Origin of the sequence: Symbioplanes lichenis, from assembly GCF_030709675.1 — a bacterium.
GTDB classification, from domain to species: domain Bacteria; phylum Actinomycetota; class Actinomycetes; order Mycobacteriales; family Micromonosporaceae; genus Actinoplanes; species Actinoplanes lichenis.
In genome coordinates, this window is sequence record NZ_JAUZQD010000009.1 from 111,478 (window position 1) to 166,741 (window position 55,264).

56 protein-coding genes (1 of these 56 cut by a window edge) are annotated in these 55,264 nt (G+C 72.8%); 12 read left to right on the forward strand and 44 right to left on the reverse strand.

Translation table 11 applies throughout. From position 1 onward, the window contains the following. The 10 genes from RAN62_RS22420 to RAN62_RS22465 form a co-directional block, all read right to left on the reverse strand. Window positions 1–39, reverse strand: the start of a protein-coding gene (locus RAN62_RS22420) for a shikimate kinase (RefSeq protein WP_305786680.1). It extends 462 nt beyond the left edge of the window; only the first 39 of its 501 coding nucleotides appear in the window; the start codon lies at window positions 37–39; the stop codon falls past the left edge of the window. After that, complete coding sequence (aroC, locus tag RAN62_RS22425; RefSeq protein WP_305786681.1) at window positions 39–1,217, reverse strand: chorismate synthase; 1,179 nt, start codon at window positions 1,215–1,217, stop codon at window positions 39–41. The genes RAN62_RS22420 and aroC overlap by 1 nt, the downstream gene beginning before the upstream one ends. Window positions 1,218–1,387: 170 nt before the next feature. Beyond that, on the reverse strand, window positions 1,388–2,218 hold the full coding sequence (locus RAN62_RS22430; RefSeq protein WP_305786682.1) for a shikimate dehydrogenase: 831 nt from the start codon (window positions 2,216–2,218) through the stop codon (window positions 1,388–1,390). Window positions 2,219–2,234: 16 nt separating this feature from the next. After that, window positions 2,235–3,404, reverse strand: coding sequence for an endolytic transglycosylase MltG (mltG, locus tag RAN62_RS22435; protein ID WP_305786683.1), 1,170 nt, complete (start codon window positions 3,402–3,404; stop codon window positions 2,235–2,237). A 118-nt stretch (window positions 3,405–3,522) separates the two neighbouring features. Beyond that, window positions 3,523–4,704, reverse strand: coding sequence for an endolytic transglycosylase MltG (gene mltG, locus RAN62_RS22440; RefSeq protein ID WP_305786684.1), 1,182 nt, complete (start codon window positions 4,702–4,704; stop codon window positions 3,523–3,525). After that, window positions 4,701–5,162, reverse strand: a complete 462-nt coding sequence (gene ruvX, locus RAN62_RS22445) for a Holliday junction resolvase RuvX (RefSeq protein WP_305786685.1) — start codon at window positions 5,160–5,162, stop codon at window positions 4,701–4,703. The genes mltG (RAN62_RS22440) and ruvX overlap by 4 nt, the downstream gene beginning before the upstream one ends. A gap of 19 nt (window positions 5,163–5,181) precedes the next feature. Then, window positions 5,182–7,866, reverse strand: coding sequence for an alanine--tRNA ligase (alaS, locus tag RAN62_RS22450; protein WP_305786686.1), 2,685 nt, complete (start codon window positions 7,864–7,866; stop codon window positions 5,182–5,184). Next, entirely contained in the window at window positions 7,866–8,168 is a 303-nt protein-coding gene (locus RAN62_RS22455) for a hypothetical protein (protein WP_305786687.1), read from the reverse strand. Before RAN62_RS22455 ends, alaS begins: the two co-directional genes overlap by 1 nt. A 25-nt stretch (window positions 8,169–8,193) precedes the next feature. Then, a complete protein-coding gene (locus tag RAN62_RS22460) occupies window positions 8,194–8,649 on the reverse strand; it encodes a DUF948 domain-containing protein (protein WP_305786688.1) in 456 nt (151 codons plus the stop codon). Between the two features lie 322 nt (window positions 8,650–8,971). After that, the gene (locus RAN62_RS22465; protein WP_305786689.1) at window positions 8,972–9,883 is read right to left on the reverse strand and encodes a hypothetical protein; all 912 of its coding nucleotides are present in this window, start codon (window positions 9,881–9,883) and stop codon (window positions 8,972–8,974) included. Window positions 9,884–11,077: 1,194 nt separating this feature from the next. Here RAN62_RS22465 and RAN62_RS22470 point away from each other — a divergent pair. Then, on the forward strand, window positions 11,078–11,395 hold the full coding sequence (locus tag RAN62_RS22470) for a hypothetical protein (RefSeq protein ID WP_305786690.1): 318 nt from the start codon (window positions 11,078–11,080) through the stop codon (window positions 11,393–11,395). A gap of 1,484 nt (window positions 11,396–12,879) precedes the next feature. Here RAN62_RS22470 and RAN62_RS22475 read toward each other — a convergent pair. The 4 genes from RAN62_RS22475 to RAN62_RS22490 form a co-directional block, all read right to left on the reverse strand. Next, window positions 12,880–14,514 (reverse strand): replication-associated recombination protein A, encoded by a 1,635-nt coding sequence (locus tag RAN62_RS22475; protein WP_305786691.1) that lies wholly within the window; start codon window positions 14,512–14,514, stop codon window positions 12,880–12,882. A 70-nt stretch (window positions 14,515–14,584) separates the two neighbouring features. Next, window positions 14,585–14,800: a hypothetical protein gene (locus RAN62_RS22480; protein ID WP_305786692.1), complete on the reverse strand. Its 216-nt coding sequence runs from the start codon at window positions 14,798–14,800 to the stop codon at window positions 14,585–14,587. An 11-nt stretch (window positions 14,801–14,811) separates the two neighbouring features. Continuing rightward, a complete protein-coding gene (locus RAN62_RS22485) occupies window positions 14,812–16,071 on the reverse strand; it encodes an MFS transporter (protein WP_305786693.1) in 1,260 nt (419 codons plus the stop codon). After that, a complete protein-coding gene (locus tag RAN62_RS22490) occupies window positions 16,068–16,625 on the reverse strand; it encodes a winged helix-turn-helix domain-containing protein (protein WP_305786694.1) in 558 nt (185 codons plus the stop codon). The genes RAN62_RS22485 and RAN62_RS22490 overlap by 4 nt, the downstream gene beginning before the upstream one ends. A gap of 38 nt (window positions 16,626–16,663) precedes the next feature. Between RAN62_RS22490 and RAN62_RS22495 the strand changes: the two genes are divergently transcribed. Both RAN62_RS22495 and RAN62_RS22500 read left to right on the forward strand, forming a co-directional pair. Beyond that, complete coding sequence (locus RAN62_RS22495) at window positions 16,664–17,131, forward strand: GNAT family N-acetyltransferase (protein ID WP_305786695.1); 468 nt, start codon at window positions 16,664–16,666, stop codon at window positions 17,129–17,131. A 17-nt stretch (window positions 17,132–17,148) separates the two neighbouring features. Further along, window positions 17,149–18,273 (forward strand): questin oxidase family protein, encoded by a 1,125-nt coding sequence (locus tag RAN62_RS22500; protein ID WP_305786696.1) that lies wholly within the window; start codon window positions 17,149–17,151, stop codon window positions 18,271–18,273. On the opposite strand, the gene RAN62_RS22505 is transcribed toward RAN62_RS22500, so the two are convergent. The 6 genes from RAN62_RS22505 to RAN62_RS22530 form a co-directional block, all read right to left on the reverse strand. Continuing rightward, entirely contained in the window at window positions 18,257–18,751 is a 495-nt protein-coding gene (locus tag RAN62_RS22505; protein ID WP_305786697.1) for a GyrI-like domain-containing protein, read from the reverse strand. The two genes, RAN62_RS22500 and RAN62_RS22505, sit on opposite strands and share 17 nt — an antisense overlap. A gap of 21 nt (window positions 18,752–18,772) precedes the next feature. Further along, complete coding sequence (locus tag RAN62_RS22510; protein ID WP_305786698.1) at window positions 18,773–19,447, reverse strand: hypothetical protein; 675 nt, start codon at window positions 19,445–19,447, stop codon at window positions 18,773–18,775. A gap of 44 nt (window positions 19,448–19,491) precedes the next feature. After that, complete coding sequence (locus RAN62_RS22515; protein WP_305786699.1) at window positions 19,492–20,025, reverse strand: hypothetical protein; 534 nt, start codon at window positions 20,023–20,025, stop codon at window positions 19,492–19,494. 71 nt (window positions 20,026–20,096) lie between these two features. Next, window positions 20,097–20,921, reverse strand: coding sequence for an SDR family oxidoreductase (locus tag RAN62_RS22520; RefSeq protein ID WP_305786700.1), 825 nt, complete (start codon window positions 20,919–20,921; stop codon window positions 20,097–20,099). Continuing rightward, the gene (gene aspS / locus RAN62_RS22525; RefSeq protein WP_305786701.1) at window positions 20,918–22,729 is read right to left on the reverse strand and encodes an aspartate--tRNA ligase; all 1,812 of its coding nucleotides are present in this window, start codon (window positions 22,727–22,729) and stop codon (window positions 20,918–20,920) included. The genes RAN62_RS22520 and aspS overlap by 4 nt, the downstream gene beginning before the upstream one ends. A gap of 46 nt (window positions 22,730–22,775) precedes the next feature. Further along, window positions 22,776–23,093 (reverse strand): hypothetical protein, encoded by a 318-nt coding sequence (locus RAN62_RS22530; RefSeq protein WP_305786702.1) that lies wholly within the window; start codon window positions 23,091–23,093, stop codon window positions 22,776–22,778. A gap of 200 nt (window positions 23,094–23,293) precedes the next feature. Here RAN62_RS22530 and RAN62_RS22535 point away from each other — a divergent pair, with 200 nt between their 5' ends. Then, a complete protein-coding gene (locus tag RAN62_RS22535; RefSeq protein ID WP_305786703.1) occupies window positions 23,294–24,316 on the forward strand; it encodes an Lrp/AsnC family transcriptional regulator in 1,023 nt (340 codons plus the stop codon). A gap of 2 nt (window positions 24,317–24,318) precedes the next feature. Here the strand turns inward: RAN62_RS22535 and RAN62_RS22540 are convergent, their stop codons facing one another. From RAN62_RS22540 to RAN62_RS22560, 5 genes are all read right to left on the reverse strand, one after another. Beyond that, a complete protein-coding gene (locus RAN62_RS22540; protein WP_305786704.1) occupies window positions 24,319–25,848 on the reverse strand; it encodes an MFS transporter in 1,530 nt (509 codons plus the stop codon). A 92-nt stretch (window positions 25,849–25,940) separates the two neighbouring features. Next, the gene (locus tag RAN62_RS22545) at window positions 25,941–26,663 is read right to left on the reverse strand and encodes a 2-phosphosulfolactate phosphatase (protein WP_305786705.1); all 723 of its coding nucleotides are present in this window, start codon (window positions 26,661–26,663) and stop codon (window positions 25,941–25,943) included. Further along, complete coding sequence (locus RAN62_RS22550; protein WP_305786706.1) at window positions 26,660–27,637, reverse strand: coiled-coil domain-containing protein; 978 nt, start codon at window positions 27,635–27,637, stop codon at window positions 26,660–26,662. The genes RAN62_RS22545 and RAN62_RS22550 overlap by 4 nt, the downstream gene beginning before the upstream one ends. Next, a complete protein-coding gene (locus RAN62_RS22555; RefSeq protein WP_305786707.1) occupies window positions 27,634–28,050 on the reverse strand; it encodes a hypothetical protein in 417 nt (138 codons plus the stop codon). Before RAN62_RS22555 ends, RAN62_RS22550 begins: the two co-directional genes overlap by 4 nt. Before the next feature lie 21 nt (window positions 28,051–28,071). Further along, window positions 28,072–28,500, reverse strand: coding sequence for a hemerythrin domain-containing protein (locus tag RAN62_RS22560; protein ID WP_305786938.1), 429 nt, complete (start codon window positions 28,498–28,500; stop codon window positions 28,072–28,074). Window positions 28,501–28,739: 239 nt separating this feature from the next. Here RAN62_RS22560 and RAN62_RS22565 point away from each other — a divergent pair, with 239 nt between their 5' ends. Then, window positions 28,740–29,285 carry a hypothetical protein gene (locus tag RAN62_RS22565; protein WP_305786708.1) on the forward strand — a complete coding sequence of 182 codons (546 nt, stop codon included), beginning with the start codon at window positions 28,740–28,742 and terminating at the stop codon, window positions 29,283–29,285. A 46-nt stretch (window positions 29,286–29,331) separates the two neighbouring features. Here RAN62_RS22565 and RAN62_RS22570 read toward each other — a convergent pair whose 3' ends face one another. The 5 genes from RAN62_RS22570 to RAN62_RS22590 all read right to left on the reverse strand — a co-directional run bounded on the left by RAN62_RS22570 (window position 29,332) and on the right by RAN62_RS22590 (window position 34,860). Further along, window positions 29,332–30,711 (reverse strand): beta-N-acetylhexosaminidase, encoded by a 1,380-nt coding sequence (locus RAN62_RS22570; RefSeq protein ID WP_305786709.1) that lies wholly within the window; start codon window positions 30,709–30,711, stop codon window positions 29,332–29,334. Continuing rightward, window positions 30,708–31,520, reverse strand: coding sequence for a carbohydrate ABC transporter permease (locus tag RAN62_RS22575; RefSeq protein ID WP_305786710.1), 813 nt, complete (start codon window positions 31,518–31,520; stop codon window positions 30,708–30,710). Before RAN62_RS22575 ends, RAN62_RS22570 begins: the two co-directional genes overlap by 4 nt. Then, complete coding sequence (locus RAN62_RS22580) at window positions 31,517–32,392, reverse strand: carbohydrate ABC transporter permease (RefSeq protein WP_305786711.1); 876 nt, start codon at window positions 32,390–32,392, stop codon at window positions 31,517–31,519. Before RAN62_RS22580 ends, RAN62_RS22575 begins: the two co-directional genes overlap by 4 nt. Then, on the reverse strand, window positions 32,389–33,636 hold the full coding sequence (locus RAN62_RS22585; protein WP_305786712.1) for an extracellular solute-binding protein: 1,248 nt from the start codon (window positions 33,634–33,636) through the stop codon (window positions 32,389–32,391). The genes RAN62_RS22580 and RAN62_RS22585 overlap by 4 nt, the downstream gene beginning before the upstream one ends. A gap of 84 nt (window positions 33,637–33,720) precedes the next feature. Next, window positions 33,721–34,860, reverse strand: a complete 1,140-nt coding sequence (locus RAN62_RS22590; RefSeq protein ID WP_305786713.1) for an alanine racemase — start codon at window positions 34,858–34,860, stop codon at window positions 33,721–33,723. 74 nt (window positions 34,861–34,934) lie between these two features. On the opposite strand from RAN62_RS22590, the gene RAN62_RS22595 reads away from it, so the two are divergent. Genes RAN62_RS22595 through RAN62_RS22605 form a run of 3 tightly spaced genes read left to right on the forward strand, consistent with a single transcriptional unit; the run spans window position 34,935 to window position 37,796 of the window. Then, the gene (locus tag RAN62_RS22595; protein WP_305786714.1) at window positions 34,935–36,230 is read left to right on the forward strand and encodes a transcriptional regulator; all 1,296 of its coding nucleotides are present in this window, start codon (window positions 34,935–34,937) and stop codon (window positions 36,228–36,230) included. Further along, entirely contained in the window at window positions 36,227–37,408 is a 1,182-nt protein-coding gene (locus tag RAN62_RS22600) for an amidohydrolase/deacetylase family metallohydrolase (protein ID WP_305786715.1), read from the forward strand. The genes RAN62_RS22595 and RAN62_RS22600 overlap by 4 nt, the downstream gene beginning before the upstream one ends. A 10-nt stretch (window positions 37,409–37,418) precedes the next feature. After that, complete coding sequence (locus RAN62_RS22605; RefSeq protein ID WP_305786716.1) at window positions 37,419–37,796, forward strand: RidA family protein; 378 nt, start codon at window positions 37,419–37,421, stop codon at window positions 37,794–37,796. Between the two features lie 39 nt (window positions 37,797–37,835). Here RAN62_RS22605 and RAN62_RS22610 read toward each other — a convergent pair whose 3' ends face one another. The 3 genes from RAN62_RS22610 to RAN62_RS22620 all read right to left on the reverse strand — a co-directional run bounded on the left by RAN62_RS22610 (window position 37,836) and on the right by RAN62_RS22620 (window position 39,230). Then, complete coding sequence (locus RAN62_RS22610; RefSeq protein WP_305786717.1) at window positions 37,836–38,300, reverse strand: GvpU-like protein; 465 nt, start codon at window positions 38,298–38,300, stop codon at window positions 37,836–37,838. 64 nt (window positions 38,301–38,364) lie between these two features. Further along, on the reverse strand, window positions 38,365–38,766 hold the full coding sequence (locus RAN62_RS22615; protein ID WP_305786718.1) for a GNAT family N-acetyltransferase: 402 nt from the start codon (window positions 38,764–38,766) through the stop codon (window positions 38,365–38,367). A 44-nt stretch (window positions 38,767–38,810) separates the two neighbouring features. Further along, window positions 38,811–39,230, reverse strand: a complete 420-nt coding sequence (locus RAN62_RS22620) for a nitroreductase family deazaflavin-dependent oxidoreductase (protein WP_305786719.1) — start codon at window positions 39,228–39,230, stop codon at window positions 38,811–38,813. Between the two features lie 71 nt (window positions 39,231–39,301). Here RAN62_RS22620 and RAN62_RS22625 point away from each other — a divergent pair, with 71 nt between their 5' ends. Together RAN62_RS22625 and RAN62_RS22630 are read left to right on the forward strand one after the other, a co-directional pair. Further along, entirely contained in the window at window positions 39,302–40,033 is a 732-nt protein-coding gene (locus RAN62_RS22625) for a dienelactone hydrolase family protein (RefSeq protein WP_305786720.1), read from the forward strand. 37 nt (window positions 40,034–40,070) lie between these two features. Further along, window positions 40,071–40,673, forward strand: a complete 603-nt coding sequence (locus tag RAN62_RS22630; protein WP_305786721.1) for a LysE family translocator — start codon at window positions 40,071–40,073, stop codon at window positions 40,671–40,673. Between the two features lie 47 nt (window positions 40,674–40,720). Here RAN62_RS22630 and RAN62_RS22635 read toward each other — a convergent pair whose 3' ends face one another. The 7 genes from RAN62_RS22635 to RAN62_RS22665 form a co-directional block, all read right to left on the reverse strand. After that, window positions 40,721–41,512, reverse strand: a complete 792-nt coding sequence (locus RAN62_RS22635) for a hypothetical protein (protein WP_305786722.1) — start codon at window positions 41,510–41,512, stop codon at window positions 40,721–40,723. 282 nt (window positions 41,513–41,794) lie between these two features. Further along, window positions 41,795–42,541 (reverse strand): urease accessory protein UreD, encoded by a 747-nt coding sequence (locus RAN62_RS22640; protein WP_305786723.1) that lies wholly within the window; start codon window positions 42,539–42,541, stop codon window positions 41,795–41,797. After that, on the reverse strand, window positions 42,513–43,247 hold the full coding sequence (gene ureG, locus RAN62_RS22645; RefSeq protein WP_305786724.1) for an urease accessory protein UreG: 735 nt from the start codon (window positions 43,245–43,247) through the stop codon (window positions 42,513–42,515). Before ureG ends, RAN62_RS22640 begins: the two co-directional genes overlap by 29 nt. Next, window positions 43,237–43,875, reverse strand: coding sequence for an urease accessory protein UreF (locus RAN62_RS22650; protein ID WP_305786725.1), 639 nt, complete (start codon window positions 43,873–43,875; stop codon window positions 43,237–43,239). Before RAN62_RS22650 ends, ureG begins: the two co-directional genes overlap by 11 nt. Then, window positions 43,875–45,593, reverse strand: a complete 1,719-nt coding sequence (locus RAN62_RS22655) for an urease subunit alpha (RefSeq protein ID WP_305786726.1) — start codon at window positions 45,591–45,593, stop codon at window positions 43,875–43,877. Before RAN62_RS22655 ends, RAN62_RS22650 begins: the two co-directional genes overlap by 1 nt. After that, window positions 45,590–45,964: an urease subunit beta gene (locus tag RAN62_RS22660; protein ID WP_305786727.1), complete on the reverse strand. Its 375-nt coding sequence runs from the start codon at window positions 45,962–45,964 to the stop codon at window positions 45,590–45,592. The genes RAN62_RS22655 and RAN62_RS22660 overlap by 4 nt, the downstream gene beginning before the upstream one ends. Continuing rightward, window positions 45,961–46,263: an urease subunit gamma gene (locus tag RAN62_RS22665; RefSeq protein ID WP_305786728.1), complete on the reverse strand. Its 303-nt coding sequence runs from the start codon at window positions 46,261–46,263 to the stop codon at window positions 45,961–45,963. Before RAN62_RS22665 ends, RAN62_RS22660 begins: the two co-directional genes overlap by 4 nt. Window positions 46,264–46,381: 118 nt before the next feature. Between RAN62_RS22665 and RAN62_RS22670 the strand changes: the two genes are divergently transcribed. After that, a complete protein-coding gene (locus RAN62_RS22670; RefSeq protein ID WP_305786729.1) occupies window positions 46,382–47,137 on the forward strand; it encodes a DUF3800 domain-containing protein in 756 nt (251 codons plus the stop codon). A gap of 28 nt (window positions 47,138–47,165) precedes the next feature. Here the strand turns inward: RAN62_RS22670 and RAN62_RS22675 are convergent, their stop codons facing one another. The 4 genes from RAN62_RS22675 to cphA form a co-directional block, all read right to left on the reverse strand. Further along, window positions 47,166–48,080, reverse strand: coding sequence for a sigma-70 family RNA polymerase sigma factor (locus RAN62_RS22675; protein WP_305786730.1), 915 nt, complete (start codon window positions 48,078–48,080; stop codon window positions 47,166–47,168). 296 nt (window positions 48,081–48,376) lie between these two features. After that, window positions 48,377–48,634, reverse strand: a complete 258-nt coding sequence (locus RAN62_RS22680; protein ID WP_305786731.1) for a hypothetical protein — start codon at window positions 48,632–48,634, stop codon at window positions 48,377–48,379. 247 nt (window positions 48,635–48,881) lie between these two features. Then, a complete protein-coding gene (locus tag RAN62_RS41190; protein WP_369077188.1) occupies window positions 48,882–51,143 on the reverse strand; it encodes a protein kinase domain-containing protein in 2,262 nt (753 codons plus the stop codon). 489 nt (window positions 51,144–51,632) lie between these two features. Further along, a complete protein-coding gene (cphA, locus tag RAN62_RS22695) occupies window positions 51,633–54,341 on the reverse strand; it encodes a cyanophycin synthetase (RefSeq protein ID WP_305786732.1) in 2,709 nt (902 codons plus the stop codon). 228 nt (window positions 54,342–54,569) lie between these two features. Here cphA and RAN62_RS22700 point away from each other — a divergent pair, with 228 nt between their 5' ends. Continuing rightward, a complete protein-coding gene (locus RAN62_RS22700; protein WP_305786733.1) occupies window positions 54,570–55,145 on the forward strand; it encodes a GNAT family N-acetyltransferase in 576 nt (191 codons plus the stop codon). Window positions 55,146–55,264 lie beyond the last annotated feature (119 nt).

The following is a 55,264-nucleotide window of genomic DNA, read 5'->3' on the forward strand; positions in this document are numbered from 1 at the left end:
GGCGCCGGGCGGGCCCACCACCACCGCGACGGGCGCCATCAGCGGATCAGCAGACTGTCGAGGTAACCGGCCAGGTTGCGCTGGATCTCCGCGACCGAGTCGCCGCCGAACTTCTCCGTGGCCGCCTCGGCCAGCACCAGCGCGACCATCGCCTCGGCGACCACGCCGCCGGCGGCCACGGCCGTGATGTCCGAGCGCTGGTTGATCGCGGTGGTCGCCTCGCCCGTCACGACGTCCACGGTCTGCAACGCCCGGTTGAGCGACGAGATGGGCTTGAGTGCGGCGCGTACCCGCAGATTCTGACCGTTCGTGATGCCGCCCTCGAGGCCACCGGCACGGTCCGTGATGCGCTTGACGCCCTCGGGGGTCGGCACGATCTCGTCATGGGCGACCGAGCCGCGCGACCGGGCCTGCGTGAAGCCGTCGCCGATCTCGACGCCCTTGACCGACTGGATGGACATCAGCGCGGTGGCCAGGCGGGCGTCCAGCTTGCGGTCCCACTGCACATGAGACCCCAGGCCCGGGGGTACGTGCCACGCGAGCACCTCGACGATGCCGCCGAGCGTGTCGGCGTCCTTCTTCGCGGCGTCGACCTCCGCCACCATGCGCGCGCTGGCCTCCGGGTCGAGACAGCGCAACGGGTCGGCGTCGATGCGCTCGGCGTCCTCGGGCGTGGGGATCAGCCCCGCCTTCGCCGCCACGGAACCCAGCTCGATGACGTGCGACACGACGTCGATGCCGAGCGCCTGCTTGATGAGCGCCTTGGCGACCACCCCGACGGCCACGCGCGCCGCGGTCTCCCGGGCACTCGCGCGCTCGAGGATCGGGCGGGCGTCGGTGTGCCCGTACTTCTGCATGCCGGCCAGGTCGGCGTGCCCCGGCCGGGGCCGGGTGAGCGGCGCGTTGCGGGCCTGCGCGGCCAGCTCGTCGGGGTCGACCGGGTCGGCGGCCATCACCGTGCGCCACTTCGGCCACTCCGAGTTGCCGATGCGGATCGCGACGGGGCTGCCCAGCGTGACGCCGTGCCGGATGCCGCCGATGATCTCGATCTCGTCCTGCTCGAACTTCATCCGGGCGCCGCGGCCGTAGCCGAGACGGCGGCGCGCGAGATCGCGGCCGATGTCCTCGCTCGTCACCCGCACACCGGCGGGCACGCCCTCCAGCAGGGCGACGAGCGCCGGTCCGTGAGATTCCCCTGCGGTAAGCCAGCGCAACACGAGGCAAAGTGTGTCACGGTCTCGTCACCGCCCGCCGGGCGGCCGGGGCCGTCCCGATCAGCGGACGCCTGCCGCCGCTTCCCCGCGCCGGTTTTCACGCGGCCACTTTCCGCGCTGCCGCCTTTCGCGCCGCTTCCCCGCGCCGCTTTCCCGCGCCGCCGCTTTCCGCCTCAGCGGACGCTGGCCGCCGCGGCCAGGGCCTCGCGCATCGCCCGCTCGGGTGCGGGAACCACGCCGGTGAACTGCTCGAACTGCCCGAGCGCCTGGGCCAGGAGCAGATCAAGACCGGACACCACGGGTACGCCCTGAGCGGCGGCCGCGGCGGCGAGCGGCGTCGGCCACGGATCGTAGATCGCGTCGAACAGCACCGTGCTCGGCTTCCACGCGATCCGCGGCGCCAGCGTGTCCGCCGCACCCTTGGGCACCGTGGAGATCACCGCGTCGGCCGTGCAGTGCTCCGCCGCGTCCGGCCACTTCGCGCCGGTCAGGGCCACCCCGAACGCCGCGGCCACGGGAGCGAGCTCCGCCCGAGCCTCGGGGCGGCGGGTGACGAGAGTGACCTGGGCGGCGCCCAGCTGCGCGGCGGCGGCCACGGCGGCGCGCGCTGTGCCGCCCCCGCCCAGCACGGTGACATGCGGGCGGTCGGGCAGGCCGGCGTCACGCAGGACCCGGACCATGCCCGGGACGTCGGTGTTGTCGGCGAACCAGGTGCCGTCGTCCCGGCGTACCAGAGTGTTGGCCGCACCCGTCGCGACCGCGACCGCCGACGCCTCCTGGGCCAGCGCCAGGCCCGCTTCCTTGAGCGGCATGGTCAGCGAGAGGCCGGCCCATTCCGGGCCGAGCCCCGCGACCAGCGCGGGCAGCTCCGACTCGGCGCACTCGAAGGCCGTGTAGGACCAGTCGAGCAGGCCGGCCGCCGCGAATCCGGCGGCGTGGACGACGGGCGACAGCGAATGCCCGATCGGCTTGCCGCACACGGCGGCCCGATGCTTGACGGTCACGACGACAGCGTAGTGGTCAGCACAGGGGGACGCCGTTGGCGCAGGCCTTCTGGATGTTCGCGTCGTGCTGGGCGTTGGTGACCGCGAAGGCCGACACCTTGGTCTTCGGGTCGACCAGCACGAAGAACAGCCAGTCGCCCGGCGTCGGGTTGACCGCCGCCTCCAGCGCCTGCTGGCCCGGGTTGTTGATCGGGCCGAGCGGCAGGCCGACCTTGAGCTCCGTGGTGTACGGGTTCTTCGGGTCCTCGAGCTCCGCCGTGGTCATCTTGCCCGAGTGCTTGGCGCCCTTGCTGTTCAGCGTGAGCCAGTAGTTCGTGGTCACGTCGAACTGCAACGGCATCTTCTTCACGTACGCCCGGTTGATCGCGACCCGGGCGATCTTGGCCATGTCCCCGGGGACGCCCGCCTCGGCCTGCGCCAGCGACGCGATGATCAGTGCCTCGTACGGCGAGATCGACATCTTCTGCTCGGCGGTGTCCACGACGCCCAGCTCGGTCGTCGTCTCGACGAACTTGCTCACCATCGTGGACAGGATCTCCGTGGCGGTGGCCTTCGGCGGGAACTCGTACGTGTCCGGGAAGAGGAAACCCTCGGCCGTGCCGGACACCTTCTTGCCGTCGCGCCGGGTGAACCACGCGTCGGGGACGCCGAGCGCCTTGGGGTCCTTCGCCGCCGTCTGGAAGTCCTTGACCGGAATGCCGGTCTTCTTGGACAGGGCGTCGTAGACCTGCAGCGTCGTCCAGCCCTCGTTGATCGTGACGCCGTTGACCACCCGGGCCTTGGGGTCGAGCAGCAGGGCGACGGCGCTGTCGGCCGACATCTGCTTCTTCAGGTTGTACGTGCCCGGCTGGATGTTCTTGCCCCGCGGGTTCGCCTCCGCGGCGTCGATGAAGGCCGCCGTGCTCTTCACCACGTCCGCCTCGACCAGGGTGTTGCCGATCTCGGTGATCGACCCCTCCTTGACCACGACCTGGACGGCGTCGGCGCCCGACCCGTCGTAGTCCGCGGCGGTGAAGAAGCCACGGACCTTCTCGTAGCCCAGGTAGCCGCCGACACCCAGCACGCCGAGCAGCACGAAGGCCAGCAGGAAGGCGATCGCCGTCCGGCCGCCGCCCCGGCGCCGGTGCCGGGGCTTCGTCTTGTCGGCCTGATCGTCGTCGAACGCCAGATCCAGCTCGTCGATCATCTCGTCTGCCTCCGCCTGGTCCGTCTGACGCGGGCTTCAGCCGAACAGAGTACGTTCCGCCGGCGCCGATCGGCACCCCTTCGCGGCCGTGGAAACGTTCCCACGGCCGCCGCGGGAGTCAGAGGATGCCGGCCGCCTTGGCCTTCTCGATGTTCCGGTTGTGCTCCGCGAGCGTCGCGGCGAAGGCCGAGTGGCCCTGCTTGTCGATCGCCACGAAGTAGATCCAGTCGCCCTTCGGCGGCTCGAGCGCGCCCTCGAGCGCCGCCTTGCCCGGGTTGTTGATCGGGGTCGGCGTGAGCCCCTCCTTGCCGTGCAGGCGGTAGGGGTTCTTCTCGCTGCGCAGCTCGGCGGTCGTCATGTCCTTCGACGGCTTCGTCTTCTTGCCGGTGAGCTGGTAGTAGTAGTTGATGCCGACGTCGTACTCGAGGCACTTGCAGGCGAGCTCGGGCGACCCGACGTAAAGGCGGTTGTAGGCGGCGCGGGCCACCTTGCCCAGATCGTCCTTGTTGCCGGCCTCGGCCTGGGCCAGGGAGGCGACGGTCAGCACCTCGTACGGGCTGATCTTGCGGTCTTGCTCGGCCTTCTGCACGAAGCCGATCTCGTCCGTGACCTGCAGGAAGTGCTGGATCATGATGCCGAGATACTCCTCGGCGGTGCCCTTGGGCGGGAACTCGTAGGTCTCGGGGAAGAGGAAGCCCTCGATCGACTTCGTGACCTTCTGCCCGTCCGTGCGGTTGAACCAGAAGTCCGGCACCCCGAGCCCGACCGGGTCCTTGGCCGCCTTCTTGAAGTCGGCGACGGGCACGCCCGTCTTCTTGGACAGCTCGGCGAACACCTGGTTCGCGTACATGCCCTCCCGGATCGTCACGCCGTTGACCACGCGCGACTTGCCGTTGAGCAGCATCGCGACGGCGCTCTCGGCCGACATCTGCTTCTTCAGCTTGTAGGTGCCGGGCTGGATCGAGCTGCCCTTGGGGTTGGCCTCCGCGGCGTCGATGAAGGCGGCTGTGGACTTCACCACATCGACCTCGACCAGGGTGTTGCCGATCTCGGTGATCGACCCCTCCTTGATCGCGACCGTGACGTCGCCGGTGCCGGGGCCGTCGTAGTCGGCCGCGGTGAAGAAGCCGCGCACCTTCTCGTAGCCCAGATAGCCACCGAGCCCGAGCACGCCGAGCAGCGCGAAGACCATGACGAACGCGATCGCCGTCTTGCCCGCGCCGCTGCGTTTTCTCCGGTGCCGCGATTTGGTCTTGTCGACGCCCTGGTCGTCGAACGCCTGGTCCAGCTCGTCGATCATCCTGTCCGCCTCCGCTGTGCGTCCAGCCAGCTCTGCAGGATCTCGACCGCGGCCGCCTGGTCGACGACCGCCCGCTGCCGCTTCCCGCGCACGCCCCGCTCGGCGAGCCTGCGGGACGCGACCACGGTCGACATCCTCTCGTCCGTCAGCACGACGGGGACGGGCCCGACCGCCCGTGCCAGCCGATCAGCGTACGCACGAATGTCGATCGCGGCATCCCCCTCGCGCCCGTTGAGGCGCACCGGGAGACCCACGACGATCTGCACCGCCTCGTGCTCCCCCACGAGACGAACGAGCTCGGCTATGTCGCCGGGGACGGCGTCGGGCGCCGCCCCCATGTCACGGGGCACCGTGACCAGGGGGGTGGCCAGGATCCCGTCAGGGTCACTCATTGCGACCCCGACGCGCACCTTACCGACATCGACGCCCAGTCGCCTACCCCGCGTGGGCGCGCTCATCGGACCACCCCTCCTCCTCTCAGGCGGCCTCCCCGACCGCCTTCTCCACCGCGGCCAGCAGCACCGGCACCTGGTCAGCGGGCACGCCGCCGCCCTGCGCGAGGTCGGCGTTGCCGCCACCCCGGCCGGACAGCGCGCCCTTGACCAGGTCGTTCGCCGCCAGCCCGCGACTCTTCGCGGCCGCGTTGACCGCCACGATCAGTGACGCCTTGCCGTTGGCCCGGGCCGCCACCGCGACGACCGCCGGCCGCGCGGAGTCGATCTTGCCCCGGATCTCCTGGGCCAGGGTACGCACATCGTTGGTGGCCGCCCCCTCGGGCGCCTCCGTCCCGACGAACGCCACGCCCCGCAGATCCTTGGCCTGCCCCGCGAGCGCCGACGCGCCGCCCAGCACCAGCTGCGCGCGCATCTTCTCGAGCTCCTTCTCCGCGTCGCGCAGCGCCGTGACGGTCTGCTCGACCCGGTCCGCGACCTGGTCGCCGGGCACCCGGAACAGCTCCGACAGCCGGCTGACCAGCAGGTGCTCCTTGGCCAGGAAGCCGAACGCGTCGATGCCCACGAGCGCCTCGACCCGGCGGACGCCGGAGCCGACCGACTGCTCGTTGAGGATCTTCACCAGGCCCAGCTGGCCGGAGCGGGCGACGTGCGTGCCACCACAAAGTTCACGCGCGTAGTCACCGACCTCAACCACGCGGACCTCGTCGCCGTACTTCTCCCCGAACAGGGCCATCGCGCCGAGCCGGCGCGCTTCCTCCTGGGAGGTGATGAACGCGTGCACTTCGAGGTCCCGCAGCAGCACCTCGTTGACCTGCTGCTCGACGTCCTGCAGCACGCTCGGCGGCACCGCGCCGGGGGTGTTGAAGTCGAAGCGCAGCCGGCCCGGCGCGTTCAGCGAGCCCGCCTGGGTCGCCGACTCGCCGAGGAACGCCCGCATCGTCTGGTGCACCAGGTGCGTCGCCGTGTGCGAGCGGGAGATCGCCTTGCGCCGGGTGACGTCGATCTCCGCGAAGCCCGCCTCGCCCGCGCGCACCTCGCCCCGGACGACCCGCGCCTTGTGCACGATCAGGCCGGGGATCGGCTGCTGCACGTCGACGACCTCGACCTGCCCGCCGCCGACGTTGATCAGGCCGGTGTCCGCCTGCTGGCCACCGCCCTCGGCGTAGAACGGCGTGGTGTCGAGCACCAGCTCGACATAGTCACCCTCGCTCGCCGCGTCGACACCCGCGCCGCCGCTGCCGATCAGGCCCCGGACCCGCGACTCGCGCGAGACCTCCTGATAGCCGGTGAACTCCACCGGGCCGCCCTGGTCGAGCAGATTGCGGTACGCGCTGAGGTCCGCGTGACCCGTCTTGCGCGCCTTCGCGTCCGCCTTCGCCCGGGCCCGCTGGTCGGCCATCAGCCGGCGGAAGCCCTCCTGGTCGACGTCGAGCCCCTGCTCCTGGGCGATCTCCAGGGTCAGGTCGATCGGGAAGCCGTACGTGTCGTGCAGCTGGAACGCCTTGTCGCCGCTCAGCTTGGCCGCGCCGGACTTCTTGGTGTCCGCGAGCGCGGTGTCCAGGATCGTGGTGCCCTGGCGCAGCGTCGTGAGGAAGGTCTCCTCCTCCGCGTACGCGTAGGTCGAGATGCGGCCGAACTCCTCCGCCAGCTCCGGGTAGGACGGCGCCATGCAGTCCCGCGCCACCGGCAGCAGCTCGGGGAAGGTGGCGCCCTCCCAGCCGAGCAGCCGCATGGCCCGGATCGCCCGGCGCATGATGCGGCGCAGCACGTAGCCGCGGCCGTCGTTGCTCGGGGTCACCCCGTCGCCGATCAGCATCAGCGCGGTCCGCACGTGGTCGGCCACCACCCGCAGGCGTACGTCGTCGGGGTGCGACTCGCCCGCGACGTGCCCCGAGTGCGCGCCGTAGGTCTTGCCGCTGAGCTGCGCCGCACGGTCGAGGATCGGCTTGACCTCGTCGATCTCGTACAGGTTGTCGACGCCCTGCAGGATCGACGCGATGCGCTCGAGGCCCATGCCGGTGTCGATGTTCTGCTTCGGCAGCGGACCCACGACCGTGAAGTCGGTCTTGCTCTTCACGTCGGTGATCTCGTTCTGCATGAAGACGAGGTTCCAGTACTCCATGTACCGGTCCTCGTCGACCTCGGGGCCGCCGTCCTTGCCGTACTCCGGGCCGCGGTCGTAGAACAGCTCCGAGCACGGCCCCGCGGGGCCCGGGATGCCCATCGACCAGTAGTTGTCCGCCTTGCCCCGGCGCACGATCCGCTCCGCCGGCACGCCGATCGCGCGCCACAGCTCGAACGCCTCGTCGTCGTCGAAGTAGACCGTCGGCCAGATGCGCTCCGGGTCCAGCCCGAAGCCGCCGTCGGCGACCGGGTTCGTCGACAGCGTCCACGCCAGCCGGATCGCCTCGGCCTTGAAATAGTCACCGAACGAGAAATTGCCGTTCATCTGGAAGAACGTGCCGTGCCGGCTGGTCTTGCCGACCTCGTCGATGTCCGGCGTGCGGATGCACTTCTGCACACTCACCGCGCGCTGGTAGGGCGGCGTGCGCTGCCCCAGGAAGAACGGGACGAACTGCACCATGCCCGCGTTGATGAACAGCAGGTTGGGGTCGTCGATAGCGGGCAGCGGGGCACTCGGCACGACCGTGTGCCCGTTGGCCTCGAAATGCGCCAGATAGCGCCGCTTGATCTCCGCCGTCTTCATCAGTGACCCTCCTGGGCGTGCCGCCCCTGTGACCCCGGCTGCGGGTCCTCCCGCAGCTCGGCGAACTTGTCCTCGTAGAGCTCGCCCGCGGCGAAGGCCTCGTGGATCTCCTGCTCCCGCTCGGCCATCCCCTCGCGGACGTCGTCCACGAAGCTACGCAGCGACTCCACGAGCCCGCCAGCGGATTCCGACAGCGACGTGGCGATGCCGGTCGGGGTGAACTCGTTCGCCTTCTGCGTCAGCTTGCGCACGACGATGGCGCCGACGGCCAGGCCGACGCCCAGCCAGAGCAACCGCTTCATGGTGTCTCTTCTTCCTGCGTCAGAATCAGCGGGTGCGGGCCGCGCGGCGGTTCTTCTTCAGCGTGGCGCGGACCTCGCGCTCGTCCTCGGCGTGCCGGCGGGCGGCCGCCGCCTTGCGCAGCCCGTAGCCGAACGAAGCCACCTTGACCAGCGGGTTCGCGGCGGCGGCGGACACCACGGTGGCCAGGTTGGCCACGTTGGCCGTCACGTTCTGCGCGTGCTCGGTCATCGTGTCGATCTTCGCCAGCTGGATGTTCACACCGTCCAAAGAGACCTGCACCTGACCCAGCGTCGCGTTCACGTTGTGCACCGTCTCGGTCACGCCGCCGAGCAGCGGGCCGGTCCGGTCGTTGAGGTCGTTGATCGCGTTCGTCGCGGCATCGACCGTGCGCCCGAGCTTCACGATCGGCACGATCAACGCCCCGACCAGGATCAGGAACGCGCCCGCCGCGATCAGGCCAGCGATTTCTCCGCCACTCATTACACGCGTCTCCTTACGACCGGGTCATCACGACAACGTGCAGACCCTACCGTCCGTGACCGCGCTCCGCGTCACGACGGCGGCGGTGTCGGAGCCGGCCCGTCTCCGACCGCGGCCGGCGACCGCCCTTCCGGCTCCGGCCGGCGGCCGCTCCCTGACCTCGGCCCGGCCTGCTTCCTGAGCCCGGCGTCGCTGCTCGGCCGCGGCCGGGCTCACTTTCGGGCGGGCTCACTCCTCGGATGGGCTCACTCCTTGGACGGGCCCACTCTTTGCGGGCTCACTCCTTGGACGGGCCCACTCTTTGCGGGCTCATTCCTTGGGCTCAGGACGGCGTCGGCGTCGGATCCAGGAGCGAATCGTCGGCCGGCACCGGATCCGGCGTCTCCCCGATCAGCGACGGGTCCACGGCCGGCTGCGGCTTGCCCCGCGAGTCCGTGACGGCGTTCTGCACCTTGATACTGACCGTCGACCCGACACACGTCTTCGGATCCGCGGTCGGTACCACCCCATCGGGTCCCACCGAAGGCAGCACCGACGGATCCTGGGCCGCCCGGGCGTCCACGGCACACTCGGGCTCCCGCACCCACAGGTCCAGAGTGAACTCGTCCCGCGTCCAGCAGGTGTACTTCCCGTCGGTCGAGGGCTGATCGGTGCACTCACCGCTGCGGGGAGCCCAACCGGCCTGCTTGAGCGCCGCGGCGTACGCCTGATCGGTCTGGTCGAAGGGTTTCTGCGACTGCACCACCCGCTCGCGGAACCTGCAGTCCAGGAAGCACCACCGGCTGCCGCTGCTCCGGTCCTCCACGTCCTTGTCGGCCCACCCGGGCACGCTGAGCGCGTCCAGCGAGTTGAACACCGGGTCCCGCGTCAGCGACTGCAACCCGAAGATCAACGGCAACAGCCCGAGTACGACAACACTGAGCGAGACGAGCGTGAGCACCCGCAGACGGCGCTTGGCCCGCATCCTCCGGCGCAACTCCCCCCGCGCGCCCTTGAGCCCGCCGGCCGGCTCCTCCCGCTCGGACGTCTCGCCGGCGTCCGCCTCGGAGCCGCCGAAGCGAGCTCCCACCGCCGTGGGGATGCGGCCGCTGACCTCGCCGGATTCCCGTCCCGGGATGGCGGCACTGCCTCGCCCGGGGGCATCGGCGGCGTCACCGCCCGGGAAGTCCGCAGCGCCCCGGCCGGGGACCACTGCCGCGCCGCCCTTGGCCACAGGGGCTGCGGCCTTGGCCACGGCTGCTGCTCCGGCTGCTGCCTTTCCGGCTGCCGCTGCTCCGGCTGCCGCTGCTCCGGATGCTCCGGCTCCGGCTGCGGCTCTCCCGGCTGCCGCTGATCCGGCAATCGCTGATCCTGCTACCGGGACTGCGGCGGCCGCTGCCGTGCCTGACACCGGTCCGGCGGGGGCCGGCGGGGATGCCTTGCCGGCCGCCGGAGTGGCTTTCCCGGCTGCCGGGTTCGCTCTACCGGCTGCCGGAGTGGCTTTACCGGCCGCGGGAATGGCTTTCCCCGCCGCCGGGGTCGCTGTTCCGGCCGCAGGGCTCGCGGCGCCGGTCGCCGGGCTCACTGCCCCGGTCGCCGGGCTCACTGCGCCGGCCGCTGGAGTCGCCTTGCCGGCCACCGGTGTCGCTTTTCCGGCCGCTGCTGCGCCGGGGACCGGGGCGGCTCTCCCGGCGGCGGCTGTCCCGAGCGCGGGGGACGCTGTTCCGGCCGCGCCCGGGCCGGGGGCCGGAGTCGCTTGACCAAGGCGTGCTCCGGGCGCGGGAGTTGCTTTCCCGGCCGCGGGGGCTGCCGCTTTGGCCACCGCGCCGGTCCGGCCGTCACCTGCGCCGCGGGCGGCCTGAATGGCGGCCGCGGCCCGTCCGGCCTGCATCCCGGCTGTACGGCTCTGCGCAACCGCACCCGTACGGTTGATGCCGCCGGTGTGCTGCTCCTGGTCGTTCGGATCGTTCTGCCGCGGGCCGTCCTGCTGACCCTGCCGGGGGTCGCCGGGCTGACCAGGACGAGAGCCGGGCTGCTGACCCTGGCGGGAGTCGGCGGGCTGACCGGTGCGAGAGCCGGGCTGCTGGCCTTGGCGGGAGTCGGCGGGCTGGCCGGGGCGGGGCACGCGACCGCTGCCCCGGGCTGTTCCGGGCACCGACGCGCGGCCGCCGGCCTGGGGAGCATCGCCGATCTTGGGCAGCTGACCGGTGGACCCGAGCACCCCGGACGAGGTCCCGGCCATGGCCCCGGCCCGCCCGGGAAGCGCCGGCGTCCGCACTCCCTCACGGCCCGGCACGACCGGGGGCACCACAGCGGCGGAAGCGCGCGCGGGACCAGCCGGAGCCGGCGGACCGGACCTGGGCGTGGGACCACCGGACCTGGGCGCAGAACCATCCGACCTGGGCGCGGAACCGTCGGACTCACGACCGTCGCCGGCCTCGGGACGCCCATGACGCCCCCCGCCGTCACGACCTCCCGCGTCACGACCTCCCGCATCACGCGCCCGGAAGCCGCCGGTGCGCTCGCCGTCCACGCGAGGGAAGCCGCCGGTGTGCTGACCCTCACCACGCGCGAAGCCACCAGTGTGCTCGGCATCATCGCGCCGGAAGCCGCCCGTGTGCTGACCCTCACCACGCGCAAAGCCACCAGTGTGCTGACCTTCGCCACGCGCGAAGCCGCCGGTGTGCTCGGCATCACCGCGCCGGAAGCCGCCCGTGTAATCGGCGTCGTCCGGGCTGTGGTGGCGGGCCGCGCGGCCCGTGGGTGACACGGGACGGCTGCTCGGCGACACCGGGCGGCCGGGCATCGGACCCTGCTCGGGCGCGCCGTGGCGTCCGCCCGTGCGCTCACCACGCGGGGGCTGGGCACCCGGGCGCTCGCCGCGGAAGGGCTGGTCATCGGCGCGACCGGGCACGCCGCCGTGGCGGACGCCGGGGACTTCGGGGGCGTTGCCGGAGGCGGGTACGCCCGAGGCCGGCCCGACCGTCGGGTAGGAGCCCGACCGGTAGCCCGCCGCCGGGTACGACCCGGACGGAGGGTCCAGCGTCGGATAGGCACCCGAGGGGTTGCCGAACGCCGGGAACGAACCCGAGGTCTCCGGGTCGGCGCGGCCGGCGTCGGCGCGGCCGGCGTCGGGGCGGCCGGCGTCGGGGCGGGCACCGTAGGTTCCCGGGGACACCTGGCGGCGGCCCTGTCCGGGACCGCCGGCGGCTCCGCGCGGCAACGGGCCCGAGGCGTCGCGCTGCCCCGGCCCGGACGTCGGGCGCGGAATCGGACCGGACACGTCACGCTGACCGGGACCGGAGGTCGGGCGCGGAATCGGACCGGACACGTCACGCTGACCGGGGCCGGACGTCGGGCGCGGAATCGGACCTGAGGTCTCGCGGGGGTCGGCGGGCTGCATGCGACCGGTCGGCGGCAGCGCCTGCCCCGGGGTGGATCGCGCGCCCGACACCTGACCCGGCGCGGAACGGGCGCCCGACACTTGGCCCGGCGCGGGACGGGCGGCAGGGGCCTGACCAGGACTGGGACGGGCGGCTGAGGCCTGACCAGGAGCGGGACGGGCGGCGGAGGTCTGGCCCGGCGCGGGGCGGCCGGGAGGGACGGCTCGGCCGGGGGCGGGCGGCATCGCCTGGCCCGGGGCCGGACGTCCGGCGGCGGGCGTCCCGGGGGCCGGGCGCGGGCTGGGAGTGGGGCGCGGCGGCACGGCCTGACCCGGCGGCGGACCGGACACCGGGCGCGCGGAGGGGGCCTGGCCCGGCGGCGGACCGGCGGCAGGCCGTGGCGCGGCTCCGGCGGCGCGCGGCGCGGCTCCAGCAGGGTGCGGCGCGGCTCCAGCGGCAGGGCGCGGCGAGGCTCCGGCGGGGGGCGGCGCGGCTCCAGCGGCGGGGCGCGGAGGGACTGCGGCGGCGGGGCGCTGGGGGGCGGGCTGGCCCGGCTGGGCCGGAGCAGCGGGCGGGGCCGAGGTGGGGAGGGGCGGGAAGGGGTCGTCGTCGCCGGGGTGGTCGTCGGGGCCGGGGGCGGTGCGGCCGCTCTTGCTGAGGCGGGCCTCGCCGGGGGCGGCGCCCGGGCCGATGGCGCCGGCTTGCTGCTTGGCGGTGCGGAGGTCGTCCAGCCAGCCGGTCTCCTCGCGGGGGAGCTCCTGGGGCTCGACCGGCTCCGGGCGCGCGCGGCCGAACAGACGGCGGCCGCGGCCGGTCTGGTCCGGGCGCTGCTCGTCGTGGTCGTCGGGCCTGTCGGCACCGCGCCTGCTCACGGCTGGTCCTCCCCGGCGGCTGCGCCGCTGTCGTCGCCCGGCGCCGCCTCGTCGGAGGTGGCGCCCTTCGTCGTGCTCCGGCCCGGCCCGCCGGAGCTGCCAGCCGACGAAGCTACTCCTTCCACCCCGCCGGCGTCTCGCGAGGAGCCCGGACCCGCGGAAGCGGAGCCCCCGGAAGCCGAACCCGCGGAAGCCGAACCTCCGGAGGCCGAACCCCCGGAAGCCGAACCCCCGGCCCCACGCGAAGACGAACCCGCGGGAGCGGAACCCCCACGGACAATCTTGCGCAAGCGAGGCAAGCGCTCCGCGAGAGCACGCTCCGCCCCGTGCTCGGTCGGACGGTAGTACTCCGCGCCGGTCAGATCATCCGGCACGTACTGCTGCCTCACAACTCCCCTGGGGTCGTCGTGGGGATAGCGGTAGCCGCGCCCGTGGCCGAGGCCCTTGCTGCCCTGGTAGTGCGCGTCGCGCAGGTGGGGCGGGACCGGGCCGCCGCGGCCGGCGCGGACGTCGGCCATCGCGGCGGACAGGGCGGTGGTGGCGGAGTTGGACTTGGGTGCCGTGGCCAGGTGGATCACGGCCTGGGCGAGGTTGAGGCCGGCCTCGGGGAGTCCGACGTTCTGGACGGCCTGCGCGGCGGCCGAGGCCACGAGCAGCGCCTGCGGGTCGGCCATTCCGACGTCCTCGCTGGCGAAGATGACGATGCGGCGCGCGATGAAGCGAGGGTCCTCACCGGCGACGAGCATGCGAGCCAGATAGTGCATGGCGGCGTCGGGGTCGGAGCCGCGCATGCTCTTGATGAAGGCGCTGACGATGTCGTAGTGGGCGTCGCCGTCGCGGTCGTAGCGGACCGCGGCCACGTCGACGGCCTTCTCGGCGGTGGAGAGATCGATCTCGGTCACGCCCTGGGCCTGCGCCGACCCCGCCGCCGCCTCGAGCGCCGTGAGCGCCTTGCGGACATCGCCGGCTGCCAGGCGTACGAGATGGTCCTCGGCCTCGGCTGTGAGGGTGACCGCGCCGCCCAGGCCGCGCTCGTCGATGAGCGCGCGGCGCAGCAGGCCGCGGACGTCCTGCTCGTCGAGGGCGTGCAGGGTGAGCAGCACGCAGCGGGAGAGCAGGGGCGAGATGACCGAGAAGTACGGGTTCTCGGTGGTCGCCGCGAGCAGCGTCACCGTGCGGTCCTCGACGGCGGCGAGCAGCGAATCCTGCTGGGTCTTGCTGAAGCGGTGCACCTCGTCGATGAAGAGGACGGTCGGCGGGCCCCCGCGGCGCCGCTCGTTGCGGGCCGTGTCGATGACGGCGCGCACGTCCTTGACGCCGGCGGTCAGCGCGGACATCGCCACGAACGTGCGGTCGGTGGCCCCGGCGACGAGGTGCGCGATCGTGGTCTTGCCGGTGCCGGGCGGGCCCCACAGGATGACCGACATCGGGCTGCTGCCGGTGACCAGCTGCCGCAGCGGCGCGCCGGGGGCGAGCAGGTGCTGCTGGCCGACCAGCTCGTCGAGGCCGGCGGGGCGCATCCGGACGGGCAGCGGCGAGTCGACGGAATAGCGCGGGACCTCGGAGCCGGCGGACGGCGCGGGGGCCGGCGGCTCGGAGAGACCCAGCGTGAAAAGTCCGTCGGTTTCCATCGTCAGAAACAGTACCGGCCCGCCCTCCGGTGCCGGAAATGCACCGAAAGAGCGGGCCGGGGGACGATCGTCAGCCGCGACCCGGGCGCCGGCCGTAGAAGCGGCGGCCGCTGCCGCCGCCCGAGCCGGCCCGCGGGCCGCTGCCCACGCCGGCCAGGTAGAGCGACAGCAGCAGCAGTCCGAGCGACGCGAACGTCGGGAAGTTGAAGAGATCGCTGGTCTTCACGTCGAACAGGTCGAGCAGCAGGTAGATGCCGAAAACGACTGCCGCGGCGATCGCGAGCATGATGGCCTCCATCAGGGGGGTGAGAGCACTGCGGTGCTGATACCCCCCTGAGGCTCGGCGGCAAACCGAGGACGCCTCGCGACCAGGTAGAGAGGAGCCGCCAGGGCCAGGACGACCGCTCCGACGGCCAGCGCGGCCACGAGCGAGGCCCCGGAGGCGATCGCCGTGAGCACGATCATGCCCACCGAGCCGGCCGGCATGGCCACCATGGAGTTCAGCGAGAGCAGGCTCGCCCGGTAGGGTCCCTCGACCTGCCGGTGCAACAGTCCCATGTGTACGGGCGACGAGGCCCCGTGCACGGCGTAGCAGACCAGGAACGACGCGATGACCCCGACCGGCCCGGCGAAGAGAGCCATGCCCGCCACCGTGACGCCCTGGACGACACGCAACGTGAAGCCGGTCCACGGGGCCCCGATGCGGCGTACGAGGAAGGGAATGAGCGCCGCCCCGGCCGCCGAGGCGAGCCACGCGACCGACCCGACCGGTCCCATGAGGGCGGACGCGCGGTCGGCATCGCCCAGCACGTCGGCCAGCCGGACCGGGGTCAGGCTCTCGAAGGCGACCATCCCGAAGCCCCAGAACAGCTCGACCGCGATCAGCGCGACGATCACGCGGGAACGGCGGAGCAGGCCGAGCGCGCCGGCCACGGCCGCGGGCACACCGCGTACGGAAGCAAGCAGCGCGACCACCCCGCGGGCCGGGCGGTCCTCGGTGAGCAGCACCACGACGGCGGCCAGGGCCACGAGCTGGCACAGCAGCGCGACGTAGACCGGCAAGGTCAGGCCGAGCGGGCCCCACGCGACGAGACCACCGGTGAGCAGCGCGCCCGCGCCGATGGCCACGCCGACCACCGTGCCGCTGTGCGCGAGGCCCGTCTCGAAGTCGGCCTCGGGGTCGGCGGCGAGGGCATGATCGACGTACCAGGCGTCGAGCGGCCCGCTGTCCAGCGCCCGATAGACGCCCTGCAGCACGAAGTAGAGGGTGAACATCGCCACGGTGTCGGCGAAGGTGAGCAGACTCAGCGCCGCGAGGTCTACCACGCCGGCGATGATCAGCACCGGACGGCGGCCGATGGCGTCGGAGAGTCCGCCGGTCGGCAGCTCCAGGAGGAGGACGATCAAGCCCTGCAACGCCGCCGCCGAACCCCACTGGGCCAGCGTGAGGCCGCGGTCGAGGGGCAGCAGCACGCCGACCGGGATCATCAGGCCGACGGGCAGCCAGCGCAGCCCGGTCAGGATCAGGAAGCGCCGGAGAGCCTGCCGGGCGGTCATGACCCGTCCGCCTGACGCGGGAAGCCGTACACGTAGTAGTTGACCTTGCGAGCGTCCGCCGGGGGCGGCAGGGCGCGATAGCGTTCGATCACCGCGTCGACCTCCTCCGTGAGCGCCTCGAGCTGCTCGGCGCTGAGCTCGAGCCAGTAGTCGGAGAAGTTCGCGGCGGCCCGCCACTCCTTCGAGTCGTTGCCCTGGTTGCGGTGCCACGCCTCGGCCTGCTCGGTGAAGCGGCGCAGCCAGAAATTCTGCATCCACTCGGCCGCGGCCCGCGCGTCCGGGTCGCCGGCGAAGTCGTCGCTCTGCCAGCTGCTGGACTCGTGCGCGGCGCGCCACCACCGCTCCCGGCCGCGCCCGGGCGTGGCGTCCTCCGCCACCAGGCCCACGTCGGCGAGCTGCCGCAGGTGGTAGCTGGTCGCGCCGGTGTTCGTGCCGAGCTGACCCGCGAGCTTGGTCGCCGTGGCCGGGCCGCCGAGCCGCAGCGCCCCGAGCAGCCGGGCGCGCAGCGGGTGGGCCAGCACCCGGATCTGCTTTCCGGAGAGATGCACTTCCATGGCTATGCACAATACTTGTGCACAGATATTGTGCAACCATGATTGCCCGAGCCGCTGTCCCCGCCGATGCCGCCGAACTGATGCGCCTCCGGGCCGTCCTGCTGTCCTCGATGGGCGACGACGTCACCGACGGCCCGTGGCAGGCCGCCGGCGCTTCGCATCTGCGCGCCAAGCTGGGCGGGGACACGTTGGCCGCCTTCGTCGTGGACGCGCCCGGCGGCCCGGGGCTCGCGGCCTCCGTCGTGGGCGCGGTCGACGAGCGGCTGCCCGGCCCGCGCAACCCGTCGGGCCTGGTCGGGTATGTCTACAGCGTCGCCACGCACCCGGAACACCGCCGCCGCGGCTACTCGCGCGCCTGCATGGAGGGCTTGCTCCAGTGGTACGCGGCCCGGGGCGTGACGAAGATCGACCTGCGCGCGTCGCCCGAGGGCCTGGGGCTCTACGAGTCGCTCGGCTTCCGTCGCACATCCGACCCCGCGATGAGGCTTGACCTCACGTCGAGGTGAGGTTGGACAGTCGGCGGATGAGCTACGACGAAGTGCTTGTCTCCCTGCGCCGGACCGGTCCCGAGCGCAACGGCTGGCTGTCCAACCACGCCCCCATGGCCGCCGAGGCGCTGACCCGCCACGGCCGCGAAGATCTCGTGCCGCGCTGGGTCGACGGCTATCGCGACCTGCTGACGGACGCGCCCCGGGGCATCGCCCCGATCGCGCGCGACGAGTGGCGCGACCCGCTCGGGGACCCGGTGCGGACCGGGGACTGGATCGCGTACTTCGACCGGGAGATCGGGGAAGCCCCCTGGCGCGACGTGCTCGCGACGTGGTGGCCCCGGCTGCTCCCGGGCATCGCCGCCGGCGCCACGCACGGGGTGATCCGGGTCGGACACGCTGTCCGCGCGCTGCTCGCCGAGGAGACCGCGCCCCGGGTGGCCGAGCTGGGTCAGGGGCTCGCCTACTGGGCCGCGCGCTGGCAGCCGCTCGCCCCGGCCGGCCACGGGCCCTACGGCCGCCGTGATCCGCGGGCGGCGCTGGATGCCGTACCGGCGATCGCGGACCAGCGCCTCGGCATCCGCAACCGGCTCGCCCAGCTCGCCGACCTCCCCGGCTGGCCCGCCACCGCCGGCGCGATCCCGGGCGACGGCCCGGTGCGGGACCGGCTGGCTGCCGTCGTCGCGGCCGCCGTCCGCCGCCACACCCTTTACGGGTACGGGGAGCCGGTCATGATGGTGCACGCGGCGACCGCGCCGGCGGCTGTGCTGCGTACGCTGCCCGCCCTGCCCGTGGCCCTGCACGCCCCGAGCCTCGCGGCGGCGTGGGCCGCCTGTGCCGCGGTGACGGCGGCCTATTCTCCCGCCGTGCCGGAGCCGCCCGGCGCCGCTTTTTCGCACGACGTTGCTTCATCCCGCGACGCAGCGTTTTCGCACGACGTTGCTTTTTCCTCCGACGCGACTTTTTCGCACGACGTTGCTTTTTCTCCCGACGCGGCGTCCTTCTCCCATGAAGCGGTCCTCGACGAGGCTGTCGCTTCGGGGGACGCGCACGCCATCAAGTTCGCCGACGCGGCCGTCGAAGCCTGGACCCGCGCCCCCGACCCCGCCCTGCTCACCGCCGCCCGCCACGCGACCGAACTGATCAGTCCGCGAGCTTGAACAGCAGGACCGTCTCCCACTGATGCATGTCGGGCTGCTCGGCCGGATTCGTCATGAGCACCTCCAGCCGGGCCGTCCACACCTCCCCGGTCGGCGTCGGCGTCATGTCCCAGATCAGGTCGCGCTCCCGCGCCCAGTCCAGCAACCCGGCCGTCACCCCCACGAGCTCGTCGGGATGCCCGATGTGCGTGAGCGTCACGTACCGCCCGGCCGGCACCTCGTCCACGAACACCGGCTCCGCCACCTCGATCGGCGCCGCCAGCGGAATCCCGGCCTCCACCACCAGCTCGGCCGCCATCTCGATGACCCGGTAGCGGAAGAAGGGAGCCCCGACGGGCGTCACACCCCGCTCCCCCAGCCACCCGAACATCCCGGGCAGATGATCCGCCACCCGGGCAAACTCGGTCATGACAATCGACTCCCGCCGCCCGGCATAAACCTGCGCGGGCCGCTCGACGATGGACGGCTCTCCCAGCATGGCCTCAGTGTGCCTGAGCTTTCACTCCAGCGCCTGCGGCTCGGGAGCCGATTGCTGAGGAGCCCGCTGCTCAGGAGCCGCCACGGACCGCTCCGGACCGTCCTGCGAGGAGATCGCCGTCGACACCAGGCTCGGAGCGACCGCTTCGACCGGCGGCGCGGTCTCCTCGAGCGACCGCAACCGTGGCGGCGCGGGCATCCACGGCTTCAGATTCTGCAACACCTGCTCGTAGAAGTCGTCGACCGCGCCGAGCACGGAGTCGATGAACCCACCCCGCCCGGCACCCCGCTTCGTCCCCGCGGCCGCGGACTGCGCGACGCGGAAGTTCTTCAGCTCCTTCGCCGGGTCACCGAGGATCGCCGCGGGTCTCTCGCGCACCACCTTGAGCAGCTCGGTGTGGCCGGCCCCGCGCGCGTGCAACGCGAACGCCTCCACCCGGCAGGTGTCGGGCGCGTTTCGCAGCTGCCGCACCAGCCAGTTGACCCGCGTCGTCGGCTTACCCTCCTTCGGCGCGTCGACGTCCACCTGACAAGTGACGCGTCCGGCGCGCAGATCGGCGGTGACGACAAGCGGTCCGACCGCACCGGGGATCCGGATGCCCGCGGCCATGGTGCCCGTAGTGACCAGCTGCGTTGCCAGAGCCTGCGTGCGGACCGCCGGCTCGGCCAGCTCCTTGCGGCTCAGGGCGGGAACCACCTCGGTGCCCAGCTGACGGCCGAGCTTCAGGCATGCGAAGCGGATCAGCGCGTCGAAGCGCCCGGCGATCTCCGCGGCCCCCGGTATTCCTTCTGCATCACCGCCTCGGTGAGGATCTCGCTCCACGGCAGGTGGTGGAGGGCGACCCTTCTGAGCTTCCGCTTGTCGACAGCCGTCGGGTGCTGGCCCGGCACGGGCGGGATCTGGTTGGAGATGGTGATGAGGGCGTCGAAGCCGTGATCACGAGCAACGTCGAGATAGCGCTCGAGCTGGTCGGTCTCCAGGTCGTTACCGCCGGTCTTGACCTCCACCAGCGCGGTCCACTGGCGCCGGCCGCGCGACACCCGGATCAGCCCGTCCGGGATGCACTGCTTGTCGCCGTGCGGGAACGGCACCTCGATGTAGGTCTGCAGTTGCCCGGCCGGCGCTCCGAAGCGCTGGGTGAGGGCGCGCCCGAACTCGCGCACCGAGCTCATGACGGCAAGCAGCGCCGACGTGGCGCGTCGTTCCTGTTCGGCGGCCCCGTTGATTCCCGACGTGGGAATCAGGCGTGCGGCCAGCCAGGTCTCCTCGGACATCGATCCCCCTCATCACGATTGCTGACCCGCAACGTAACGAGCGGTGATCGCGGAAGGGAGGCGGGAAGAGGTCAGGAAAATCCGGACGTCCGGGCGAGGACTTCGGCGACCGGGCGGAGGCGGGTGGTCAGGAGGGTGGTGGCGCGGGTGCTGTCGAGGCGGAGGTCGGCGGGGCGGGGGCCGAGGCCGCTTTCGGCGACGGTGCGGGTGGGGATGGCGGCGGGATCGAGGCCGTGGGCTCGGGCGACGGCGCGGCCCAGGTCGGCTCGGGAGATGTCGACGGGGCCGGCGATGTTGAGCAGGCCGGTGTGGTCGGTGGCGGAGAGTTCGAGGACGGCGGCGGCCAGGTCGGTGGCGTCGATCGGGCGGCGGATCTCGTCGGTGAGGAGGAAGCCCGGGCGGGTGCCGCGGGCCAGCTCCAGGGCCATGGTGACCTGCTTGCTGCGGGCGTCGCCGATGATCAGGGAGGTGCGGACCACGGCGGCGGCCGGGTCGATGGCGCGGACCGCGGTTTCGGCGGCGGCCTTGGCGGCACCGTACGCGTACACGGGCGAGGGCGGCTCGTCGTCCGCGTAGACAGCGGGGCGGCCGGCGTGGACGGCGTCCGTGGAGATGTGGACGAGGCGGGCGCCGACGGCCGCCGACGCCAGGGCCACGTTCGCGGCGCCGTCGGCACAGGTGGACCAGTCGGACGCGCGGTAGGCGGTGTTGACGACCAGCTGGGGGCGTACCGCCGAAAGGAGCTGGACCACCGCCCGGCGGTCACGGACGTCCAGGGGTGACCATCCGCCTGCCGCCGTGGTGGCCGTGCCCACGACGTCGTGCCCGGCCGCCGACGCCAGGCGGGCCACCTCACCGCCGAGATGGCCGCTGGCGCCGACGACCAGAGTGATCAAGACGGCAGGACCGGTGCGGCGACGCCGTCGGTGCCCGGGGCGGCCGCGGCCTTGGGCTTGGCGTCGATGCCGGCCTCGGTGCGCTGCTGCGCCGTGATCGGGGTCGGCGCCGTGGTCAGCGGGTCGTAGCCGCCGCGGGTCTTCGGGAAGGCGATGACCTCGCGGATCGACTCGTTGCCGGACAGCAGCATGCAGGTGCGGTCCCAGCCCAGCGCGATGCCGGCGTGCGGCGGGGGGCCGTACTTGAACGCCTCGAGCAGGAAGCCGAACTTGTCCTCGGCCTCCTCCGGCGTGATCCCGAGCAGGTCGAACACCCGCTTCTGGACGTCGCCGCGGTGGATACGGACGCTGCCGCCGCCGATCTCGTTGCCGTTCACCACGATGTCGTACGCGTAGGCGAGCGCCTTGTTGGGCGCCTCCTCGAACTTGCCCTCCCACTCCTCGTTGGGCGAGGTGAAGGGGTGGTGGACGGCGGTCCAGCCGCTCTCCTGCCCGTCGTCGGAGGAGGTCTTCTCGAACATGGGCGCGTCGACGACCCAGCAGAACGCCCACGCCGACTCGTCGATCAGGCCGGCGCGCTTGGCGATCTCGATCCGGGCCGCGCCGAGCAGCTCCTGCGCCTCCCGCCGCTCGGCCGACGCGGCGAAGAAGACCGCGTCGCCCGGCTTGGCCCCGACCGCATCCGCCAATCCGGACAGATGCGCCTCGGAAAGGTTCTTCGCGACGGGCCCCTTCGGCTCGCCTGTCGATGCGTCCAGCGTCACGTAGGCCAGGCCCCGGGCGCCGCGCGCCTTGGCCCAGTCCTGCCAGCCGTCGAGCTCCTTGCGGGTCTGCGACGCGCCGCCGGGCATGACGACCGCACCGACGTAGCCACCGGCAGCGATCGCACCGGCGAACACGCGGAACTCCGTGCCGTCGAGGTAGGAGGTCAGCTCGGTCAGCTCGACGCCGTAGCGCAGGTCGGGCTTGTCGGAACCGTAGCGGTTCATCGCGTCGGTCCAGGTGAGGCGCGGGATCGGGAGCTGCACCTCGTAGCCGGCCAGCTCGCCCCACAGCTTCGACACGAGTTCCTCGCCGAGCTCGATGATGTCCTCCTGGGTGACGAAGGACATCTCGATGTCGAGCTGGGTGAACTCGGGCTGCCGGTCGGCGCGGAAGTCCTCGTCGCGGTAGCAGCGCGCGATCTGGTAGTAGCGCTCCATGCCGGCCACCATGAGCAGCTGCTTGAAGAGCTGCGGGGACTGCGGCAGCGCGTACCAGGTGCCGGGCTGCAGCCGGACCGGCACCAGGAAGTCGCGGGCGCCCTCGGGCGTCGACCGGGTCAGGGTCGGCGTCTCGATCTCGTTGAAGTCGCGGGCGTGCAGCACCTCGCGGGCGATCTGGTTGGCGCGGCTGCGCAGCTTGAGCGCGCTCGCCGGGCCGGAGCGCCGCAGGTCGAGATAGCGGTACTTCAGGCGGAGGTCGTCCGACGCGGTGATCGTGTCGTCGACGGGCAGCGGCAGCGGCGCGGCCTCGGACAGCACGGCCAGCTCGGCGGCGGCGACCTCGATCGCGCCGGTGGCCAGCTCCGGGTTGTCGTTGCCCTCGGGCCGGGCCCGGACCTCGCCGGTGACCTTCACGCAGAACTCGTTGCGCAGCGCGTGCGCGTCCTCCTCGCGGAAGACCACCTGCACGATGCCCGAGGCGTCACGCAGATCGACGAAGATCACGCCGCCGTGGTCGCGCCGGCGGGCCACCCACCCGGCGAGCGTCACCGTCTGGCCGGCGTGCTCGGCCCGCAGGCTGCCGGCTTCATGGGTACGGATCACGGAAAGCTCTCCTCACACAGGTTCACGGGGCGCGACCGTCATTCTGTCAGGCGCGCCGCACGCTCACCCCGCCACCCTGCGACGCCGCCGGCCGCTGCGGGGTCATTCCCTTTCCCGTGTACGCAACCCCGTGCGCATTCGTCGTGTTCATCCGCGCGCTTCGCTCCGTCGCCCGCCACGCCACGAGGAGGGCGGCGACCGCCACGATCAGGGCCAGCATGGCGAGCAGGATCGCCACGGCGACTCCGGTCCGGGGCTGCGCCGGCACGGGCTCGACGGGGGCGAGGCGCTCGGTCGGCCCGTCGGGAAACTCCGTGCGGGGCCGGTGGGTGGTCTTCGAGTTCGACGCGCGGAACACCGACATGGAGGACTCCGGAGGTCGAGGGCGCACGGATGCCGCGAAAACGCCGCGCACCCACCGTAACGGTCGAAACCGGCGCCGGCCCATCCCCCGATCCGGTCGCGTCGCGCGTGACCTCCAGCGCCGTACCCGTGCGACGCGGCGCCATCGTTCCGCGCACGAGCAGAGGACTTCTTTTCGCGCGCGGGCGTAGGATTTCGGGCGTGCCGGCGCGTACACCTCGGGAAACCGCCACCATCGACCGGCTGGACCGGCAGATCCTCCATGGCCTGACGCTCGCGCCGCGGGTGCCCTTCGCCCGACTGGCCGCGGTGCTCGACGTCTCCGAGCAGACGGTCGCCCGCCGCTACCAGCGGATGCGCTCGCACGGCCTCGTCCGCGTCTTCGGCGTGGCCGACCGCTCGCTGCTCCCCGGCACCAGCTCCTGGATGCTCCGCATCGCCTGCCGCCCCGGCACCGCCGCGACGACGGCCGCCGCCCTCGCCCGCCGCACCGACACCAGCTGGGTCGCCGTCGGCGCGGGCGGCGCCGAGCTGACCTGCCAGGCCCTCGTCGACGAGAATTCCTCCGAGGGCCTGCTCGCCCACCTTCCCCGCGCCGCGAACGTCCTGTCGCTCAGCACCCACCAGGTCCTGCACCGCTTCGTGGGCCGCGGCGAAGCCGACTGGATCACCGGCGACGACAAGCTCGGCACCGACCAGCGCCGCGAGCTGCTGGCCGACGAGTCCCCCGCCCCCGTCTCCCCCGCCGGCATCGAACTCACCCCCGAGGACCGGCCCCTGCTGGTGGCGCTCGCCCACGACGGCCGGGCCAGCTATGCCGCCCTGGCCGAGGCGACCGGCTGGACCCAGCGCAAGGCCGCCCTCCGCCTGAGCACCCTCACCGAGTCCGGCCTGCTCCGCTTCGACCTCGACACCTCGGTCAACGCCCTCGGCTTCCGCGCGGTCGCCCACCTGTGGTTCACGATCTCCCCCACCGACCTCGCCACCGTGGGCGCCCGCCTCGCCGACCACACCCCCCTGGCCTGGGCCGCCGCGGTGACCGGCGCGGCCTCCCTGGTGGCGATCGCGCTGTGCCCGGACGCCCCGGCCCTCTACCGCTACCTGACCACCGACATCGCCGCGATCGCCGAAGTCCACACCTGCGAGGCGGTCCCGGTCTTCACCCGCGTCAAGCAGGCCGTCTCCCTCGTCGAGAACGGCATCCTCCGCGGCCCGGTCGTCTAGGGTCAGTGCGTGACGGCGGGCGCCTTCCCGGGAGCGGGGGCGCTGGGACCCGCAGCCGGGCGCGCCGGGCGGACCAAGGCCAGCACCGCGATGCCCGCGAGGATGCCCGCTCCCGCCGCCACCAGGAACGCCGCGTCCAGGCCGGCGATCGAGGCGCCGTGGAGGGCGTTGTCCACAGTGGCGCGGACGTCGGCCGGGACGGCGGCCAGGATGCGCTGGGCCTGGCCGCCGGCGAGGCCGTGGGCGGTGTCCGACGGGTTGGGGGCGCCCGCGTCGGTCAGGTGGGCCCGGGCCCGGCCCGCGAAAGCGGTGCCCAGCAGGGCGATGCCGATCGCGAAGCCCAGCTGGCGGGCGGTGTTGACGGCGCCGGCCGCCATGCCGCTGCGCTCGCGGGGCACCGACGCCATCGCCGCCTCGGCCAGGGTGGGCATGACGAGGCCGACGCCGGCGCCGATGACCGCGTAGCCGGCGAGCAGGGCGGGCCAGCTCGAGTCGGGGCCGAGGAGCAGCGCGGTCAGGGCCGAGCCGGCGCCGATGAGGAGGAGGCCCGTACCGATGATGATGCGCGGGGACCGGCCGTGCAGGCGTGCTCCCGCGATGCCCGAGACGACGACCGACACGATCGACATGGGCAGGCCGACCAGGCCGGCGCGCAGCGGGGAGAGGCCGACGATCGTCTGGAGCCAGATCGAGGTGTACGTGAACGCGGCGAACGCGGCCATGTTGACGAGCAGGGCGCCGACGAGGATGCCGCCGAAGGAGCGGTTGCGGAGCAGGGCCAGGTCGAGCATCGGGTGGGCGACGCGCCGCTCGACGAGGACGAAGGCGAGCAGGCCGACCGCGCTGAGCAGCAGCAGGCCCCACGTGGCGAAGGCGGTCCAGCCCTCGGTGTTCGCGCGGATGACCGCCAAGGTGAGGGCCGTCGCCGCCACGGTGAAGGTGACCGTTCCGGCGTAGTCGAACGTGCCGCGGCGGTTGCCCTGGTCGGCGCGCAGCACCACGAAGGTCAGCACGACGGCCGCCACGCTGATGGGCAGGTTGACGAAGAAGATCCAGCGCCAGTTGATCCCGTCGGTGAGCAGGCCGCCGAGGACCGGGCCGATGGCCGCCGCGGCGCCCGAGACCCCACCCCAGACGCCGTACGCCACCCCGCGCTCACGCCCCTGGTAAGCCCCGTTGAGCAGCGCGAACGTCGTGGTGAACATGGCCGCCGCGCCGACGCCCTGCACCACCCGGGCGGCGATCAGAGTGCCGCCGCCGGTGGCCAGCCCGCAGGCCAGCGACGCGAGGGCGAAGACGACGAGCCCGATCGCGTAGAGGCGCCGGTGGCCGTAGCGGTCGCCGAGCGCCCCGGCGCCGAGCAGCAGCACGGCCAATGACAATGCGTAGCCGTCGACGACCCACTGCAGGGCCGTGAACGACGTGTGCAGGTCCACCGCCATGGGCGGCAGGGCGACGTTCACGATGGTGACATCGATGAGCAGCATGAACGTGCCGAGGCAGACAGTGACGAGCGGCCACCACTTGCGCATGGTTCTTCTCCTTGACTTTCCGTGACCACTTAACGATCACGGACGGCACCCGCGCGGCACCAGTCAAGAAGCGTCCAGCGTCGGAATCCTCCTCAGGCGGCTGGCGCGGGGCCCGGATCCGCCACGTACCAGCCGTCGCGCAGCACCGGCACGACGTCGCTCTGCCCGGCCTCGGCGGCCACGGCGACATCCTGCGGGAAGCCGTAGTCGATGAGTTCGAGGCCGCTGAAACAGGCATGCAGCGACTCGGACAGCACATCCGACACGGCCCGGTAAGCCCCGATGGCACTGCGCGCTTCCGGCGACGCGGAGGACGGCGCGAGGTGGTGCAGGAACGCGCCCGCGCCCCAGAGGTCCTCGACGGCCGGGCGCAGGGATCCGTCGGGCCAGCGTTCGCCGGAGGCGACCACGGCGACCGTACCCCCCAAGGTCGTGACGTAGGCAGCGGCCGACGCCGCGTTGCGCAGCGAGACCCCGACGACGGTCGCGTCGTACTCCCCCAGCAGGGCGGAGATGGTCGCGCCGTTGGGCGACGGCAGCACCAGGCGCTCGATCCCCCGCGCCGCGCGGACCGTGGCGGGCGACAGGCTGACCGGGCCGTGCTCCCGGCGGCCGACCGCCAGCACGGCGTCGTGCCGGGCGGCGAAACGTACGGCCGACTCGTCGCGCCACGGGTAGGGCGCGACACTGATCCCCCGGTCCAGCGCCACGGTCAGCGTCGTGGTGAACGACAGCACATCGACCACGGCGACAACTGTCGCGTGGGGAGCGAGCGACCGGGCGCCCTGCGGACCCCAGTCGAAGGTGACGGTCATTCGGCCAATCGTCGCAGAGCGGCGCGCACCGTGCCGTACCGTTCCGCCCGGTAACTCCCGTCTTCGGGCGCGTCGCCGAGGGCCTGCACCCCGTGCGTCACCTGATAAGTCACCCGATAGAGCACCAGCTGCGCCGCCGCCTCCACCCACTCGTCGCTGCGGCCCGGCGCCGGCCGGTGCGCCAGCTCGATGCTGAACCAGGCCGGGAAGAACGCGTGCGACTCCACGGCCGACTTCACCCGGCGGCGGATGTGGGCGGTCAGGTCGGCCACCGCGTCGTCGCCGCGCCTTTGCCTGTACGCCTCCCGGCGCTGCTTGTCCCGCTCCAGCTCCTCCTCGGCGACGGCCACGGCCGTCCGCTGGTCGCGCAGCAGCGCATCCCGTTCGCGGAACCGGGCCCGATGAGTACGGTACGAGCGCGCGGCCTGCCGGAACGCCCGTCCCCCCAGCCGGGCCGCCGCCAGTCGCCGGCTGGCGTCGAACGCGCACGACCGGCTCTGCGCCGTCAGCTCGCGCAGGTCGGCGTACTCCCGGAGCAGCCGGCGGTGGCCCGCCCGGGCCTCCTCCCCGAGGATCCCGGAACGGATCTGCTCCGCCTCGCGCACCTGCGTGACGAGCCGCACCCACTCGTCCGGCACGGTGTCCAGATCGACGGGCTGCACCCCCTGCTCGCGCAGCAGCCGCCCCTCGAACACCCGCACGTCCGCGGTCAGCCGCTCGATCGCGCGCCGCGCCCCGCCCAGCTCCTCGTCGATCCGCCGCCCGAGCTCGTCCTGCGCCTCGGCCGTCCGGGCCAGCCGCTCGTCGGCCTGATCGCACCGTTGCGTGAGCTCCCGATGCCGGCGGTCGGCGGTCCGCGCGTTCTCCTTGATCTGCTCCTCGAGCACGCGCTTCAACGTGTTGCTCTTCCGCTGGATCTCGTTGCGCAGCGACTCCGCGACGCGGGCCAGGTCGCCGGGGGCGTCGGGGCTCATTCCACCTCGCTCCTCTGTGGCTGCGTCGCGGCTTCGGGCTCGCGCTGCTTCGGCACCGCCGGGGGCTCGCGCAGCGGCTCCCGGCCCGGATGCGCGGTCAGCCACAACGCGGCGGCGGCCGCGACGGCGAGCACCACCCCGGCGAGGGCCCACGCCGGCAGCACCCCGCCCGCCACCAGCCCGGCCGTGACGAGCCCGGCCATCAGCAGCCCGGTCGCCGCCAGCCGCCGGATCCGCGCCGCCCGCGACTCGGCCTCGTCGACCACCCGTAACAGATCGTCGCCGGCGTCGAACACCCGCTCGAGCAGATCCTCGTAGCGCCCGCTGTCCTCCGGCTCGCGCCCCAGCACCTCATGCCGCGACACGAGCTCCCGGTGCCGCGCGGCCAGCCTGTCCCGTACGTCCGAACCCACCCGGCCCCCCGTCACTCAGCGCTACTCAAACTCTAAGGCGCTGGTGAGGGGGGTCAATCCCACGGAAGAGTTCAGCACATCGACGAGCCGCTTCTCCTCACCCGCAAAATGCGTCCGGAGTACGGCCGTCAGCGCCCCGAGATCAAGCGGCTCCTCCCGCAGCATCGCGGCGATCACCTCGTGGTCGCGCCGCAACTGGCCCAGGAAGTCCCGCAACTCCGGATGCTTCGCCGCGAGGAGAGGGAAAACCTCCCGATCCTCCTGCGTGTGATGCGCCGTCAACGCGGCACAGAACCCCACACACGACAGCACGACGCCGTCCTGCAGATCATCGAGCATGTCCCGCAGCCGCTGATGCACGGCGACGAGCTGAGTGCCGAAGGCGGCAAAGCGCGCCCACTCGGCCGATTCACGATCGTCCACGGAAATCCCATGGTCCCGCGCCTCCATGCCCACGGCGGCCTGTGTGCCGGGTACACCGCGACGCTGCCATCATCCGATCAAACCCCGCCCGCCCGGTCAAGCAGCCCGCGCATCGACCATCGCATCGGGTGGCCGGCGCCGAGCGCCCCCCGTCCGATCGACGACGAAGGACTTGCTCCGCGCCGCACCCGGCTTACCTTGAAGGCAGATTCGGGCACCGGTTCGGGTCGCCCGGGCGCACGCCACCCCCTCAGGAAGTTGCGGCGATGGATCTGCTCGCGAGCGTCAAGGCAGCCGGCACGGTCGTGCGCTTCGTCGAGGGCGGACCGCTGGCCGAGGCGCTGGCCGAGATCAACGTCGAGGCGGCACTCGGCGCTCTGGGGAAGGCCGCCGGAGCCCGGGACCGGCAGGCGCAGGTATGGTCGGCCGTCAATCACCTGGAGGGCGCGGAGGCCGCTCTCCGAAGGAAGGTCACCGGATCTGGTGGCCGGCGGCAGTTCGTGCTCCGGGCGCGGAATTACGTCATGCTGGAACAGCGCTATCTGCGGATCCTCGCCCTGCTGGCGATCTGCTACCGCTATCTCAACGAAGAAGACCTGGCACTCAGCTATGCCGAACGCTTGCGCTCCCAGGACGAAACCTCCGGCGCGCTGAGCCTGGGCGTGCTGGTCGCGGGCACCGTCGTGGCGTTGCCGAACCTGGTCGATACGGCGCGAGCCGCGTACCAGGACAGGACGCTGCCCGAGCTCGACTTCAGCTCTTTCGAGCTGCCCCCGCGCGCCCTGCCGGAGCCGAAACTGCCCGAACCGTGACCACGTCGCGCGCTACCGCACAGCCCGAGTACGCGTAGAGGCGCGCTCAGAGCGGAAATCGCTTCCGCAGGGGCGCGGTCATCTCGGCGAGTTCAGCTTCTCGGTCGGCGTGGGTGCGGGGGTTGCCCGGGGCGTCCGGGCGGGCATCGGACGGGCGGGGACCCGACAGCGGCCGGTAGTTCACGCCGAGGGCGTCCAGGCGCGGCAGGTGGTCAGCGAGGCGGCGGTGGAAGTCGGGCGAGTTGCCGCCGGGTGGGGACCAGACCTTTTCGGCGAAGGCGCAGAGACGAGGGAAGGCCATGTAGTCGACGCGGCGGGCGTTCTCCATGTGCTCGGTCCAGATATTGGCCTGAGCACCCAGGATCAGGGCCGGGTCGGCGCCTGGGGGGACGGGGTCGAAGGCGTAGAGGTCGTCGAGGGTGAGGCGGGTGCCGACGGGGGTGGGTTCGGCCGGGTCGTCGGACTGGCGGTAGTCGAGGTAGCAGCTCATGTCGGGGCAGGAGACCACCTGGTGGCCGGCCCGGGTGGCGGCCACGGCCGGGAGGGTGCCACGCCACGCGGCGATGACCGCGTCGGCGGGGGCGCCGGCGGTGAGGATGTCGTCCCAGGCGTAGACGCGGCGGCCGTGGGAGGCCAGGACTTCGGCGGCGAAGGCCACGACGGCTGAGATGTCCGCGGAGACCTCGTCGCCGCCGATGCCGATCAAGGGGGACGGGAAGATGTCGCACACTTGGGTGAGAACCGCTCGGACGAAGTCCATGGTGGACGACGTCAGGGTGAGGGCGAAGGGGGACACGCCCCACGCGGTCATGACCTCGCCCGCAAAGGACGGCGAAGCGCCACCGGAGGAAGAGGCGGCGGCGGAAGAGGAGGAGGCGGAGGCGGAACCCAGCGCGGGATACGCGGCCAGCGCCGCCTGCATGTGCCCGGGCATGTCGACCTCGGGCACGATCGAGATGAACAAAGACGACGCATACGCAACAAGGCGCCGCAAATCAGCGGCGGTATAGCACCCGCCGTGCGGCGTGTCGTCGTACAGGCCGTGCTGCCGGGACCCGCGCATCGACCGGGGTCGCCACGCGCCGACCGAGGTCAAGCGCGGCCACCCGGGCACCTCGAGACGCCAGCCCTGGTCGTCGGTGAGGTGCAGGTGGAGGACGTTGAGCTTGTGGATGGCCATCAGGTCGAGGAAGCGGAGGACGTCCGGCACCGGCATGAAGTGCCGCGCCACGTCGAGCATCACGCCGCGCCAGGCAAATCGCGGCCCGTCCTCGATCCGGCCCACGAAAGAATCTGGCAGCTGACGCAGAGTCTGCTGAGCGTAGAAGACTCCGGCCGGCGAGTCGGCCGAGACGGTGACGCCGGCGGACGCGATGTCGAGCACGTAGCCGCCCGGGGAGAAGACGCCGGACGGACGGGGGATCAATCCTTCACCGCCCCGCCCAGGCCGGCGACCAGACGCCGGCGGACGAGCAGGAAGAACACCAGCACCGGCAGGGTCATCAGGGTCGACGCGGCCATGATGGCGCCCCAGTCGTTCTGGTCCGGCTTGAAGAAGACCAGCAAGGCCATGGGCAAGGTCTGGTTGCCGGTCGCGCTGATGATGAAGGTACGGGCGAACAGGAAGTCGTTCCACGCGTGGATGAAGCTGAACACGCTCGTGGCGGCGAGCCCGGGCGCCACGAGCGGGAACAGGATCCGCCACAGCACCGTGAAGCGCGACGCCCCGTCGAGCTGGGCCGCCTCGTCGAGCTCGTCGGGCACGGCGGCGACGAAGCCGCGGAGCATCCAGATCGCGAAGGGCAGCGTGAACGCGGTGTGCACGAGCATCAGCGAGCCGAGCGTGTTCAGGGCGCCCAGGTCGCGTACGAGGAAGAAGAGCGGGATGGTCAGCGCCTCGACCGGCACCATCTGCGCCACGAGGAAGAGCACGAGCACGGTTGTGCGCAGGCGGAAACGAAACCGGGTGAGGGCCACGGCGGCGAGGAAGGCGAGGACACCGGAGATCGCCACGACGACCAGGGCGACGAGGAGGCTGTTGAGGAAGTAGCGGCCGAAGTCGTTGACGGCGAGCACCCGGCGGAAGGCGTCGAGCGACGGCGCCAGGGTCCACGGGCGCTGGTGGAGGGACTGAATCTCGCCGGCCGGCTTCACGGCGGCGAGCACCATCCAGTAGATCGGGAAGACGACGACGACCGCGATCGCCACGGCCAGCGTGTCGAGGACACGTCTCACAACGGCTCTCCCGATCGGCGCAGGGTGCGGAGGTAGAGCAGCGTCACGGCCAGCAGGATGAGCATCATCACGACGCCGATCGCCGAGCCGAGGCCGTACTCGCTCGAGGCGAACGCCTGCTGGTAGGCGTACACGTTGAGGGTGAGGTTCTGGCCCGCGAGGCCGCCGCCGCGGGTCATCACGTAGATCTGGGTGAAGATCTTGAAGTCCCAGATGATCGACTGGATGACGACGATCGCCAGCACCGGGCGCAGCATCGGCACGATGATCTGCCAGAAGGCCCGCCACGTGCTCGCGCCGTCGAGCGCCGCCGCCTCGACCACCGAGCCCGGGATGGCCGAGATGCCGGCGTAGAGCGTGACCATCACGAACGGGAACGCCGCCCAGACGACCGCGGCGCCGACCAGGGCGAAGGCGGTGTAGCGGCCGTAGAACCAGTTGTAGCCGTCGAGCCCGAGCAGCTGGTTGACGAAGCCGAGGTCGGTGTCGAAGAGGAACATCCACACCGTCGACCCGCTCACCGCGGGCACCGCCCACGCGGCCATCGCGGCGAGCGACAGCAGCAGGCGGGGGATCCGGCTGACGCGAGTGAGGAGTACGGCCAGCGCGGCCCCCACGGCCAGGGTGGCGATCACACACGCCGCGGCGAATCCGACCGTGGCCAGCAGCACCGACCAGAACTGCCCGTCGCCCAGCAGCCGCGTGTAGTTGTCCAGGCCGACGAATCGGGTCGGCTGCCCGCCGCTGACCTGCGCCTGCGTGAAGTCCAGCACCGAGATGAGCCCGAGCTGGTACATCGGATAGGCGAACAGCGCGGCCAGCACCAGGGCGGCGGGCAGCAGCAGCCACAGGGCCGTGAAGCGGGACCTCACTTGGTCAGGGCCGCGTCGATCTGCTGGGCGGCGTCGGCGGTGGCCTGCTCCACTGTCGCCTTCCCGGTGGCCACCTTCTCGATCATCGTCGGCAGTACGGCGCCCGCGTCGATCTTGCCCCAGCCCGGGTCGAGCGGCACGAACTTGGTGCCGGCGGCGATCGTGTCCAGGAACGGCTTGACGAACGGGTCTTGGCCGGCGACCTCGTCGCTCGCGGACTTCAGCGTCGGCAGGTTGCCCATGGCGTCGTACATCCGGGCCTGGTATTTCTTGCTCGCCAGCAGGGTGAGGAAGTCGGCGGCCAGGGCCGGGCGCTGCGCGTTCTTCATGATGCCGAGGTTGTTGCCGCCCGCGAAGGCCGGGGCGACCGAGCCCGCCGTGACGCCGGGCAGCGGCACGACGGCATATTTGCCCTTGGCGGCGCCCGCGTCCACGGCCGCCCGGTTGAAGTTGCCGAGGATGCCCATCGCGGCCTTGCCGCTCGCGAAGAGGTCCACGGTCTTGCCGCCGGTCAGGTCCGCGCACTGCTGCGGCGGGCAGTTGTCCGGCTTGATCAGATCCGTGTACGCCCTCAGCCCCGCCCGCGCCGGCGCCGAGTCGAGATCCGTGATCTCGCCGCCGTGCGCCCACACGAACGGCATCGCCGCGTACGTGTACTTGCCGCCGACCGCGAGCCCGAACAGCTCCGGCTTCTTCGTCCGGATCGTCCGGGCCGTGGTCGTGACCTCGGCCAGGGTGGCGGGCACCTTCAGCCCGAGCTCCTGGAACACGTCCGTGCGGTAGTAGAGGGCCCGGACGCCGAGGTACCAGGGGACCCCGAGCAGAGTGCCCTCGTACGTCGCGCTGGCCCGGGCGTCGGCGGTCAGGTCCGCGTCCGCGATGGCGCCGACGTCGGCCAGGCCACCCGCGGCGGCGTACTCAGGAAGGTCGGTGTTGCCGTATTCGACCACGTCGGGCGCGCTGCCCGGGTCGTTGAAGGCGCCCTTGAAGCGCTCGCTGCGCGTGTCGACGGCGATGTACTGGACGTCGACGCTCGTGCCGGGATGGCTCGCGGTGAACTCCGCGACCGCCTCCTGCACGACTTTCTCCTTGGGCGCGCGGTTCGGCTCGTCGAAGAGCCAGACCTTGAGCGTTCCGGTACGCGCGCCACCGTCCGACGGCGTGCCGGACGGCGACGAGGTCGAGGGGGCGCAGGCGGTGAGCGTGAGAGCGAGGGCGGCGGCCGTGGCCAGGCGGAGTCTCATGGCGGTCACTCCCGAACGTGGTTCGTAAGTGGTTCGTTGCCTCAGGTGCCCCCACTGTCCTGGTCGGACGGACGATCGTCAAGCCTAGAAATACGTGTGCAACACGTCGACCACCACGTCGTCATCGTCGGCGACCGGGATGTAGCGCCACTTGTCGAAGGCCGTGCACGGGTGCGACAGTCCGAACCGGACCAGGTCACCGACGGCGAGCGAGGTGCTCCGGACGTACGCGTGATGGTCGTTGAGCTGGACCACCTCCCCGGCGGAAGTGGTCGGCAGCCCGTTGTCGAAGGGCACGTCCCGGCGGCCCATGCCGACGATCGCCAGCCCGGGCTCGGGCGTGGAGAGCACCTGCGCGTGGATCTCCAGCGCCGCCGTCAGCGACCCCTCGGCGACCCGGTTGAACGGTGTCTTCTCCTGGTAGAGACCCTCGTCGTGGGTGACCGACGCGCCGCTGCGCAGCACCGCCCGGATCGTGTGCCCGGGCAGCCACTGGCCCTCGAGCGCGGCGACGACCCGGTCGAACCACGCGCTGCCGCCGGCCGAGACGATCACCTCCGCCGGCAGCCGGTCGGCGATCGCCTTGACCGCCTCGACCTGCGTCGCCAGGAAGGCGTCGACCTCCTCGGCCGAGTTCAGCCCGCCTTCGTAGGCCGTGACTCCGACGGGATGGCGGGCCTTCTCGGCCACGGCGACGACGTCGGCCACCGTCCGGCACCCGGTGCGCCCGTTCGCATGTCCGACCTCGATCAGCACGGGCAGGTCGCCGGCCGCCTCGGCGCCCCGCACGGAGTCGACCTGGACGTAGACCTCCCAGCCCTTCCGGGACTCGGCGGCGAGCCAGCGCAGGGCGGTCGGGTCGAGCACCTCGTTCGCGATGAGCACCCGGGGCACACCGAGGCGGCGCAGCACGAGCGCTTGGTTCGCGGTCGCCGCCGTCTGGGCCCACGCGCCCGCCTCCAGCTGCGCCTCGAGCAGGCTCGGAGCCATCGACGTCTTGGCGTGCGGGGCGAACGAGAAGCCGTGCCGCCGCGCGTAGTCCGCCATGGTCGCGATGTTGGCCCGCACCGCCGAGTCGCGGACGACCATCAGCGGCCACGTGAACGAGCCGTCGAAGAGGGTGTGCTTCGCCGCCACGAAGTCGCGGACGCTCACCTCGCCCTCGGGTTGCCAGAAGCCCTTGGCCCGCCAGTCGATCGTCGCCTCGGGAACATCGAGAATCATCTTGACCTCCACCGTGTCTTGCCGGAAAGCTACTACGGACCACTTACGAGCCACTACGGTTCGGGAGATCTGCTTTGGCGCTGACGATCGGGCTCGTGCTGCACGCCGGCCATCGCGCCCGTTTCGAGGAGGCGGCCCGCACGCTGACCGGGGTGACGTTCGCCTGGGCGGTCTACGAGCGCGAGGACCAGATCCGGGACGCGGTGGCCGGGCTGCTCGCCGCCGGGCAGCTCGACGGGCTCCTGCTCGGCCTGGTCCCGTACGCCCGGTGCCGTGACCTGCTCCCCGACGGCCTGCCCGTGTCCGTGACCCGCTCGGCCGCGCTCGACCTGGCCCTGGCCTGGACACGGGCCCGGGGCCACGGCTGGCCGGCCACCCCGGTGAGCATCGACACGTTCACGCGGGAGACGGTCGACGAGGTCGCGACGGCCCTGGAGCTGGACCGCGACGCCATCGCCTGCCTGCCGTTCGATCCCGAGCAGCCCATCGCCGACGTGGTCGCCTTCCACCGGTCCGCACTGGCGGCGAGCGGCGCCCCGTACGTGATCAGCGTCCGCACCGGGGTCGCCGCCGCGCTGGACGGGCCGGTGACCGTGCTCAACGCGCTCGCCACCCCGGGCACCATCCGCGCCGACCTGCACGAGCTGGCGTCGCGGGTGCGCACCAAGCAGGCCGACGGTCAGCGCTTCGCGGCCGGCATCTTCCTCGTCGCGGCGCCCGGGGCCGACGTCGACCGGGCCCGCGTCGGCCTGCACCACCTGCTGCTCAACACGCCCGAGTTCGCGGACGCGTGGATCGACAACCGGGGGCGCCGGGGTGTCGTCGTGTTCGCTCATGCCGCTTTGTTCGAAACGCTCACGCACCGGTGGGTCACGCTGCCGGTGCTGGCCGAGGCGCGGACCGCTCTGGGCGTACGGGCGGTGGCGGGTTTCGGGGTGGGGTCCTCGGCCCGGGTGTCCGTGGCGCTGGCCGAACGGGCCGCCGCGCGTGCCGAGCAGGACACCGATCCGGGCGCCTACCTGATCGCCGACAACGGGCTGATGATCGGGCCGATGGGGACGAGCGGGGCGCCACTCGCGTACACGTACCGGGAGCACGGCGGGATCGAGGCGCTCGCCGGGCGGGTCGGGCTCAGCCCCGCCACACTGTCGCGGCTGGCCGCCATCGAGCGCAGCCTCGCGGGCCGGCCCGTCTCGCCCAGCGACCTGGCCCGGTCGCTGGGCATCACCGACCCGAGCGGGCGGCGGCTGATCCGCAAGCTCAGCTCGTCCGCGCTGGCCGTCGACGACGGCAGCAGCCAGCTGCACCGCAAGGGCCGGCCGACGCGCCTCTACCGGCTCGCGATCACCTCGGCCCTGGACACCCCATGACGTACGACCTGGTGCTGCGCGGCGGCGCGCCGGACGGCGATCTGGCGGTCCACAACGGACTCGTGGCGGCCACCGGGCCTGATCTGGACGGCGCCGTGGTGCACGATGTGCGGGGGCTGCTCGTCACGCCGGGGCTGATCGACCTGCACACGCATGTGGGGCCGGGCTACTGGGGGATCGATCCCGCGGCTCTCGCGTGGCGGACCGGGGTGACCACGTGGGTCGACGCCGGGTCGATGGGGGCTTTCACCCTCGTCGGACATCTCTGCCATATCGTTCGGGTGCCTGTCCTGCTCAACATCTCGGCGATCGGGCTGGCCGGGCGGACCGGGGAGAGCCGCGACCTCGCGCACTGCGACGTCGGGCTGGCGATCGAGACCGTGCGGGCGCATCGCGATCGCGTGCGCGGCATCAAGGTACGCATCGACCGCGAGACCGTCGGCGGCAACGGCATCGAACCACTGCGCCGGGGCCTGCGGGTGGCCGAGGCGTGCGGGATCCCCGTGATGGTCCACATCGGGGCCACACCGCCGGAGCTCGACGAGGTGCTCGACGTGCTGCGCCCCGGCGACATCGTCACGCACTGCGCCTCAGGCATCGCGGCGCCGCTCGGACCGGCGGTGGTGGCGGCCCATCGGCGCGGGGTGCTGTTCGACATCGGGCACGGCTCCGGGGGTTTCGCCTTCGACGTGGCCGCCGCTCAGCTGGCGGCGGGGCTCCGGCCGTACACCATCTCGACCGATCTCCACGCCCGGTCGCTGCACGGGCCCGTCTTCGACCTGCCCACCACCATGGCCAAGCTCCTCGCCCTGGGGATGCCGCTGCCGGAGGTGCTCGCCGCCGTGACCACCCACCCGGCCCGCGCGCTCGGCCTGCCCGGCGGCACGCTCGACGTCGGGGCGCCGGCCGACATCGCCGTCTTCCGGCTCGAGGAGGGCTCGTTCGAGCTGGCCGACGCCCACCGCCAGGTCCGGCGGTCGCCGCTGCGCCTGGTCAACGAGGCCACCTATGTCGGCGGGCGCCTCCTCCCGCCGGTCCTGCCCGGCCCGGTGCCGCCGTGGGTGCCGCTGACCGACGCGCAACGGGCCGCCCTCACCCGCCGCGACCGGGACCTCCGCACCCTGCTGTCCGCGCCGCTCGTGGGCGTCGACGGCCTGGCCGAACAATTCCCCCGATAGGATCCTGCCCATGCCCAAACGCGCAGTTCAAGCCCCTCAGGCTGCCCCCGCCGGCGGCCCCTACTCCAAGGCCGTCGTCGCCGGCGACACCATCTATCTCGCCGGGTGCGTGCCCGCGCTGCCGGACGGCACCCGGGTCACGGGCAGCTTCGCCGAGCAGGCCCACGCGGCCTTCCGCAACCTGGCCGCGGTCGCCGAGGCCGCCGGGGCCTCGCTCGACGACGCCGTCCGGGTCGGGGTCTACCTGCGCGACTTCGGGGACTTCGCGGAGATGAACACGATCTACGCCGAATACATCAAGGGCGACAACCTGCCGGTACGCACGACGCTGCCGGTGCCGCTCGTCGGCTTCGACATCGAGATCGACGCCGTCCTCTACGTGGGCTGAGCCCCTCCGCTCCTGCGCTGCGGCCGGCTCGGGGGCGGGTCAGCTGGACCGGGCCGGCTCCAGCGTCACCTCGGCCGGGGACCAGCCGGACACATCGGACAGCCGGAAGCGCCAGCTCGTCCGCGCGCCGGACAGGGTCGTCAACGCCGGCGACCCGTCGAGCACGATGACGTCGATCAGGTGCAGAAACGCGGCACCCCCGTCGACGGCGGCCCGCTCGTCCGCGGTGAGCTGCTCGCGCGTCTCCTTGGCGGCGACCTGCGCGAGCAGCTCCCGGCGCCGGGCCAGCCGCCCCCGCGACTGCTCCGCGAAGGGCAGAAACCCCTGCCCCGCCAGCCAGTCGGCCTCCGCCACGAGCGTCCCCGCGATGACGGCCCCGTGCACGGCGAGCAGCAGTTTCTGCGGCTCCTTGCCGTCCTCGTTCACCTCGTCGACGAGAATCTGCAGCGTCCAGTCCACGGGCAGCGAAGCCACCCGCACGAGCGTCCCGTCATCGTCAGTCACGTCTGCCCAACGATCAAGGCCACCTCTTGGTCACCGCTTCGGCTCCGGGTGCGCGAGGGGACGGCTATGGGAGGCGGAGGAGGCCGGCGGCGGTGGCGCGGAAGCCGCATTCTTCGAGGTAGAACGGCTTGAGGTGGGGCTCGAAGTCGACGTGGAGCCAGGTGCAGCCGGCGGCGCGGGCGGCGTCGGCGGCGGCTTTGACCAGGGCGGTGCCGAGGCCCTGGTGGCGGTGGGCGGGGTCGACGACGGGGTCGAGGAGGAAGGCGTGGGTGCCGCCGTCCCAGGCCACGTAGACGAAGCCGGTGAGACGGTCACCGGCGAAGGCCCCGAGCCACGTGAGCGCGTGCCGGTGCAAGCGCTCGGACCACGGCTGGATCTCGGCGGGATCGTTGCCGAAGGCGCGGGCGTGCAGGGCGCTCAGCTCGGCGTCGTCGACGGTGAAGCGGGGCACCAGCTCGACATTCATCCGGTCAGTGTCGCAAGCGGACGCCGCGGGTGGTGCCCCTTGGGTCAGTTCCGGTCCAGGACCACGACGGGGATCTCGCGCGTGGTCCTCTTCTGGTATTCGTCGTAGTCGGGCCACACTTCGTTCATCGCCGCCCACATCGCCGGCTTCTCCTCCGGCGTCGCCACGCGGGCGGTCGCGGCGAAGCGGTCGCCCTTGATCTGCACCTCGACGGCCGGGTCCGCCTCGAGGTTGAGGAACCAGGCCGGGGGCTCGGGAGCGCCGCCCTTGGACGCGACGACCAGGTAGGCGCCCCGGTGCTCGCGGAAGATGAGGGCATGGCGGCGCTGCTCGCCGGTCTTGCGGCCCCGGGTGAAGAGGATCAGGATCGTCGTCCCGTTGCGCCAGAGGTAGCCGTCCTCGCCGTCGGTCTCGAGGTAGCGGTCGACGTGGGCGTCGCCGTGCAGGTCGGTGGCGGAAGTCATGACTGCGACGTTACCCACGTGGCGGTGAGTTGATCCGGGTTTCGCCGGGCGCCGCCGATAGGGTCCCTCGCATGAAGTTGCGCGAGGAAGAGCTGCACATCCCGGCGCCCGCGGGCCCGATCCGCACGATCGTCATCCGGCCCGTGGGGTCCGGTCCGCTGCCGGGCGTGGTGCTCTACACGGACATCTTCCAGCTGACCGAGTCGACGCTGCGCACGGCCCGGCGGCTGGCGTCGAGCGGGTTCGTGGTGGCCGTGCCCGAGATCTACCCGCACGGCGAGCTGGGCGGCGTGGTGCTGGAGTTCGACGACGAGGGCAAGCAGCGCGGTCTGGCGGGCGCCGCGGCCACGACGACGGCGCGGTTCGACGAGGACCGGATCGCCGTGCTCGACCACTTGGAGAACCGCGACGACACCACGACGCTGCTGGCCACGGGCTTCTGTCTCGGCGGCCACCTCGCCTTCCGCGCCGCCTTCGACCCGCGCGTCGCCGCCACGGTCTGCTTCTACCCCACCGGCCTGCACAACGGCGCCCTCGGCGCGGACACCGCCGACTCCCTGCAGCGCGCGGCCGACATCCACGGCCGGCTGCTGGTCATCTTCGGCTCCCAGGACCCGCACGTCCCGGCCGACGCCCGCTTGCAGACCATCGCGGCGCTCTACGGTGCCGGGCTGACAGACACCGAGTTCCACGTGTACGCGGGCGGGGAGCACGCCTTCATGCGCGACATCGGCGCCCGGCACGACCCGGAGCTGACCGACCTGGCGCTGACCGAGGCGGTCTCCTTCTTCACCGCCCGTTGACGGCGATGACCACGGGCCAGATCCTCGCCCTCGCCGGGTGCTGCTCCTGGGCGCGATGTCCCCCGGCCCGGACTTCACCCTGGTGCTCCGGCACGCGGTGACCTCCGGCCGGGCCGCCGGGGTCGCCGCCGCGGCCGGCATCGCCACCGGGGTGCTGGGCTGGGCCCTCGCCGCCGCCACGGGCGTCGCCGCCCTCGTCGCGAACGTGCCCGCGGCGCTCCTGGTCATCCGGGTCGCCGGCACCGCGTACCTCGCCTACCTGGGCGCCGGGGCGTTGTGGTCGGCGCTGCGCCGGCGACCGTCCACGCCCGGCGCGCTCCCCGAGACAGGGGCGAGCCGTCCCGGGTGGACGGCGTTTCGCGACGGGGTGCTGTGCAACGTCCTCAACCCCAAGGCGGCGGTCTTCTTCGTCGCGCTGGCGCCCCAGTTCCTGCCGGACCGCCCCACGGTCGCCGACAGCGTCACCGTGGCAGCGATCGCCGTGACGATCACCGTGGCTTGGTTCGCCACCGTCGCCACGCTGACGGCCGCCGTCCGGGGACTGTTGTCGCGCCCGCGCGTCCGGCGCGGGCTGGACGGGGCGAGCGGTGTCGCCCTGCTCGGCTTCAGCGTGCGGCTGGCTGTGACGAGCGTGCGCTGACCGCCCCGCCCAGCGGGTCGAGGGCGCGGCGAACCGTACGAGGTCGTTCAGCCGAGCAACTCCACCAAGCGGGCGTCACCGTCCACGACACGATCCCGATTCGTCTCCGCCATCGCGGCGACCTCAAGTGGTGACCTTCCTCCCACCGCGCTGGCGTGCACGATCCGGTCGATGCCCGCGCCGACGAGCGGTGCCACCGTCCGCAGCGTTCCCGACAGGGCGATCGAGGTCAGGTCACCGGCGTGCACGATGAGGTTGCGCTGTCTGGACAGCCGCCTGAAGGCATCTTCGAGCTGGGCGACGATGCGCGGCATCACCCGCCCCGGATCCACTGTCAGGCTTCGCATGCGCTCGAGGGCCAGCCGATGACGGGCGACCTCGAAAGCCGGAGCGGACCGGGACTTGAGAGCGTCCTCGAACAATCTCGCGCGGTCGATGTTGACCGCACAGCGACGAATCGCCGCTGCCAGCTCGTCGGAGTTGTCCGCGTACGCGTTGGCGAGGGCCGTCAATTCTGCCCGGACGTAACTGCACGCCACGATTCGTGCCATCCGGTTGGCCGCGATCACTCTGTTCCGGCCGTCGCCCGGACCGATGAAGAGTGCTTCCATGGCGGCCCAGCTTCCCGCGATCGCGGCAGCCGGTGTGCCCCGATCCAGCGGCTCGAGCAGTTCGAGGACCGAGTCGAGTTCAGCCGAGAGACTCAAGTCGAACACCGCGCCCGCGTCCAGCAGGTAACTGCCGACAGCACGGGAGACCACTTCGGCGCTGGGTTGCGACCGCCGCACCTCGTCGGCCCACCGACGGAGGTAGTCCGGCTCGGCCTGCTCGATGACCATCTGCAGCGCGATGGCGTCATGACCGCCTGGTACCAGCTTGCGGCTGATACCGCCGACGATCTTTCCCCGTTGGCGCTCCGTTCCCAGTCCGACGTCACGCTTGACCCGGCCGACCAGGCAAATCGCCGAGGTGTTCGACGGAGCCCTCGCTCAGGACACCCTCATGGTGGGAGGAGTCGCCGTCAGGCCGCTTCCCCCTTTTTCGTGCGCTGGCGAGCTCAGCCACGGCGGCGATACTACCGGTTCGGGGCCCATGTCCGTTCCGCCTTTCGAGTGAACCGATCAAACAGGTCGCAGCGAATACTGCCCCTCGCTCAGCGGGTCGAGGGCGCGGCGGACGGCGCGGATGTCGGGGCCGACGGCGGTGGCGAGCAGGCCGGGGCCGGCCAGAGGCATGAGGGCGGCCTCGCCGGGCAGGAGGCGGGGTTCGGGCAGGGCGGGGCCGGCGAGGACGATCGTGCCGAGGGCCTGGGCGCCCCCCAGAATGGCAGCGGCGGACCAGGCGGGGGCGGACGGGCCGACGTGGAGTTCGTGGCGGTAGAGGGTGCGGCCGGCGTAGCGGACGGTTGTGTCGCTCAGGACCGCGCCGGAGGGTTCGTGGTGGCGGCCGCAGACCAGGTCGTCGCGCCAGAGGAGGGTGCCGCCCTCGGCTACGTCGACGACCGTACGGGTGTGGTGGTCGCAGCCGGCCGCGGCGATGAGGGGTTCCGGGGTCCAGCGCAGGGTGGCGCCGGCCGCCACGGTGGCGTGGATCTCGTAGCGGGACGGCGGCAGGCCCGGGCGGCCGGGCAGGGCCAGCTGCGCGGCGACGCTGTGGACGGTCAGGTGGGCGCCCGGGCCCACCTCGATGTCCAGGCGCAGGTCGTCGCCGCGGAGCGGGCCGGCGGCGCCTCCGACCAGGTGGACCGTCAGGTCGCCGCCGCGGGGGCCGGTGCGGCGCAGGAGCAGGGGTGACTCGCCGTGCAGGACGGCCGGGCGGGTGCCGCCGCGGCCGTCCTCCTCAGCGACTAGGCGTGCCCGAGAGCGCATCGGACGCGACCAGGCCGCGGATCCAGTCGGCCACGGCGGTGGCGTTGCGGTCCTCGGTCAGGGACTGGAAGACCGTCGGCAGGTCGCCGCGGCGCGCCCGCGCGTCCCGGTCCATCACCGACAGGTCGGCGCCGACCAGCGGGGCCAGGTCGGTCTTGTTGATGACCAGCAGGTCGGCCGTGGTCACGCCGGGGCCGCCCTTGCGGGGCACCTTGTCGCCGCCGGCCACATCGACCACGAAGATCTGCTTGTCGATCAGGCCCTTGCTGAACGTCGCCGTCAGGTTGTCGCCGCCGCTCTCGACCAGGACCAGGTCGAGCGGGCCCAGCTCGGCCTCGAGGTCCTCGACCGCGTCCAGGTTGGCGGAGATGTCGTCGCGGATCGCGGTGTGCGGGCAGCAGCCGGTCTCGACCGCGCGGATGCGCTCGGCCGGGAGCACGCCGTTGCGCAGCAGGAAGTCGGCGTCCTCGGTGGTGTAGATGTCATTGGTCACCACGGCCAGCCGCAGCTCCCCGCCGAGCGCCCGGCACAGCGCCGCGACCAGGGCGGTCTTGCCCGAGCCGACCGGCCCGCCGATGCCGACGCGCAGCGCGCGCGGGCCGCCCGCCAGCGGCGTGTGCGGATCGACGCCCGCTTCCGGGTGGGTGTGCGGGACCTCGTCGGGATCGTGCGGATGGTCGTGCTGCGAAAGAGAGTCAGGATGCAAAGAGACGCACCTCCCAGGTGGCGTGCAGCTCGGCGCCGATGTCGAGCAGTGGGGCGCCCGCGGCCGGCAGGTCGTCGGCCGGGGCATGGACGAAGGAGACGGCGGACGCGGCGATCTCGTCGCAGGACGGCGCCAGGCGGGCCAGGAGCGCGTGCACCTGGTACGGGTCCAGGCCGAGCAACCGCACCGCGGCGCTCGCGGGACCGGTCACCACGCCGTGCGCGGCGGCGACGGCAGCGTCCAGCGGCCGCAGACCCGCGGCGGCGGCCAGCACGCCGAGAGCGACAGGGTGATGCAGATCCCGGAAGGCCGGCAGAGACCACATGGCGCGCCCGGCTCGCAGCAACGCCCGGCCCTGAGCCCGCGACGCGCGACGCAAAGCGGGCGAAGGCGTCCGCGCGTCGAGGCCGGCGTCGAGGTCGGCGACACGCCCGGCAACAGCGGCCGCGGCGAAGGCGGCCGCCACGAGACCGGCCGTGTGCAGCCGGCCCCGCAGGAAACCCTCGACATCCCCCAGCGACCGCACCCGCCCGGCGGCGACCTGGGCCTCCAGGCCGCCGGAGTGCGCGTGCCCGCCCGACGGCAGGCGCCCGTCGGCCAGGACGAGCAGCGTGGCCAGCGACGACATCAGAACAGGTGGTACCGCTGGGCCATGGGCAGCTCGGTCACCGGGTCCGGCTCGATGACCTCGCCGTCGACCCGCACCTCAAACGTGTCCGCGTCCACCTCGATGCGCGGCAACGCGTCGTTGAGCGGCAGGTCCGCCTTGCCCACCGAGCGGGTGTTCGCGACCGGCACCAGCGCGCGCTTGACGCCGATCCGATCGCCCAGCAGCGCGTCGATGGCGGCCTCGGCGACGAACGCGACGGATGTCTGGGCGGGCACGACCCCGTACGCGCCGAACATCGGCCGGGGCAGCACCGGCTGCGGCGTCGGGATCGAGGCGTTGGCGTCGCCCATCTGCGCGGAGGCGATCATGCCGCCCTTGATGACGAGCGCCGGCCGCACGCCGAAGAACGCCGGGTCCCACAGCACGAGGTCGGCGAGCTTGCCGGGCTCCACCGAGCCCACCTGCTCGGCCAGGCCGTGCGCGATCGCCGGGTTGATCGTGTACTTGGCGACGTACCGGCGGGCTCTGTGGTTGTCGGCCGGACCGTCGCCGGGCAGGGTGCCCCGGCGGGCTTTCATGACGTGGGCGGTCTGCCAGGTCCGCATGACGACCTCGCCGACGCGCCCCATGGCCTGCGAGTCCGACCCGATCATGGCGATGGCGCCCAGGTCGTGGAGCAGGTCCTCGGCCGCCATCGTGGACGGCCGGATGCGGCTCTCGGCGAACGCCAGGTCCTCGGGCACCGCCGAGTTGAGGTGGTGGCAGACCATCAGCATGTCGAGGTGCTCGCTGAGGGTGTTGCGGGTGTAGGGGCGGGTCGGGTTGGTCGACGACGGCAGCACGTTGGGGTGCGAGGCGACCGTGATGATGTCGGGCGCGTGCCCGCCCCCGGCCCCCTCCGTGTGGTACGCGTGGATCGAGCGCCCGGCGATCGCGGCGAGCGTCTCCTCCACGAACCCGGCCTCGTTCAGCGTGTCCGTGTGGATGGCGACCTGGACGCCCGACGCGTCGGCCACCTTCAGCGCGGCGTCGATGACCGCGGGTGTCGTACCCCAGTCCTCGTGCAGTTTGAAGCCCCCCGCACCGCCGCGCAGCTGCTCCCAGAGCGACTCCTCGCTCATGGTGTTGCCCTTGCCCAGCAGCAGCACGTTGATCGGCCAATGGTCCAGCGACTCGAGCATCCGGGCGAGGTACCAGGAGCTGGGCGTGACCGTGGTGGCCTTGGTGCCCTCGGCCGGGCCGGTGCCGCCGCCGATGATGGTCGTGATGCCGGCGGCCAGCGCGGTGTCGAGGATCGTCGGGCTGATCAGGTGCACGTGGCTGTCGATCGCGCCCGCGGTGAGGATCTTGCCGTTGCCGGCGATGATCTCGGTGCCCGCGCCGATGACCAGCTCGGGGTGCACGCCGTCCATGGTGTCGGGGTTGCCGGCCTTGCCGATCGCGGTGATGCGCCCGTCGCGGATGCCGATGTCGGCCTTGATGACGCCCCAGTGGTCGAGGATCACGGCGCCGGTGATGACCGTGTCCGGGGTGCCCTCGGCCCGGGTGGCGCGCGACTGGCCCATCGACTCGCGGATCACCTTGCCGCCGCCGAAGACCACCTCGTCGCCGGGCACCGGGCCGGCGCTGCGGTCCTCGGTGATCTCGATGAGCAGGTTGGTGTCGGCGAGCCGGATGCGGTCGCCGGCCGTCGGGCCGTAGAGCGCCGCGTACCGGGCGCGGTCGAGACTGGTCATCGCAGATCCCCCGGCAGTTCCTCGTCGAGCGAGCCGGCCGGCTCGATGTCCTCGCGCGGCGACGGGTCGAGCGGCCCACCGGCCAGTCCCCGCAGGCCGGGCACGATGCGACGACCGGCCAGGGGTACGAGCGTCACGTCGCGCGGCATCCCCGGCTCGAACCGCACGGACGTCCCCGCGGGCACCGCCAGCCGATGACCCCACGCGGCGTCGCGGTCGAAGTCGAGGGCGGCGTTCGCCTCGGCGAAGTGGAAGTGCGAGCCGACCTGGACCGGCCGGTCACCGGTGTTCCGCACGGTGAGCCCGAGCACCGGCCGACCTGGATTGATCTCGACGGCCCCGCCGCCGTAGAACACCTGACCGGGGATCATGCGATCGGCCCGTGCACGGTGACGAGCTTGGTCCCGTCCGGGAAGGTCGCCTCGACCTGCACCTCGGCCAGCATCTCGGGCACGCCCTCCATGACGTCGTCGCGGGTCAGCACGCGCCGGCCGGCGTCCATCAGCTCGGCGACCGTACGCCCGTCGCGCGCGCCCTCGAGCAGGAACGCCGTGATGATCGCCGTCGCCTCGGGGTGGTTGAGCCTCAGCCCCCGTTCCTGCCGGCGCCGGGCGACGTCCGCCGCCACGTGGATGAGCAGCCGCTCTTGCTCGTGCTGGCTGAGGAACACCGCACCTCCCCTGATCGTCGCCGATGCTTGCAGCCCCAGGTTTCCTTCGTGTTACCCCGGGTGATCGTCCCAAGATCGCGGCCGGATAACCCATCGACACGCGGAATAGCCTGGGGACGTGCGGGAGATCTGGTGCGACGAGTCCGGGTACGAGGGCGAGAAGCTGATCGACTCCACGACGCCGCTGTTCGCGCACGCGGCGGTGCAGCTCGACGAGGCGGTGGCCGCGGAGCTGCTGCTCGAGCTGCGATCGCGGATCCGGTCACCGGCGAGTGCCTACCGGGCCGGTCATCTGCTCCGCGAGAAGAACCGGGCCGTGCTGCGCTGGTTCCTGGCGGAGAGCCCGGTGCGCGGGCACGGCACCGTGTTCGTGCTCGACAAGACGGAGTGGGTCGCGACCCGGCTGGCGGAGCTGCTCGACGTGCCCCCCGACAAGATCGACCGTTCCCCGTACGTTCTCGCGGCGGGCAACGACCTGCTGCGCGGCAAGGACCAGCCCGGCGTCGTCGACGAGTTCTTCCGCGTGTCGGGGCTGACCGTGGGGCGCGAGCGCGCGGAGCTGTTCCGGGCGTGGCTGCTCACCGACCCGGGGCTCAACTCGGTGCTCGATCCGCTCGTGCCGGCGCTCGAGGCGGCGGCCAAGCACTGGGGCCCGGTGGCCGTGCTCCACGACCGGCAGATCATGCTTCCGGAACGCCGCGTCGAGCAGCTGCGCGCCCGGACCGGTGGCTTGATCGCGAGCATCCGGCTGCTTCCGCTGGAGGAGCATCCGCGCATCCAGCTCGCCGACATGCTGGCCGGCACCGTCCGGTGGATCGTGGAACACCCGGACGACGCCGGCCTGCACGCGCTGGCCCCGCCTTACCTGCTCTGACCGCGGACGGCTTCCCCACCGCCCGCGGTCACGCCGCCCGGTTCGTCGTGAACGCGATCGGCACGCCGTGGCTGTCGGTGAGCGCCAGCCGCGTGCGCAGGTTGCCCTGCTCCGCCACCCGGGCGAAATACTCGGTCCGGCGCCGTTGCAGACAGCCTTTCCGGGTACGCGGCCCGCCCGCCGCCACCGTCAGCAGCTCCGGTGCCAGCGAGCTGTTCAGGCCCTCCCGCAGCAGGCGCAGCGCCTCGGTCCGCAGCTGGGAGATGCGCGACTCGGTCACGCCCAGCTCGGCCGCCACCTCGCTCAGCGGCTGCTCCTGCAGGAACGACTGGGTCACCACCAGGCGCAGCCGCTCGGGCAGCGCCTGGATCGCCTGGTGCAGATAGCCCAGCCGCTCGCGCTTGAGCAGCAGGTCCTCGGGCCCCTCCGACAGCTCGGGCACCATCTCCTCGGCCGCGCCGGTCGGGAACCCCTGCAGGCTCAGCAGCGCCGCCTTCTGCACGTCGTCCTCGACGGACGCGAGCTCGGCGACGCCGATGCCGAGCAGCTCGGCGACCTCGGCCTCGGTGGGCGTACGCCCCAGGGCCGCGGTCAGCTCCTGCCGGGCCTGCGCGGTCTTGCGGGCCCGGGCCCGCACCGAGCGGCTCGCCCAGTCCTGGCCGCGCAGCTCGTCGAGCAGCGCGCCCCGGATCCGGACGGCGGCGAAGCGGTGGAAGGGGATGCCCCGGCTCACGTCGAAGGACCGGGCGGCGCCGAGCAGGGCGGCGAACCCGGCGGACGACAGGTCGTCGGCGTGCACGTGGCCCGGCACCCTGTTCAACAGCTCCCGGACCAGGTGGCCCACCATCGGCATGTGCTCCCGGACAAGGTCCTCGATGGCGCGCGCGGACGGCGCGTCGTGGTGCGTGCCGGTGGTGGCGGGGAGTTCGGTCGTGGTGGTCACGGAGTCCTCCTCGCTCTCACGGAGGCCGGCAGGTGCGCCGGCCCCGGTCGGCCGTTGTTCCGGCCGCCGAGGAAGACATTTGCCGTCGCCGGGTGCAGCGGCGGGCGAACTCGGTTGCTTTTATGGAGTTTTTTCGGAAAAAGACTCAGGTCTCGGGCGGGGCGCCAGGTTTAGCGCTTCTCTCCCGGGGCAAGCGGGCCCGACGCACCCGCGCGGGGAGTGAGTCCGGGCGCCGGGCCGGCGCGCACAGCGGGCCCGAGGCCGGCGCGCGCACAACGGGCCGGGATCGGGCGCGGTCAGTTGGCGAAGTGCGGGCTGCGGTGCGCCTCGGCCATGACGCCCAGCTCGTGACGCACCCAGCTCATCCGGCGCACCGCGGCCTCCGGGTGGTCGCCGAACTCCCCGGCCACCACCAGCGCGCAGCCGTCGCTGCCGTGGCGGAGGATCATCGCGGTGACGGCCGCCTCGACCGACCGGCGGTCCGGGCAGTCGGAGGGCTGGAGGTGCGAGGCGAAGAGCGCCTCGGCGGCCAGGTCCTGCACGGTGCTCAACATGTCGAACTCCCCGATGGTGCGACGACCTCGTGTCCCAGTGACGCTCGCGGCGGTGCTGGTCCGGAACCGCTCAGGGTGCAGGCCGGTAACACCAGTGTCCACGCGGGCGCCGCCGTGGCGCGCAGGCTCGCCGACGCGGTTCGCACCGTTTCGCCGGGCGGGCGCGTCCGCTCGGCGGAAGCGCACCAGATTCGACTGTAACTCGCCCCCTGGCATCGCCACCGCCGAGTTTCCGCAGCGTGGGCGGTCAGGTCTGGCTGGCCGAGATCTCGTGGGCGGAGGCGCCACCGGCGGAGGACTGCTCGCTCACCGTCACCGGGTCGTTGTCCACGGCTTCCGGCGGCTCGGTGTCGATCACCGGCGCGGTGGGATCCTCCGGCTCCTCCGGCTCACCGGTGTCGGGGCCCGGCGGCTTCGGGTCGGGGTTCTCGTTGCCGCCGCCGGGCTCTCCGGTGCCGGTGCCCGTATCGGGCTCGTCCGTGCCCGTCCCCGTGCCGGGCTCGTCGGTGCCCGTCCCCGTGCCGGGCTCGTCCGTGCCGGTCCCCGTGCCCGGCTCGTCGGTGCCCGTGCCGGTCCCGGGGTCCGTGGAGGTGTCGTCGCCCGGATCGGTGCCGCCGCCGGGGTCGGTCGAGCTGCTCGGGTCCGTGCCGCCGGAGGGGTCGCCGGCCGGGTCCGACTCGACGGGGACGGGCACCGCGACGCCGTCCGGGTCGACCGAGATGCCCGGGACGGGCGCCTGCCGCACCGGCGCGCCGAGCCGGATCGAGCCGTTGGGCAGGACCTCGACCGGGCGGGAGGGCTCGCCGGGGGCGTCGGACACGTACGCGTCGCAGGGCTTGCCGTCGAGCTGGAACACCATCGGGGCCGCGTTGCTGGCCTGGTAGCGCCCGGTCATCTGCATCGTCACGGTGCCCTGCGGCTGCAGCGGGGCGGGCTGCGACATGGTGACGGCGTTGGCGTTCTGCCTCAGCGCGGTGACCCCCGTGCCCGTCACCTTCTGGTCGCCGGAGAGCACGAACCAGAGCTTCCAGCCCGCCATCGGCCGGGTGTCGCGGTTGGCCAGGATCACGGCCGCCTTGAAGCGCTTCTTCGCGTCCGACCAGACCGAATAGCTGACCACGCACGGGTTGCCGGCGGGCCGGGGCGGGACGGCCCCGGCGGGCTTGCCCTCGTCGTTGCCGGCCGCGGCGGCGATCGCCCAGCCCCCGGCGACGGCCGCGACCAGGATGCCGCTGACGAGGGCCATGCGGGGGTGGCGGCTGAGCGGGTTCTTCCGCTCGGGGCCGGCGGGTGCGACCGGCGGGTCCGGCGGGACGGGCGGGGCCGGCGGGGCCGGCGGGGCCGGCGACACCGGCTCGGCCGGCGTGAGGGGGGCGGCCGCGGGGCGCAACGCCGGGGTCGCGACCGGGTTGTCCGCGGCCGGGGGCACGAGCCCGGTGGCCACCACGGCGGGGTCGATGTCCCCGGTCCGCGGGGCCGTCTCGTCCGGCAGCACCGGGCCGGGGACCGCGCGGGAGTACATGCCCTCCCGTGCGTTGCGCGGCTGCGGCGGGGTGGCGTCGCTGCGGAGCCGGTCGAGCGGGTCGGTGCGCGGGTAGGAGCCGGGCAGGATCGTGGTGTTCTCGCCGGTGTCGGCCCAGTCCGGCACGAGGGAGTCCGCGGCCGGCACGCGGGCGGCGGCGGTGCCGAGCACGTCGGCCAGCTCGGCGCTGGACGGCCGGTCGGCCGGGTTCTTGCGCAGGCAGTCGGCGATCAGCCCGGCCACGGCGGGCGGCAGGCCGTCGACCGGGGGCAGCGGGTCGGGCTCGGTGTACTGGTGGGCGCGCAGCAGGGCGGTGGTCGTGCCGACGTCCCACGGCAGCTGGCCGATGAGCGTGCGATAGATCAGCAGGCCGACCGCGTAGACGTCGGTGGCCGGGCTGACCTGCCCGCCCTCGAGGCGCTCCGGCGCCAGGTAGGCCGGGGTGCCCAGCAGGCTGCCGTCGGGGTCGATGTCGTTCTCGCCGATGAGGGCGGAGATGCCGAAGTCGACGACCTTCACCCCGCCGGACGTGAGCATCACGTTGGACGGCGTCACGTCGCGGTGCACGATGCCCCGGGCGTGGGCGGCGGCGAGGGCGGCGGCGACCTCCGAGGCGATCCGCACGGCCGCCTGCCACGGCAGCCGCTGCACGCGGGCCAGGACGGCGGCGAGCGACTCGCCGTCGACGAGCTCCATCACGACGTAGGGCACCGGCTCGCCGTCGACCGTGGTCGCCTCGCCGTAGTCGTACACGTTGGTGATGTGGTGGTGGCTCAGCCGCGCGGCGGCCTGGGCCTCGGCCCGCAGCCGGCGCCGGAAGGCCGGGTCGGCGCTGGTGGACGGGGGCAGGACCTTGACCGCGACCTGCCGGCCGAGAACCTCGTCGAACCCGCGCCACACCACTGACATCCCGCCGGCGCCCAGCCGCTCGACCAGCCGGTAACGGTTGGCGAGAAGGCTGGCACCCGGCAGGTCCGTCGTGCTCATGTGCGTGCCCCCACATGCGCGCTGGCAGGACAACACCGGAGGGCGCACCGCCATGCGGACCCGGTGCCGGGGCAGGCTCTGCGTGGTCTCCCCGTGAGACCGAGCTTTCCCCGTCGACGGCCTGGATGCTAGCCGACGTTCGGTTACCGTCTCGACCCGCTGCGCAGCGACGGGAGGAGCGGCACCGCACGAACGGGCGGCCCGTCCCGGCCCCCGGAGGCCAGCCGGGTCGCGGGTGGAATGCCAGGTCAGGACTGTTTCGACGGACGTGTCCGCGGGCTGCCGGGGCTTTTGCGCGGTTGGTCGGAACAGGCTCCACCAGCGATGGGATCGCTCCCACGGACCTTGGCGCGGCGTTCCGGCGCACGGCCGTCCGCTTATTTGCCCAAGGGCAATGACCTGCGGCACCCCGCCTGATCGGGTGAAAAACGCCCGCCGATCATGCCGTGTTCCGGGCGATGATCCGGGAAACCGCGCAATGCGGACAAGTCACACCTTGACCGGCATGGCCGCCAGCGGGTGCCGGCCGGGCAGCACGACCGGCGCCGCGTCCACCGGCACCGCCCCGAGCTCCTCCAGATGCGACAGCGCCGGGCGCAGGCTCTCGTAGAGCACGAGCACCACGTCCCCCGGCCGCGCCAGCTCCCGGGCCGCCGCGACCGCCGCGCGATACCCCTCGGCGCGCACCGGCCGCAGCCCCGGCCGCCGGGCGCGCATCTCCCGCTCGACCAGCGCGCTCACCTCCCCCGGCGCCCGCCCGCGCGGGTGCTCGTCGTCGTGCAGCACCACCCGGGTCATCCCGTCCGCGATCACCTGCGCGCACGCGGCCAGCAGGTCGTCGCGGCGGTCGCCGGGCAGCGTGACGACGGCCACGCAGCGGTCCGGGCCGTACAGGCGATGGAGGGTGCGGATCACCGCGGCCAGCGCCGCCGGGTTGTGCGCGTAGTCCACGAACAGCGTCACGCCGTCCAGGCGCAGCACGGTCCCGCGCCCGGGATTGTGGACGCGCGGCTCGAAGCCGGACAGCCGCTCGACGGCCGCCTCCACCGAGGTGCCCAGGGCCCGGGCCGCGGCGATCGCGGCGAGGGCGTTGACGGCCACATAGGGGGCCGCCCCGCCGAACGCGCCGGGCACGTCGGCCGTACGCAGCAAAGGGGTCCGCCGGGCGCCGTTGGCCTGCACGAGCCAGCCGCCGTCCAGCAGGTACGCCGTCCCGCCGCGCCCCAGATGCGCCGCGACCACGGGCTGCGCCGCGTCGGTGCCGAACCACACGAGCCGCTTGCGGTCGGCGCGCGTCCGGGGACGGTCGGCCAGGCTCCGCACCCAGGGGTCGTCGGCGTTGAGCACCAGCGTGCCGCCGTCCCGGACCCGCTCGGCCACCAGCGCCTTCACGTGCGCCAGGTCCTCGATGGAGTCCAGCCCGTCCACGCCGAGGTGGTCGGCGGTGATGTTGGTGATCACGCCCACGTCGGTCCAGTCGTAGCCGAGCCCGCGCCGCAGCAGCCCGCCCCGCGCGGTCTCCAGCACCGCCGCCTGCACCTGCGGGTCGCCGAGGACCATCTGCGCCGAGCGCGGGCCGGTGGCGTCGCTGCGGTGGACCGTACGGCCGTCGATGCTGACGCCGTCCGTCGTGGTCAGCCCGACCCGCAGCCCGGCCCCGGCCAGCATCCACGCGGTCATCCGCGCGACCGACGTCTTGCCGTTGGTCCCGGTGACGGCGGCGGTGGGCACGCGCCCGTCCGACCCGTTCGGGAACATCGCCCGCACGATCGCGTCGCCGGCGTCCCGCGAACGCCCGCGCGTCGGCGACAGGTGCATGCGCAGGCCCGGCACGGCGTTCACCTCGATCACCCCGCCCGCGTACGGGCCCTCGCCGGCCGGCGGCACGGGCGCGGCGATGTCGGTCAGCCGCAGGTCGATCCCGGCCACGTCCAGCCCCACCAGCGCCGCCACTCGCAGGCAGAGCCGCGTCACGTCCGGATGCACCCGGTCGGTGACGTCGTGCCCGGTCCCGCCGGTCGACAGGTTCGCCGCATCCCGCAGCCACACCGTCAAGCCCTCCGCCGGTACGGACTCCGCGCCGAGCCCCTGGCGGCCCAGCACGGCCCCGGCGTCCACGTCGAGCTCGATGCGCGTCAGCACGCGCGAGTGCCCGATCCCCCGCCGCGGGTCGGCGTTGGTGCGTCCGACCAGCTCCGCCACCGTGGACTGCCCGTCCCCCACGACATGCGCGGCGATGCGCTCGGCGGCCGCCACGACCTCCCCCGCGACGACAAGCACCCGATAGTCCCGGCCGTCGAGCTGACGTTCCACGACGACGTCCCCGCCCGCGGCTGCCACGGCCAGGTCCACTTCGGCTTCCGTACGCACGCCGAGCGTGACGTGCGCGCCCTGCCGCCCGTACCGGGGCTTGACCACGACCGTCCCGCCCAGCTCGGCCAGCAGCCTCCTCGCCGTGGCGGCGTCGCGCGCGGCCCCGCCCTCGGCGACCGGGACACCGGCGTCGGCCAGCAGCTCCCGCGTCACCTGCTTGTCCCCGGCGATGTCGATGCCCACGCCGCTGGTCCGGTCGGTCATCGCCGCCCACGCCATCCGCCGCCGGTGCCCCCACCCCAGCCGCACCAGGCTCAGATCCCCGAACCGCTCGACCGGGATGTTCCGCCGCCGCGCCGCCGCGATGATCGCCCGCGTGCTCGGGCCGGTCGCCTCCCGCTCGGCCAGCTCCGCCAGCTCGGCCAGCCGCCCGCCCAGCTCGGTGGCGGTCACGACCGCGCCGCCCGCCACCGCCTCGACCAGCCCGGCGGCCTCGTCGAGCAGCCGCCCCGGCACGGTGGACTCCGGCGCCTCGTCGACCGGGCACTCCAGGATCAGGTCGTAGACCCCGGCGGCGCCGGCCGACACCGTACGCCCGAAGCTCACGTCCCGCCCGATCCGCTGCGACAGCTCCAGGGCGACATGCTCGGTCACGTGCCCGAAGTAGGTGCCCCCGCGCATCCGGCTCACGAACCCGCCCGGCGTCCCGGCCGCACAATGATGCTCGGCCAGCCCGGGCAGCGCCCGCAGCAGCCGCTCGGGGAAGCCGGCGAGATCGGTGGTCTCCCGCCCCGCGAGCTCGCCGAGGTCGAGTCGCGCCACCACCGCCGGCCGGGACAGGTGCACATTGGGTCCGCGCAGGCGGCGCAGGCTCACGATCTTCATGCGGAGTGTCCCCGTTCCCCGGCCGCGGCGACCGCGGCGACGCTTCCGACCCCGTGCGCGTACGCGGCGCCATTGAGAGATCGGTTCGCTTCTGAGGTTAAACGGAACAAATCCGAAACATCCGGCTAATTGCCGAGTTCCGAGCGCTCGACTGTCCGCGGGCAAGGCGACGCCGACCCGGGCGCCTTCCGGGCCGCGCCGACCGTCGCGCGCGGCTACTCTCGCCCGATGATCCGGCCGCCGTTCCCGATCCGCACACCGCGACTGACGTTGCGCCCCGTCACCCTCGACGATCTCGACGACGTGTACGCCTGGCAGCGCCGCGAGGACGTCACCCGCCGGATGCTCGGCGCGGAACCGCGTACCCGGGAGCAGTCGCGAAGTTCGGTGGTGGCCATGGCCGCCGAGGACGTACTGCGCGCCGAGGGCGACTGTCTCACCTCGGCGGTTGTCCGCGGCGCCACGGTGATCGGCACGGTCGAGCTGGTCTGGCGCAGCGCGGAGTACCGGACGGCCGAGCTGGGCTACGTCTTCCACCCGGATCACGGCGGCCGCGGATTCGCCACCGAGGCGGCCGCCGCGCTGCTGGACTGGGCGTTCGGCGAGTGGGGCCTGCACCGGGTCTACGCGCGGTGCCACGCGGAGAACACAGCCTCCGCGCGGCTGATGACCCGGCTCGGGATGCGGCCGGAGGCCCGGCACGTCGCGAGTTACCAGCTGCGGGGCGAGTGGGCGGACCAGCTCGTCCACGCCGTCCTGAAGAGCGAGTGGCGAAACGGTGGCACGGCTCCGTCCCCGGGGTGACGGCGGCCGGAAGGGGCCGCATACGAGGTTGCCCCGAACCGCGGAGATGCCGCGCGAGCGGGATCGCTGACAGCCATCGGCTCACAGCCCGGAAAGCACGCCCCTCGAACATGCGAGCA

Excerpts from the sequence above, each read along its gene's own strand:
- RAN62_RS22650 (WP_305786725.1), bottom strand. The coding sequence starts at position 43,875 with ATGTCGTCGCTGGCCACGCTGCTCGTCCTGGCCGACGGGCGCCTGCCG.
- RAN62_RS22640 (WP_305786723.1), bottom strand. The coding sequence starts at position 42,541 with ATGCGCTCTCGGGCACGCCTAGTCGCTGAGGAGGACGGCCGCGGCGGC.
- mltG (WP_305786684.1), bottom strand. The coding sequence starts at position 4,704 with ATGATCGACGAGCTGGACCAGGCGTTCGACGACCAGGGCGTCGACAAG.
- RAN62_RS22550 (WP_305786706.1), bottom strand. The coding sequence starts at position 27,637 with ATGAGCCCCGACGCCCCCGGCGACCTGGCCCGCGTCGCGGAGTCGCTG.
- alaS (WP_305786686.1), bottom strand. The coding sequence starts at position 7,866 with ATGAAGACGGCGGAGATCAAGCGGCGCTATCTGGCGCATTTCGAGGCC.
- RAN62_RS22565 (WP_305786708.1), top strand. The coding sequence starts at position 28,740 with ATGGATCTGCTCGCGAGCGTCAAGGCAGCCGGCACGGTCGTGCGCTTC.
- mltG (WP_305786683.1), bottom strand. The coding sequence starts at position 3,404 with ATGATCGACGAGCTGGATCTGGCGTTCGACGACGATCAGGCCGACAAG.
- RAN62_RS22505 (WP_305786697.1), bottom strand. The coding sequence starts at position 18,751 with ATGCTGGGAGAGCCGTCCATCGTCGAGCGGCCCGCGCAGGTTTATGCC.
- RAN62_RS22605 (WP_305786716.1), top strand. The coding sequence starts at position 37,419 with ATGCCCAAACGCGCAGTTCAAGCCCCTCAGGCTGCCCCCGCCGGCGGC.
- RAN62_RS22655 (WP_305786726.1), bottom strand. The coding sequence starts at position 45,593 with ATGACCAGTCTCGACCGCGCCCGGTACGCGGCGCTCTACGGCCCGACG.
- RAN62_RS22475 (WP_305786691.1), bottom strand. The coding sequence starts at position 14,514 with ATGGAAACCGACGGACTTTTCACGCTGGGTCTCTCCGAGCCGCCGGCC.
- RAN62_RS22660 (WP_305786727.1), bottom strand. The coding sequence starts at position 45,964 with ATGATCCCCGGTCAGGTGTTCTACGGCGGCGGGGCCGTCGAGATCAAT.
- RAN62_RS22700 (WP_305786733.1), top strand. The coding sequence starts at position 54,570 with ATGATCCGGCCGCCGTTCCCGATCCGCACACCGCGACTGACGTTGCGC.
- RAN62_RS22480 (WP_305786692.1), bottom strand. The coding sequence starts at position 14,800 with ATGCTCGCGATCGCCGCGGCAGTCGTTTTCGGCATCTACCTGCTGCTC.
- RAN62_RS22600 (WP_305786715.1), top strand. The coding sequence starts at position 36,227 with ATGACGTACGACCTGGTGCTGCGCGGCGGCGCGCCGGACGGCGATCTG.
- RAN62_RS22620 (WP_305786719.1), bottom strand. The coding sequence starts at position 39,230 with ATGACTTCCGCCACCGACCTGCACGGCGACGCCCACGTCGACCGCTAC.
- RAN62_RS22485 (WP_305786693.1), bottom strand. The coding sequence starts at position 16,071 with ATGACCGCCCGGCAGGCTCTCCGGCGCTTCCTGATCCTGACCGGGCTG.
- RAN62_RS22495 (WP_305786695.1), top strand. The coding sequence starts at position 16,664 with ATGATTGCCCGAGCCGCTGTCCCCGCCGATGCCGCCGAACTGATGCGC.
- RAN62_RS22585 (WP_305786712.1), bottom strand. The coding sequence starts at position 33,636 with ATGAGACTCCGCCTGGCCACGGCCGCCGCCCTCGCTCTCACGCTCACC.
- RAN62_RS22540 (WP_305786704.1), bottom strand. The coding sequence starts at position 25,848 with ATGCGCAAGTGGTGGCCGCTCGTCACTGTCTGCCTCGGCACGTTCATG.
- RAN62_RS22635 (WP_305786722.1), bottom strand. The coding sequence starts at position 41,512 with ATGGTCATCGAGCAGGCCGAGCCGGACTACCTCCGTCGGTGGGCCGAC.
- RAN62_RS22460 (WP_305786688.1), bottom strand. The coding sequence starts at position 8,649 with ATGAGTGGCGGAGAAATCGCTGGCCTGATCGCGGCGGGCGCGTTCCTG.
- RAN62_RS41190 (WP_369077188.1), bottom strand. The coding sequence starts at position 51,143 with ATGAGCACGACGGACCTGCCGGGTGCCAGCCTTCTCGCCAACCGTTAC.
- RAN62_RS22515 (WP_305786699.1), bottom strand. The coding sequence starts at position 20,025 with ATGTCCGAGGAGACCTGGCTGGCCGCACGCCTGATTCCCACGTCGGGA.
- RAN62_RS22470 (WP_305786690.1), top strand. The coding sequence starts at position 11,078 with ATGACGCCCCCCGCCGTCACGACCTCCCGCGTCACGACCTCCCGCATC.
- RAN62_RS22490 (WP_305786694.1), bottom strand. The coding sequence starts at position 16,625 with ATGGAAGTGCATCTCTCCGGAAAGCAGATCCGGGTGCTGGCCCACCCG.
- RAN62_RS22500 (WP_305786696.1), top strand. The coding sequence starts at position 17,149 with ATGAGCTACGACGAAGTGCTTGTCTCCCTGCGCCGGACCGGTCCCGAG.
- ruvX (WP_305786685.1), bottom strand. The coding sequence starts at position 5,162 with ATGAGCGCGCCCACGCGGGGTAGGCGACTGGGCGTCGATGTCGGTAAG.
- RAN62_RS22530 (WP_305786702.1), bottom strand. The coding sequence starts at position 23,093 with ATGTCGGTGTTCCGCGCGTCGAACTCGAAGACCACCCACCGGCCCCGC.
- RAN62_RS22545 (WP_305786705.1), bottom strand. The coding sequence starts at position 26,663 with ATGACCGTCACCTTCGACTGGGGTCCGCAGGGCGCCCGGTCGCTCGCT.
- cphA (WP_305786732.1), bottom strand. The coding sequence starts at position 54,341 with ATGAAGATCGTGAGCCTGCGCCGCCTGCGCGGACCCAATGTGCACCTG.
- RAN62_RS22625 (WP_305786720.1), top strand. The coding sequence starts at position 39,302 with ATGAAGTTGCGCGAGGAAGAGCTGCACATCCCGGCGCCCGCGGGCCCG.
- RAN62_RS22615 (WP_305786718.1), bottom strand. The coding sequence starts at position 38,766 with ATGAATGTCGAGCTGGTGCCCCGCTTCACCGTCGACGACGCCGAGCTG.
- RAN62_RS22455 (WP_305786687.1), bottom strand. The coding sequence starts at position 8,168 with ATGAAGCGGTTGCTCTGGCTGGGCGTCGGCCTGGCCGTCGGCGCCATC.
- RAN62_RS22560 (WP_305786938.1), bottom strand. The coding sequence starts at position 28,500 with ATGGAGGCGCGGGACCATGGGATTTCCGTGGACGATCGTGAATCGGCC.
- RAN62_RS22590 (WP_305786713.1), bottom strand. The coding sequence starts at position 34,860 with ATGATTCTCGATGTTCCCGAGGCGACGATCGACTGGCGGGCCAAGGGC.
- RAN62_RS22680 (WP_305786731.1), bottom strand. The coding sequence starts at position 48,634 with ATGTTGAGCACCGTGCAGGACCTGGCCGCCGAGGCGCTCTTCGCCTCG.